The 53,012-nt window shown below is 45.3% G+C and carries 47 protein-coding genes and 4 pseudogenes; 37 read left to right on the top strand and 14 right to left on the bottom strand.

Annotation, left to right across the window (positions count from 1 at the left end; all coding sequences use genetic code 11):
• From F453_RS0112425 to F453_RS0112335, 19 genes and pseudogenes are all read left to right on the top strand, one after another.
• Positions 1-234: pseudogene (locus tag F453_RS0112425) on the top strand (hypothetical protein); the annotation flags it as partial.
• The gene (locus F453_RS0112420) at positions 235-1,449 is read left to right on the top strand and encodes a hypothetical protein (protein ID WP_018968304.1); all 1,215 of its coding nucleotides are present in this window, start codon (positions 235-237) and stop codon (positions 1,447-1,449) included.
• Positions 1,433-2,077 carry a hypothetical protein gene (locus tag F453_RS0112415; RefSeq protein ID WP_018968303.1) on the top strand — a complete coding sequence of 215 codons (645 nt, stop codon included), beginning with the start codon at positions 1,433-1,435 and terminating at the stop codon, positions 2,075-2,077. Before F453_RS0112420 ends, F453_RS0112415 begins: the two co-directional genes overlap by 17 nt.
• Before the next feature lie 1,053 nt (positions 2,078-3,130).
• Positions 3,131-3,853 (top strand): DUF8188 family protein, encoded by a 723-nt coding sequence (locus F453_RS0112405; RefSeq protein ID WP_018968301.1) that lies wholly within the window; start codon positions 3,131-3,133, stop codon positions 3,851-3,853.
• A gap of 159 nt (positions 3,854-4,012) precedes the next feature.
• Positions 4,013-4,582, top strand: a pseudogene (locus tag F453_RS16520) (contractile injection system protein, VgrG/Pvc8 family); the annotation flags it as partial.
• Entirely contained in the window at positions 4,582-5,541 is a 960-nt protein-coding gene (locus F453_RS16365) for a phage baseplate assembly protein V (protein WP_018968299.1), read from the top strand. The pseudogene F453_RS16520 and the gene F453_RS16365, both read left to right, overlap by 1 nt.
• Positions 5,542-5,553: 12 nt before the next feature.
• Positions 5,554-6,807, top strand: coding sequence for a zinc metalloprotease (locus tag F453_RS0112395; protein ID WP_018968298.1), 1,254 nt, complete (start codon positions 5,554-5,556; stop codon positions 6,805-6,807).
• Entirely contained in the window at positions 6,801-7,460 is a 660-nt protein-coding gene (locus F453_RS0112390; protein ID WP_018968297.1) for a toxin-antitoxin system YwqK family antitoxin, read from the top strand. Before F453_RS0112395 ends, F453_RS0112390 begins: the two co-directional genes overlap by 7 nt.
• A gap of 54 nt (positions 7,461-7,514) precedes the next feature.
• The gene (locus tag F453_RS0112385; protein ID WP_018968296.1) at positions 7,515-8,174 is read left to right on the top strand and encodes a toxin-antitoxin system YwqK family antitoxin; all 660 of its coding nucleotides are present in this window, start codon (positions 7,515-7,517) and stop codon (positions 8,172-8,174) included.
• A gap of 134 nt (positions 8,175-8,308) precedes the next feature.
• Positions 8,309-9,082: a hypothetical protein gene (locus F453_RS0112380; RefSeq protein WP_018968295.1), complete on the top strand. Its 774-nt coding sequence runs from the start codon at positions 8,309-8,311 to the stop codon at positions 9,080-9,082.
• A 223-nt stretch (positions 9,083-9,305) separates the two neighbouring features.
• Positions 9,306-9,464 (top strand): annotated as a pseudogene (locus F453_RS16515) (hypothetical protein); the annotation flags it as partial.
• A gap of 18 nt (positions 9,465-9,482) precedes the next feature.
• Entirely contained in the window at positions 9,483-10,586 is a 1,104-nt protein-coding gene (locus F453_RS14735) for a glycoside hydrolase family 19 protein (protein WP_018968293.1), read from the top strand.
• Positions 10,573-11,484 carry a tetratricopeptide repeat protein gene (locus tag F453_RS0112365; RefSeq protein ID WP_033404311.1) on the top strand — a complete coding sequence of 304 codons (912 nt, stop codon included), beginning with the start codon at positions 10,573-10,575 and terminating at the stop codon, positions 11,482-11,484. Before F453_RS14735 ends, F453_RS0112365 begins: the two co-directional genes overlap by 14 nt.
• Before the next feature lie 45 nt (positions 11,485-11,529).
• On the top strand, positions 11,530-11,781 hold the full coding sequence (locus F453_RS16355) for a helix-turn-helix domain-containing protein (RefSeq protein ID WP_018968291.1): 252 nt from the start codon (positions 11,530-11,532) through the stop codon (positions 11,779-11,781).
• Between the two features lie 87 nt (positions 11,782-11,868).
• Positions 11,869-12,111: a transposase gene (locus F453_RS16350; RefSeq protein WP_018968290.1), complete on the top strand. Its 243-nt coding sequence runs from the start codon at positions 11,869-11,871 to the stop codon at positions 12,109-12,111.
• A 20-nt stretch (positions 12,112-12,131) separates the two neighbouring features.
• Positions 12,132-13,025, top strand: a complete 894-nt coding sequence (locus F453_RS0112350) for a hypothetical protein (RefSeq protein WP_244869426.1) — start codon at positions 12,132-12,134, stop codon at positions 13,023-13,025.
• Positions 13,026-14,033, top strand: a complete 1,008-nt coding sequence (locus F453_RS14370) for a hypothetical protein (RefSeq protein ID WP_018968288.1) — start codon at positions 13,026-13,028, stop codon at positions 14,031-14,033. It begins immediately after the preceding gene.
• A 333-nt stretch (positions 14,034-14,366) separates the two neighbouring features.
• Positions 14,367-14,517 (top strand): annotated as a pseudogene (locus F453_RS16345) (ankyrin repeat domain-containing protein); the annotation flags it as partial.
• 487 nt (positions 14,518-15,004) lie between these two features.
• Positions 15,005-16,201, top strand: coding sequence for an SH3 domain-containing protein (locus F453_RS0112335; protein ID WP_018968287.1), 1,197 nt, complete (start codon positions 15,005-15,007; stop codon positions 16,199-16,201).
• 163 nt (positions 16,202-16,364) lie between these two features.
• On the opposite strand, the gene F453_RS0112330 is transcribed toward F453_RS0112335, so the two are convergent.
• A complete protein-coding gene (locus F453_RS0112330; protein WP_018968286.1) occupies positions 16,365-16,703 on the bottom strand; it encodes a hypothetical protein in 339 nt (112 codons plus the stop codon).
• Between the two features lie 234 nt (positions 16,704-16,937).
• Positions 16,938-18,743, bottom strand: a complete 1,806-nt coding sequence (locus F453_RS0112325; RefSeq protein WP_018968285.1) for an alpha-amylase family glycosyl hydrolase — start codon at positions 18,741-18,743, stop codon at positions 16,938-16,940.
• Between the two features lie 285 nt (positions 18,744-19,028).
• Between F453_RS0112325 and F453_RS0112320 the strand changes: the two genes are divergently transcribed.
• From F453_RS0112320 to F453_RS0112285, 8 genes are all read left to right on the top strand, one after another.
• Positions 19,029-19,619 carry a hypothetical protein gene (locus F453_RS0112320; protein ID WP_018968284.1) on the top strand — a complete coding sequence of 197 codons (591 nt, stop codon included), beginning with the start codon at positions 19,029-19,031 and terminating at the stop codon, positions 19,617-19,619.
• A 122-nt stretch (positions 19,620-19,741) separates the two neighbouring features.
• On the top strand, positions 19,742-20,572 hold the full coding sequence (locus F453_RS0112315) for an energy transducer TonB (protein ID WP_018968283.1): 831 nt from the start codon (positions 19,742-19,744) through the stop codon (positions 20,570-20,572).
• 68 nt (positions 20,573-20,640) lie between these two features.
• Positions 20,641-21,201 carry a hypothetical protein gene (locus F453_RS0112310; RefSeq protein WP_018968282.1) on the top strand — a complete coding sequence of 187 codons (561 nt, stop codon included), beginning with the start codon at positions 20,641-20,643 and terminating at the stop codon, positions 21,199-21,201.
• 55 nt (positions 21,202-21,256) lie between these two features.
• On the top strand, positions 21,257-22,153 hold the full coding sequence (locus tag F453_RS0112305) for an energy transducer TonB (protein WP_018968281.1): 897 nt from the start codon (positions 21,257-21,259) through the stop codon (positions 22,151-22,153).
• Between the two features lie 67 nt (positions 22,154-22,220).
• Positions 22,221-22,712 carry a hypothetical protein gene (locus F453_RS0112300; protein ID WP_018968280.1) on the top strand — a complete coding sequence of 164 codons (492 nt, stop codon included), beginning with the start codon at positions 22,221-22,223 and terminating at the stop codon, positions 22,710-22,712.
• 173 nt (positions 22,713-22,885) lie between these two features.
• Positions 22,886-23,569 (top strand): 5'-methylthioadenosine/adenosylhomocysteine nucleosidase, encoded by a 684-nt coding sequence (locus tag F453_RS0112295; protein WP_018968279.1) that lies wholly within the window; start codon positions 22,886-22,888, stop codon positions 23,567-23,569.
• A 119-nt stretch (positions 23,570-23,688) separates the two neighbouring features.
• Positions 23,689-24,168: an S-ribosylhomocysteine lyase gene (locus tag F453_RS0112290; RefSeq protein ID WP_009237440.1), complete on the top strand. Its 480-nt coding sequence runs from the start codon at positions 23,689-23,691 to the stop codon at positions 24,166-24,168.
• Positions 24,169-24,175: 7 nt separating this feature from the next.
• Positions 24,176-24,910, top strand: coding sequence for a rhomboid family intramembrane serine protease (locus tag F453_RS0112285; RefSeq protein ID WP_018968278.1), 735 nt, complete (start codon positions 24,176-24,178; stop codon positions 24,908-24,910).
• 801 nt (positions 24,911-25,711) lie between these two features.
• Here the strand turns inward: F453_RS0112285 and rpsO are convergent.
• A complete protein-coding gene (gene rpsO, locus F453_RS0112280) occupies positions 25,712-25,981 on the bottom strand; it encodes a 30S ribosomal protein S15 (protein WP_009162388.1) in 270 nt (89 codons plus the stop codon).
• A gap of 339 nt (positions 25,982-26,320) precedes the next feature.
• On the opposite strand from rpsO, the gene F453_RS0112270 reads away from it, so the two are divergent.
• Positions 26,321-28,351 carry a TonB-dependent receptor plug domain-containing protein gene (locus F453_RS0112270; RefSeq protein WP_018968275.1) on the top strand — a complete coding sequence of 677 codons (2,031 nt, stop codon included), beginning with the start codon at positions 26,321-26,323 and terminating at the stop codon, positions 28,349-28,351.
• A 339-nt stretch (positions 28,352-28,690) separates the two neighbouring features.
• Here the strand turns inward: F453_RS0112270 and F453_RS0112265 are convergent, their stop codons facing one another.
• Positions 28,691-29,158, bottom strand: coding sequence for a hypothetical protein (locus F453_RS0112265; RefSeq protein ID WP_009237433.1), 468 nt, complete (start codon positions 29,156-29,158; stop codon positions 28,691-28,693).
• An 869-nt stretch (positions 29,159-30,027) separates the two neighbouring features.
• Here F453_RS0112265 and F453_RS0112260 point away from each other — a divergent pair.
• The 3 genes from F453_RS0112260 (at position 30,028) to F453_RS0112240 (ending at position 33,320) form a co-directional block, all read left to right on the top strand.
• Positions 30,028-30,765, top strand: coding sequence for a nitroreductase family protein (locus F453_RS0112260; RefSeq protein ID WP_025790122.1), 738 nt, complete (start codon positions 30,028-30,030; stop codon positions 30,763-30,765).
• A 1,060-nt stretch (positions 30,766-31,825) separates the two neighbouring features.
• Positions 31,826-32,239 carry a hypothetical protein gene (locus tag F453_RS0112255; RefSeq protein ID WP_018968273.1) on the top strand — a complete coding sequence of 138 codons (414 nt, stop codon included), beginning with the start codon at positions 31,826-31,828 and terminating at the stop codon, positions 32,237-32,239.
• A gap of 664 nt (positions 32,240-32,903) precedes the next feature.
• Complete coding sequence (locus tag F453_RS0112240; protein WP_018968270.1) at positions 32,904-33,320, top strand: hypothetical protein; 417 nt, start codon at positions 32,904-32,906, stop codon at positions 33,318-33,320.
• A gap of 165 nt (positions 33,321-33,485) precedes the next feature.
• On the opposite strand, the gene F453_RS0112235 is transcribed toward F453_RS0112240, so the two are convergent.
• The 8 genes from F453_RS0112235 to F453_RS0112195 form a co-directional block, all read right to left on the bottom strand.
• A complete protein-coding gene (locus tag F453_RS0112235; protein ID WP_025790121.1) occupies positions 33,486-34,325 on the bottom strand; it encodes a GSCFA domain-containing protein in 840 nt (279 codons plus the stop codon).
• A 231-nt stretch (positions 34,326-34,556) separates the two neighbouring features.
• The gene (locus F453_RS0112230) at positions 34,557-35,699 is read right to left on the bottom strand and encodes a lactonase family protein (RefSeq protein WP_018968268.1); all 1,143 of its coding nucleotides are present in this window, start codon (positions 35,697-35,699) and stop codon (positions 34,557-34,559) included.
• A 234-nt stretch (positions 35,700-35,933) separates the two neighbouring features.
• Positions 35,934-36,326, bottom strand: coding sequence for a 2-amino-4-hydroxy-6-hydroxymethyldihydropteridine diphosphokinase (folK, locus tag F453_RS0112225; RefSeq protein WP_018968267.1), 393 nt, complete (start codon positions 36,324-36,326; stop codon positions 35,934-35,936).
• Between the two features lie 27 nt (positions 36,327-36,353).
• On the bottom strand, positions 36,354-37,520 hold the full coding sequence (queA, locus tag F453_RS0112220; RefSeq protein ID WP_009237423.1) for a tRNA preQ1(34) S-adenosylmethionine ribosyltransferase-isomerase QueA: 1,167 nt from the start codon (positions 37,518-37,520) through the stop codon (positions 36,354-36,356).
• A 221-nt stretch (positions 37,521-37,741) separates the two neighbouring features.
• Positions 37,742-38,464 carry a tRNA pseudouridine(55) synthase TruB gene (gene truB, locus F453_RS0112210; RefSeq protein ID WP_018968265.1) on the bottom strand — a complete coding sequence of 241 codons (723 nt, stop codon included), beginning with the start codon at positions 38,462-38,464 and terminating at the stop codon, positions 37,742-37,744.
• Positions 38,464-39,324: an undecaprenyl-diphosphate phosphatase gene (locus F453_RS0112205; protein WP_018968264.1), complete on the bottom strand. Its 861-nt coding sequence runs from the start codon at positions 39,322-39,324 to the stop codon at positions 38,464-38,466. The genes truB and F453_RS0112205 overlap by 1 nt, the downstream gene beginning before the upstream one ends.
• A gap of 6 nt (positions 39,325-39,330) precedes the next feature.
• The gene (locus F453_RS0112200) at positions 39,331-39,576 is read right to left on the bottom strand and encodes a DUF3098 domain-containing protein (RefSeq protein WP_018968263.1); all 246 of its coding nucleotides are present in this window, start codon (positions 39,574-39,576) and stop codon (positions 39,331-39,333) included.
• A 271-nt stretch (positions 39,577-39,847) separates the two neighbouring features.
• A complete protein-coding gene (locus F453_RS0112195) occupies positions 39,848-40,729 on the bottom strand; it encodes a cell division protein FtsX (protein ID WP_018968262.1) in 882 nt (293 codons plus the stop codon).
• Between the two features lie 410 nt (positions 40,730-41,139).
• Between F453_RS0112195 and F453_RS16340 the strand changes: the two genes are divergently transcribed.
• From F453_RS16340 to dnaA, 6 genes are all read left to right on the top strand, one after another.
• Positions 41,140-41,367, top strand: coding sequence for a hypothetical protein (locus F453_RS16340; RefSeq protein WP_081619176.1), 228 nt, complete (start codon positions 41,140-41,142; stop codon positions 41,365-41,367).
• Positions 41,368-42,494: 1,127 nt separating this feature from the next.
• Positions 42,495-45,059, top strand: coding sequence for an adenosylcobalamin-dependent ribonucleoside-diphosphate reductase (locus F453_RS0112190; protein WP_018968261.1), 2,565 nt, complete (start codon positions 42,495-42,497; stop codon positions 45,057-45,059).
• A gap of 388 nt (positions 45,060-45,447) precedes the next feature.
• Positions 45,448-45,819: a dihydroneopterin aldolase gene (gene folB, locus F453_RS0112185; protein ID WP_025790120.1), complete on the top strand. Its 372-nt coding sequence runs from the start codon at positions 45,448-45,450 to the stop codon at positions 45,817-45,819.
• A 317-nt stretch (positions 45,820-46,136) separates the two neighbouring features.
• Positions 46,137-47,516, top strand: a complete 1,380-nt coding sequence (locus tag F453_RS0112180) for an N-acetylmuramoyl-L-alanine amidase family protein (protein ID WP_018968259.1) — start codon at positions 46,137-46,139, stop codon at positions 47,514-47,516.
• A gap of 6 nt (positions 47,517-47,522) precedes the next feature.
• On the top strand, positions 47,523-48,428 hold the full coding sequence (locus tag F453_RS0112175) for an MlaD family protein (protein ID WP_018968258.1): 906 nt from the start codon (positions 47,523-47,525) through the stop codon (positions 48,426-48,428).
• Positions 48,429-48,892: 464 nt separating this feature from the next.
• Positions 48,893-50,302 carry a chromosomal replication initiator protein DnaA gene (gene dnaA / locus F453_RS0112170; RefSeq protein WP_026292573.1) on the top strand — a complete coding sequence of 470 codons (1,410 nt, stop codon included), beginning with the start codon at positions 48,893-48,895 and terminating at the stop codon, positions 50,300-50,302.
• A gap of 146 nt (positions 50,303-50,448) precedes the next feature.
• On the opposite strand, the gene F453_RS0112165 is transcribed toward dnaA, so the two are convergent.
• Together F453_RS0112165 and F453_RS0112160 are read right to left on the bottom strand one after the other, a co-directional pair.
• Positions 50,449-50,955, bottom strand: a complete 507-nt coding sequence (locus F453_RS0112165; protein ID WP_234398565.1) for a hypothetical protein — start codon at positions 50,953-50,955, stop codon at positions 50,449-50,451.
• 142 nt (positions 50,956-51,097) lie between these two features.
• Positions 51,098-52,375, bottom strand: a complete 1,278-nt coding sequence (locus tag F453_RS0112160; protein ID WP_081619175.1) for a C10 family peptidase — start codon at positions 52,373-52,375, stop codon at positions 51,098-51,100.
• Between the last annotated feature and the right edge of the window lie 637 nt (positions 52,376-53,012).

Genomic DNA, 53,012 nt, shown 5'->3' with positions numbered 1-53,012 from the left:
CAGGTTTTTATGAACAAAGACATCAAGGATAATGCCTCCAAGATGCAGGAAGAATTTTGCAAAACATTCCCATTCTTGAAAAAGCAGATAGGTGATTATCGGCTCTACTTCTTTTGTTCGGTAGAAAAAGACGACGCCTATTGTTGGCCTGTTTCCATAGAGTGGGTCATGTCTGAGTCTGTTTCACCCGTTTTAGCAGACGTGGTTTGTAAGATAGAACTAATTGAGAAATAGATGAAAGCACTGGTACCGGCAGGAACTTACGCGGTTTGCACAAATGGAATGAGAATGGGTGAGGTAATTATCACCTCCCAAACGACCATAAAAAACCATAAGGGCGATCTTTTGGCCACTATAGCAGACAAGCCCACCAACTTCAGGTGCGTGTGGGCAGGTATTATTGCGGCAGCAGTAGCAGCAGCATTCTTATTGGCTCTTGCAGCAACTTTGGGGCCGCTTGCTGTCATAATCATTGCAGCTTTGATTGGGGTGTTAGGAAGCGTTACCCTAGGTCGCCTAATGTGTAACTTTTGCTTGAGATGCTATCCTTGGTTGCCGAATAGTGGGCATCCCAACATTAGGATAGCTGGAAACCAAGCCCTGCTAAGTTCCGCTAAGATTGTTTGTACGCCCTTGGGTTTTCTCCCATCGGGCTCAATCATGCTATGTTATGATAAATCCGTTGCCCGTCGATCCGCAACAATGTACGCAATTTCAAACTCGTTGAAGATTTTCGAAGGAGCTGTCTTTGGAGCAGGAGTGGCAGGTATATGCCTTATTGTAAAAGGGACTTTTGCTGCACTTGGGGGAGGCTTAAAAGGAACAATTGCAGCGGCTGGAGTTGTCCCTGTTCTTGTAGGCACAGGAGGTTTTATTAGCTCCAAAACGAATAGGCTTCAAGAATGGGCCTCTGATAACATTGCCGATTGGTCAACAGATGGAGAGTACGGAGAGTTAGAAGAGAAGAAAAAAGGTGGAGGAGGTAGTGATGACACAGTCTCAAATCTAGAAAAAGGTGTTTCAACCCAGCCTGGAGATTTCCGTTTAATTCCAGCCTATCACGATGAGGCAGAGCTCAACAGGCAATATAATGTAGGCACGCAGGCTACGGGTGAAGTTTTTGACGAATCCTGGAAACGCATTAAGGCTGATCCTGCTTACAATAAAAAGGGGATATCAATAGAGGAAAAGAACGCTGTTCGAAACAAGCACATGAAAGAAGTTGCAAAAGAGCTTTTTGAAAGAAATAAAAAAATAGCTCGTAATGACGGATTCTGGAAAAACGTCAAAAAGGGCGTGACAGATTTCTTCATTGTAAATTTAGCGTGCATCGGTATAAACGTGGCTGGTGAAACGGCCTTCAAAATCAGTAAGGTGGCCTTGGAACGGGCAAGAGACCTTGAAGCAGAAGCACAATCAAAAGTAGGAATCTATGAGATTAAACTATAATTTTAAAGTAGGCTCTTTATTCGAGTGGCGTGGTATCCCCATCCGAATTATCGTACTAGTGATACTTATTCCGAGCCTGGTGACATATTATTGTTTAGGCTTTATGTCTGTGAAACGCGATCTTTCCTCAAAGTCTGGAATTGTCGACAAGGTGCGCATCTTTCAAAGTTCAAGTGGTTGGGAAGCAAATTTCACGTTAAGGGGTGACAGTTCGACCACTTATTCGCAAAGCTACACGACTGCCTCAAAGATTTTTCTTGTGTTTCCACAGGTGTTCAAGGTTGCTGGATACACCATTCATCCAGGAGACACTATAGCCTTTTATGTTGATAAAAGTAAAAAAGGGATCTATATCAAGACCTTTGGACAACCAACCCCATGGGATTCTTTTGAGAGTGAAGGAGTTGTCTACACAGAAGGGTTGATTGTTAATGGCGAGACAATTGCTAACCCTGTCGTTGTGTCTTTCACGCGCACATGGCTTGATACCATTGGTGGAATGGTAGGCATCTTATTCTATTTAGCAATAGCACTATTTACTTTTGATTACTGTTGGTGGTATCGCCAAAAAGAGATTGACACAAAGTTGACATCTTTCTTTACGAACAGAAATCGTTTTATCCAATAGTCACAGATGGTCACTAGTTAAATTAAGTAAGAAACAAAGGCGTTTCCTTTGTTTATAACAAATACAACATAAACAGCAGATGGTAAAACTTATTTTTCTTAGCAGCTTTATGCTTGATGTATCTATATTCTTTTGTCTTATACAGAAAAAATAGTAGGAAGGTCTTGTTGGTAATATATCTTTCTACGTTTTTCTGTCTCTCTCCTTTTTACTTGATACTGCATATACTTGGGGTATGCAGGTTGACCCACCTATTGAAGGTTTTGAACTAAGAGTCTGTGCATCGTTAGCTTTTATTACAATGACAAACGCTTCTATCGTTATTCTCGACTTCTTCTTTGATGTCTTGGCGTATGTCAATACGAATACGGGCTGTGGTTTGAAACTCTTAAGTGGCATAGTAGGCTCAAAGGAATGTGTCGTAAAAGGATTTAGAATCTTAAATTTGGTTGTAATCGTTGTGATGCTTTTAGCATTTTGGTTTGGCCAAATAAAGGTAGCAGTATAACGAGTGAATTTTGTCAGTATATTTTTAACGTAATGTGTATTTAATATCCAGCAGCCATAAATTATAACCAGATAAGAATAGTAGCTAGTATGAAAATCGTCTTTTTAATCTTAACACTTTGTGTTCTTGCAACCTTTTATTTCCTCATATATAGGAAATACGGTAACAAGAAACTGTTGTTAGGCATTTGGTACACAAAAGAGTGCATTAATAAATAGTTCGAGAGAAGGCAGGCTTAGCTCATTCAAATATGTGTAAATGCTGCCATTAAGAAGGTAGGTAGAGCAACTGTTGCTTCTGTAAAAGCAGCGGCAAATACAGAGAAAGCAATTAAGAATGTAGCTGCTACGAAAAAACAATTTAAATTAAATATTAAAAGTTTCGCTTTAGGTATTGTAGGTTGGGCAGTAAATGAATCCTAAATAGGTACCATGCTAACGAAGAGAAATGTTTATCCGATTCAATAGATGAGGATCTGAAAATAATGTTTAATCAGTATACGCATAATGGTAATATCGTTTCAAATGAATAGAATATGGAGAACAATGATTTCCGTAGGAATTTCACGCACAGTAGGCTATTATGTCGTAGGGCCTATTTTGGGACTTATTCTTGCTCCTATTGTGTTTGGAGGCTTCTGGAAAGGAAAGGATTATACAAATACTTATATTGAACATTTTGAAGTAATTAATATCGTTATCCAATACGATCAACCGTATCGTGGATTTAGGTTTGGAGAAAAGAATTTCCATATAGAGCATTATAGAGACAACAGGTCTGATTACTCGTTGCATTCCTATATATATTATATAGAAAGACATAAGAAATACTTTGAGCTTATCTGTTTTGAAGGTTTAGAAATGTACAAATCGGTAGATGGGAACACTTATGATTTAGGGACATTAAGAAATAGAGAAACAGATGGTGACATGATTCTTCCCATTCAGAATCGTAAGCCCATGACAATATCCGTATATGTAAATCGCCTACAATGGAAAGATCCGACTTATGTTACGAAAATAAACCCTATGCCTGTATTCATGAACAGAATAGTTTCGGGAGATGTTATGGAGGAAGAAAATCGTAAGGCGCAGCACTTCAATAAGCAATGGGCAAACAGAAGCATTGTACCTCAGCAAATCATCCCACCTGACGTAAGAACGGTTCTGCTTAATGATATTTCACGTGAACATCTTCAGCTTTACGTTAAACAATACCTAGGACATGTTTTACCCAAAGAAGAATTTAAACGTCTGTTTGATAGTTGACAGATGTTTAAGAAACCTCTGAACATGTTGTCTTTTAAACTCTATTTTCTTCCAGATCAACACAGAAATTAGGTGGCAAGGTATATTACATCCTGTATTCTAACTATGAGTTCAGCCTAACACCGACTTTAAGGGCAAGCTGTCATCGGTCACATCCGCGTGTCAGATTTCTTTAGCACCTACCTGCTCGAGAACGGTGAGAACTGCCACTCGTGGCTTGACTGGACGTTGGCCGACATCGTTGGCGAACTGTGCGAGAAGGCGGGCGTCAAGCTGCTGGCCAATCCGGAGAATCGTGACCCCGTGGGTTACGTCTGCCAGTACAACGAGTCGGACTTCGACTTCATCAGCCGCCTTGCCTGGAAGTACAAGGAATGGCTTTACTACGACGGCACGCGTCTTGTCTTCGGCAAGCCCGAACTTCCCGATGCGGTCGGGCTTGAGTTCGAGCGGAACCTGATCAGCTTCGAGACGGGGGTGCAGACGCTTGCGCGTCCCGCCAAGGTATTCTCTTACGTCTCGAAGGACGACCATGGCATGGCCGAGCCCACGCCGGACAAGCCCTCGGGCCTTGACGAGCTCGGGCACAAGGCTTTCCGCGCCTCGATGGAGCTGTTCAGGGAACCCGCGCTGCAGTACGCCCACTCCCGCGTCCACCACATGAAGGAGATGGAGCTTTACGTGAAGAAGAAGCAGGAGGCGGAGACGGCCGAGTCGCATTACGTGGAGTGCTCCACCAGGGGCGTCTGGCTGTCTGTGGGCAGCGTGGTCAAGCTTTCCGCTCGTTCGGCAAGCGCATCGGCAGCGTGGCCGACGCCTCGATGGGTGAGTTCCTGGTCATCGACGTCACGCACGATGTCGGCGACGACCGCTTCTACGGCAACAGCTTCCGCGCGATACCTTCGGTCGCCCGTAGCCTTCCCGTTCGCGACGTGGGTAGGTCTGTTGCCGAGACGCAGGTGGCTAGGGTCATCGGCAACGCCGACCCCGACGGCAAGGGTCGCGTCCAGGTCCAGATGAATTGGCAGACGGGCAACATGCGTACGGGTTGGATACGCGTGATGACGCCCGACGGCGGTGGTAGCGAGAACGTGCCCGCGAACCGCGGTTTCGTGTTCATCCCCGAGGTTGGCGACCACGTGCTGGTGGGTTTCCGGCATGGCGACCCCAACAGGCCGTACGTGATGGGAAGCCTGTTCAACGGTAGGACTGGCGTTGGCGGATTTGCCGAGAACCATTTGAAAAGTATCCGAACGCGTAGCGGGCATATCATAGAGTTGGACGATGACCCTTCATCTTTGGGCATTACCATCAAAGACAATAAGGGGAACTCTGTGCACATTGATTCTGCCGAAGACAGCATTGTTGTCAATGCCGAAAAGGACATAACGTTTAACGCGGCCGAGACGTTTACTGTGAATGCAAAAAACATGAAATTGAATGTAGAGGAAAATGCAATAGAAAATGTGGGGAAAGACAAAGTTTCGACCATCGGGAATAAAGTTTCTTTGGAGGCAACAGAGAAGGAAGAGGAAATTAGTAATGATTCAAGCATTAATGTCGGTGGACTTTCTTCTCAAACTGCTGGAGAAATTGTGCAGTCGGCAACTTCCGGTGATGCAGCAATAACTGCAGAAGGTAAAGCTTTGCTTCAGGGTAAAGACGATGCTCGCATCTGTAAAGGATAAAAAAGAAGTGTTATGAGTGGAAAAGCATTTAACAGTTTTGCATACGACCTCTCTGCCAGTGTTCCATTAAGTAAGACAGGGGCAAAAGTCATCGTTCAATTCCGCACATCAGGTAGTTATAAGGGTAAATACGGCTTTGATAGGATTCGTATGGGCGACTCGGGGCGTCCTGGGGATACATGGTATGCCAATATTATGGGAAACAAACATACTTCTAAGAATGAGGTAATTGTAGACAAGACTATGCGGGTGTATGACTACTATGCTTCACGTATGTTCAGTACAAAACGGTTCGTGATACCTTGGAAAACTCAAGGGAAGCGTCCTTTTATGTATATATCCCCCGTTATGACATTGCGGAAAGGTGCAAGTGCGAAGCTAACCTTAAAAGTGGAGGTGAAAGAGCCCGCGGTAAAAATGGAGTATCAATGCCAAACTTCAGGGATATTTCAGCTAAGCAAAGATACTATTCCAACACTAGGAAAGGGAAAGCACACCCTTCCTGATGAACTTGTTGTTACTTGTTTAAAGGAATTTTCTAGAGATCAGGATATTAAGGTCTACGCCTATGATGAGGACAATGTGAAGCACCTTGCGGGTAAGCTCATTGTAAAAGCCAATGACAAGAAACACCAAAGAACGATCAATGTGGCTGTTGTGCGAGTTTTGTTTAAGGAAAAAGAAACTTTTCCCGATATATCAAGCAGTGTAACGAAACTGAGAAATATTCTAGGACAGGCGTATGTCAAAATAGATGATCATACAGTTAGCCTAAATATCGAACAGGCACTAACAAATAAAGAAACAAGTAAATACTTTACCCCCAAAGGATGGATACATAGTAGTTCTCTAAGTAGTGGTGATTTGTATTCGTTTCTCAACGCTGAGTTATCCAAAAAGTTTCCAAAGTTCAATAAATATTTTAAATTGTATTATATAAACCGAAAATGTGTTGATGATACCTCAGGAAAAGAGATGCCGTTATATGGGAGGGCGCGTAATTTATTTTCCCTTGAGGTAATCATTTCCTTTAATGGCTTAAATGACAATACTGCAGTCCATGAATTGCTACATTGTATTGGTCTTCCGCACAGTTTCAGTAAAATCAGTGTGTCTTATTTCGATGTTGCCTTTAAAAATGATCTTACGGACAACATCATGGACTACTCGGATATGCATAGTGGTATCCCAACAATCGCAACGTGGGAATATCAATGGCGGGCTATTCAGAATAGTATAACTCATTTGCAAGCAGGGAAATGGTAAGGTTACTGTTAATAATCACATCTGTCTTTTTTACAGCATGTGTGTCGCGTGCACCTCAAAAGATTATAACAAAAAAGAAGAATCGTATGACTTGTTTTGAAAGGCTTGATACGGCTGACGCCAACAAAAGAATACTTGAATATAGGAAAAAGGAAGAGCAGGAGTTTCCCGAAGAGCAATTTATAGACCCGCCCACAGACTGTGAATTTACTGATTCTATGGGATATGTTATATATTTGGAAAAGAACGATGATGGATATCTTAAAAAGAGGTGGAGAGAAGACAGCTTGTTTGGAGAATATCGATACTATTTCCTAAATGGCAATATTCAAGAGTCTGGTGAATATTTTCTTAGAGAATTTAAATGTGGAGTATGGAGAGAATACGACATAGAAGGTAATCTTATCAAAGAGACGGATATGGACAAGCCTTACAGGAAGTATTCTTGGCAAAACATCTTGCTCTTTATTAAAGAACATAACATTGATCTTTATGACGAGCAGACCTTCGTAGACCGGTATGTAGACGAATTAAATGTTCCCTATTGGTATGTACGCTGGAGAAACATGGACATACATATCTTTCGCGGCGTCACTATTGATGCGCGTAATGGGCGCGTTGTCGAAGATGACATATTACAGCCAGAGAAATAAAACGTATGTTTCGGAGCCTCTTTAGAATAGTATAACTCATTTGCAAGTAGGAAAATGATAAGGTTACTTTTAATAATCACATCTGTCTTTTTTACTGCATGTGTGTCGCGTGCACCGCAAAAGACCATAACAAAAAAGAAGACTCGTATGACTCGTTTTGGAAAGCTTGATACGGCTGATGCCAATAGGAAACTTCTTGAGTACAGATGGAAACTGGAACAGGAGCTTCCTGGTATAGAGTTTGAGGGAAACGTTATGTGTTGCGAATACATCGATACCATGGGATATGAAGTGTATTTGGCAAAGTATGATGACGGATATCTAAAGCGGAGGCAAGTCAATGGTGCGTTGTTTGGTGAACTTCACTATTATTTCCTCAATGGCAATCTCCAACAATTGGGCGAATATTATAGTAGAGATTTTGAATGTGGAATATGGAGAGAGTATGATATCGAAGGTCATCTTCTTAAAGAGATTAATAAAGATGAGCCTTATAAACAATTCTCTTGGCAGAAGGTTCTATTATTTACTAAGAAGAAGGACATTGACCTTAATGATGAAAGGACGTACGTAGGACGTTATATTGATGAGTCAAATATACCGTGCTGGGATATCAGTTGGCATAAAAAAGGAGAAAGTTTCGGTCGTAATGTGGTCATAGACGCACGTAATGGGCGTATCATTGACGAGGTTATATCACGTATGGAGAAGTAAATCTGTTTTTATAATGTGTGATTATAGATCAAGTAACTGACAATCCTGTCTTGAAGATATTTGTACAATGCTTAGTTGTAAAAGGTTGTGTGCATTTTTTAAATAAGGCCTATCATATAGTTAAAGAATGTTTGATGCGTATGGATAAAAACATACAATACCTTAATGAGGTGTGCCTAAGGGTATATTCTGAAAAGGAAGTAGTATCAGAGAATACTTTCTCCATTGAGAGTTCACTTCTTATTCAAGAAGACATTCCGCAGTCTGAACTTGTATCAAAGAACTTGATGCCTTTAGAAATATCGACATCTAATGTTGTTATGGACTTGGACAAATCTCTAGTGAAATCGACTGATTTCCTCCAAAGATGCGCCTACCGATATGATGGGTTGCAGATTGGCGTAGATGATGCGAATAACATTGTAATTAAGAATGAACAGGACCTATCTAGGCAGTGGGCAGCTATACGTTCGTTGTTACAGTCTGATTACAAAGGAGGGATTGTAGATGATTACCTCATGAGAATAAACAACACAATGGTTTCTCCCGAAGTATATGGCATGCCGATAAGTAATTATTTCTATTATGGTCTGATGTTTATTGGCACTCCCTATAATACGTCGGCAGGATGGAGTAGAAAGCAACAAGTAATGCTGTCTGATTTTGATGACGTCATGTTCGAGGAAACGCTACGACATGAGAAGAATTTAGGCGATAGCCGGTGTTTTTCCATCACAGGAAAAGCTTTGGGTGAGCCAAACGACTGTAGGGTGAACAAGTTTTACGGTCGGACACAAATATCCACAGGGAGCCTTTTCCCCGATTGGGTGCAGCTGGAGGTTGACTATACGAAAGAAGACCGCTGTGTATATTGGAAGTACGAACTAACACGACAGGAGGAAGAATAGCTTATGGATTTCAACGTGAACAAATCTGCCAACCAAGAGAACCTCGCTGAAAACGAGAATCAGCGTCAGGAGGAGAAAGAACGCAAATGGCGCGATCCAAATGAAGATGTGAAATATGTCTGCGAGGGAGGAAAGGTCCAGTGTAAGCATTGCAGTTCTCCCGTGGCCACGCTTAAGGTTACGGCAGAGAACGTGATGCTTCAAGATAAGCCGTGGGCAACGGTTGGCGACAATATATGGACAGGCGAACTTTGGTTTTACAGGTATTTGCACGCATCCAAAATGGGGAAACCACAAGCCGCCCTGCAAGTCGGTTATCAGTCTGGGACAGTGGGCGAACCATTCGGAAACCATCATTGGCAACCATCATGCGCTTTTGGTCAAGTCCACCATTAGATGTATGGTCAGTGGTGAAGACCTGAAAATCGTCCATAGTGGGCAAACCGCCACATTAGAACAAATAAACCCCTTAGACAGAAGAAAAGTTCTTATTGATGCTTATTGGTTGGATGGAGAGGAAGAGCGTAGAGATTTGTATGTTAATACACCTGTCACACTATACGTTCAAGTTAAGAATGCCAAAGCAGGTGAGAAGTTACCCCTTACTTTTACAAGCGAAAAAGACTCTAAGGTTATTTCTTACATGGGAATGGTTGGAGCGAATGGTCTAATCACAATAAATGAGTTTGTTTTAAGAAATAAAATGACTAGTAAGGTGACTAGTATAAAAGCATTCTCAGAAGGAATTATCGGTGAGTCTAAATTAGAGCTTAGGAGTTGTTTGTGCGATAGAGACATTTCCATACAAGAATTAAAAGATATAGTCAAAAAGATACGAGACAACACTTTTTATGATATTAAAGAGAAGAAAAAAGAAATTGACCCTAAGACAAAGAAGACTATTGTGAAGGAAGTAAAAGTAACAAAGCCTATATCATATTTTCATAAGATGAACCTTTTTTACGATAAACATTCAAATGTTCCTGTTAAAGATCGTACATTTGAAATGTTTACGAAAGTTCTAAACGATGCTTTTAGAAAATATGGTATAACAAAATGTTCACATAAAATACATTTTATAGCAAACATGTATGTAGAAACGATGTATTTTACAGCCACGAGAGAGCTTGGAGAAAAATTAAGATACGATCCCTATAGGGGGAGAGGCTTTTTGCATCTAACACATAAAGAGAACTATCAGAAATATAAAGATGCAACTAATGTAGATGTTATAAAGAACTATAAACTAGTTGCACATGATTTAACTATTGCTGCGGACACGGCGGCTTGGTATTGGAAAATGATGAAGTTAAATGACTATGCAGAGAAAGATAGTATTTTTAATACAGCGCGATTAATTAATTTTCCCAATGCTAAGACAAAAGTTGTAATCAATGGATATAAAGAAAGAGAGATGGCTTGGAAACAACTAAAAAGAATTTTTAGTTATCCACAAGCATGTAACACTGCAATAAAGGAAAGGGGAAATAATGAAGAGAAATAGTGTTTTATTGGTATTGTTACTTTTGGCTTATGTTTGTTGCGCTCAGGCAGGCCGAATGATGTATTCTTTTATGGTAGGAAAGGATACCTTTCCCGAGCTACAAAAAACAGATTATCCCTTTATTTACAACTATACAGTTCAAGATTCAATGATGGGATACTGTTCATATTACATAGTCAATAAGTTAGAGAAAGTAGATCCGAGATTAGCGCGTGTTGAGGATATATACATTAAGGAATGGAGTAGCCTTCCGCAGGAAAAACTTTCTACTGATTTCGATATCTATTTGTACCATATCCGCAGAACTGGTGGCAATATGATTAACATGAAGGGGGAAACTATTCGTGTAGCTTGTGTATATAAACTTCTCTTCAATCCGGATCGTAAGGAAATCATTAAATGCTTTACGATACAAGACGACAAAGATAGCATTGAAAGTTTCCGTTCTATGCAACAGATGATAAATAGTATGGGACAAGACATAGAAGGCGAGGTGGAGAAATTTGCGACTGATTGGCCTCATAATGAAAGTTCCATTAAAGGCTTGTCTATAGTAAACTTGCAAAAGGGAACTCTGTTGAAAGAAGTTGAATGGTTTGATGTTTACCCCATATTGAGCAGGAATCCATTAAACAGGAAAAATGTTCGAATGTATATTAATATCAGCGATAAGCTGATAAGATATAAGAAATACAATGAGGCCAGACTCTTTTTGTTGGAAGTGACAAGAATCTTTTCTGAACAAAGTGAGGCTTGGATTCTTTTAGGAGATGCTCAATGGGCGTATGGAGAATATGAAGATGCACGTAAGTCATATCTGAATTATATCACTTTAGCCCGTAAATCAAAGAAAACAAATATCCCTAAATACATTTATGTCAGATTAGCAAAAGGTTAACGTTGATTTATTGTAGAAAGTAAACAGATTTGGATGTGTTAAAAAATGAATCTTTGCATCATTAAATTACACTTATCCATAGAAGAACTCGAAACCCTTCGCTGGTTTCAGCACAATAAGGAATTTGAACCCTACTGGGCCCAGATTACCTGCATGCTGATGTTGGCCCATGGTCACGATGCGAAAACAATCTCCTACGGCCTTGGAATAAGCCTATCCAGCGTATACAACTATGCAGAGGCCTACAAGTCGGGTGGCATTTCCAAACTGACCGACAAGCACTACAAGGGCTATTGAGTACTTCTGGACAGTTCGCAAATTGCCGCCCTATGTGCTGAACTCCGTCGTAAGGTATACACCTATGCCAAGAGTGTTGCCTAATGGGTGAAGAACACCAAAATAAGGCAAGTGTTCCTACTTCCGTATTCGCCAAGCCTCAATCTCATCGAACGCCTTTGGGAAATGCTCCGGAAGAAAGTCATCAATACGGGATTTTACGGAACGAAGGAGGAGTTCAGGCGAGCGGTAATGAATTTCTTCGAACACATCGCCGATAACAAAAAAGAGTGGGAATCGCTTCTAACTCTTAATTTCCAATTGGTTAATTCCAAAAACATTTCCTTGTGAATATAATTAACATGCTTACTATGGAGAAATCTAAATCAAATGCACCTGGCGAGTTGAAAGGTGTGAGAGGAAACCTTGATGTTGTAATGGACAAGAAGGTAAGGGAATATTATGTGACAACAAGGACAAAATACAGCGTTTATGACAGACCACTGATAGAATGTTCGTCGGACATGAACGTCACCGTCGATTTTCTGAGTATTTCTGGAATTCATGACATCATGGATGTGAAGATAACTAGGCAAGAAAACAATTATGGCTTGGAGTGTATGGAGGAAAAATACTTGCGGCTGATGGACCAGGTGAGCAACATCCAAGCACATTTGAAGCTCGCCATAGACTATTGCGGGCAAATCAAGGATGTATTGAACTTTGACGAGCTGCACAGCAAATGGCAAGAAATTAAGAGCCGTATTGACCCAAATTCGCCCGAGATGGCTAAGATTATCCACGATGGTGATGAGGAATACAGCATGGGTTCGGTACATTTTGCAGAACAATTGAACAAGACGACGTTGTACAAGGCCTTGGGGATGGGGTTGTTCTCCTTTGAGAAGGCAACAGGCTTTGACGACAAGTTCATGTGGAAGACACCATCCATTCTGTTCCCCACAATCATCAACAACTTGAAAGTTATACGTGATGACGTACTGCACTATACTGACGCTCCCATGACCTTGCAGGTTTTTATGAACAAAGACATCAAGGATAATGCCTCCAAGATGCAGGAAGAATTTTGCAAAACATTCCCATTCTTGAAAAAGCAGATAGGTGATTATCGGCTATACTTCTTCTGTTCGGTAGAAAAAGACGACGCCTATTGTTGGCCTGTTTCCATAGAATGGGTCATGTCTGAGTCTGTTTCACCCGTTTTAGCAGACGTGGTTTGTAAGATAGAACTAATTGAGAAATAGATGAAAGCACTGGTACCGGCAGGAACTTACGCGGTTTGCACAAATGGAATGAGAATGGGTGAGGTAATTGTCACCTCCCAAACGACCATAAAAAACCATAAGGGCGATCTTTTGGCCACTATAGCAGACAAGCCCACCAACTTCAAGTGCGTGTGGGCAGGTATTATTGCGGCAGCAGTAGCGGCATTCTTATTGGCTCTTGCAGCAACTTTGGGGCCGCTTGCTGTCATAATCATTGCAGCTTTGATTGGGGTGTTAGGAAGCGTTACCCTAGGTCGCCTAATGTGTTACTTTTGCTTGAGATGCTATCCTTGGTTGCCGAATAGTGGGCATCCCAACATTAGGATAGCCGGAAACCAAGCTCTGCTAAGTTCCGCTAAGATTGTTTGTACGCCCTTGGGTTTTCTCCCATCGGGCTCAATCATGCTATGTTATGATAAATCCGTTGCCCGTAGAACCGCAACAATGTACGCAATTTCAAACTCGTTGAAGATTTTCGAAGGAGCTGTCTTTGGAGCAGGAGTGGCAGGTATATGCAGCATCATGAAAGGGGTGTTTGGCATGTATAAGAGTGCATTAGAAGGAACGGTAGCAGCGATAGGTACAGGTTCTATACTCGTTGGAGCAGGATATACCATTGGCAGCGGCACGAGTAAAACCCAAGAATGGGCATCAAACAAAATTGCCGATTGGTCAACAGATGGAGAGTACGGAGAGTTAGAAGAGAAAGAAAAAGGTGGAGGAGGTAGTGATGACACTGTTTCAAATCTAGAAAAAGGTGTTTCAACCCAGCCTGGAGATTTCCGTTTAATTCCAGCCTATCACGATGAGGCAAAGCTGATGTCTATAAAGATGAGCAGGGAAACTATGTTCTTGCTTATCGTGGGGCATATAGCGATCCAAACCATCCTGAAAATGATTTGGTGCACGACTGGAGTAAAGAATGGACAGACGAAAATATACAACAAGGGGTATGCATGGGGAGTGGATAATATGAGAAGTCTATAGATTTAGCTAGGAAAGTAAATGAAGGAGCAGCAAAGAAAGGTAAGCAACTGACCATTACTGAACACTCCCTTGGGCGGTTTGGCAACAGCTGGTGGCTTGGCAACAGGGTGTAAGACTTACGCCTTCTGCCCAGCAGGAGAACGGATTATGCTGCATACGAAGGATAGCTTTAGCCTTGAAAGGGGGCCCGACCTGCCTTTGCTCCTCAAAGCGATACAAGCTGAAGAGGCAGAGTTAGGACGTCCTATTCGTGCCAATAAACTTTAAAACAACGAGACCCCTACAATGAGAGTATTAGCAGCATTATTATCTTTCATCTTAACTTCATGTAGTATGTTTAACAACGAAGCCCCTTATAAATATTTTCAGAGAGAAAGAGTATTCGATTATCGAAGCCATTCATAATCAAGACAAAGACAAATTACTTGAAATGATACGACATGGCTGGAACGTAAACTCCATGGGTGAACATGGCATGTCCTATCATTTTGCGAGGCATTGTCGCGTTTTGCCATTGGTAAATGGGGGTGAATCTGAGATTTTGTTGTATCTTTGTCTAGTACTTCGTACATGAGTGGGGTGTTTGTCCTAGTTTTGCATCACAAAGATAACAAACCCCTCTCAATTTATAGAAATCTTAAAAGTCAAGACGACCTCATTGTATAAACCGTAAACGATTTGATGATGGATTAAGAGAAGAAGTTATATGTGAGAGCTAGTGGCATATTTGAGGTAGTTATTCTTTTCAGAGGTTTGAACGATAATACAGCGGCCCATGAATTACTATATTGTATTGGTATTCCACATAGTTTCAGTGAAGAAAATATAGAAAAGCTCAATGTTCCCTTTAAAACGTCTTACATTACAGGAAACATAATGGATTACTCGGATATGGATAGCAAGATTTCGACAATTGCCATATGAGAATATCAATGGAACGAGAATCTGAACAATATATCTAATTTACACGTATGAAAATGGTAAGGTTACTTTTAATAATCGCATCTGTCTTTTTAACTGCATGTATGTCACGTGCATCTCAAAAGACCATAACAAAAAGGAAGACTCGTTTGGCTTGTTTTGAAAGGCTTGATGCGGCTGAGGCAAACAAAAGAATACTTGAGGCTTATATAAAAAAAAGAGGTTATAAAGTACCTTCATATCAAGAGTTTCGGGATAAATGTTTATTTTTATTAGGTGTCTCTTTAAATAAAACTCCGGAAGATTACGCATATAATATATCATCTCAGATGGAATATACTATCAACGAACCCGCACGATTGATATATACAGAAGCAGAAAACTTATTTTATCAACCGCAAATAAATGGTGAACCAACAGAAGAAGAGGCGATAAAAACGCTTGAGAATAAAGAAAATGGTATTGGTGACAAACTCATAGCATACAATAAACTGCTGTTCAATGATGACGATGCAACCTTGGCATATTTCATGAACCACCAAGAGGATGCAATAGAAGTTGTATACAACCTTGACTATGAGAAGAAAACTATTTTGACGAAAAAAGCTATAACTTTTGCATGCCAGACAGATGTCTATACGGAAGATATGGAAGACATCTTGTTTTATAAGAATAAAGAAAGAGGTTTTAGAAAAAACTTTATTGCTGAAATATATCAGCAATGCTGTCCTGACAATACAAAAATGGAGCCTTTTGAGGATTTAGTAGACGCTTATCATAAGAATTTCATAAAGTTGAATTATGCGCAACCAGTCAAAGATGAGTGTCTTGTATGGTTGATAGACTGCCTAATCGACTTTGACGAAAAGCATCCTGAATATTTTGCCAAACTGACAGATACAAAATCTTATCAACATCTTTCCAATTTTATTGGCGTTGACAAGCAGCTCGTACAAAGGCTAACAACTCGCGATTTCTACAAAAATAGCAAATTAAGAAAACTTGTTAGCGATATAAAATTGATAACCCAGAGTACTGAAGGATTTACAGATTACTACATCTCTGACTCTGATGGTTATTGTAATATAAGAAAAAGCAAAGGGTTATCTGCTCAAATTATCAAGCGAATCACTTCTGGTTGCTTTGTGAATGTTCTGGAAAAGCAAGGTAATTGGTGGAAAGTGCAAACTAAAGATGGGGTAATTGGGTATATGCATAAAAGTAGAATAAGACGTGCCTTGAAATAAACTAGTTGCTAGAAGTGCATTACCGTTTCGCTACAAGCCTTTTGTAGTGTGGCTACAGATGGTCGGTAGTGGCACTACAAAAAAGTTGTAGGGCCACTACAGTTTGTTGGTAGCAGCCCTACAAAGGCCTTTGTACGGCAAAATAAACAAGAGCAGCCCTTGTTTATTTCACGCGAACAAATTTAGTTTCATTTCTTCCAGTATTTATAAACAATGTGTCTTTGTTGATGCGTACTTTGTCTTCGACCGTAGCTACATCGAAAAACCAGGTGATGGTGTCGTTCTTAAAGCTGTATTTAACGCCTGGTTGCTCAGGTTCGTCCACATAATAGATACTATCGGCAGTGATTTTTAACCACGTAACGCCGTCAAGGCTCCAATAGCCGTATAGATCGCTCTTTTCGAGTTCTTTATTTTCGGAACAACCGAAAAGAGAACTTACGAAAGCCAAACACATCGTCAATGTGATGGCTGACAAACAGATGGTACTAACTTTTTTCATTTAGTTTTTTAATTTATAAAGTGAAAGCCTCGCAACAGACCTGCAACTAGTCTACAATAGGCCTTCAATCATCCCACAATAGGCCTTCAATCATCCCACAACCAGCCTCACCCCCAGCCCCTCTCCAAGGGGGGAGGGGAGTAGTATGCAGTGTCGCAATAAGGCTAATCACTCTCCATCTCCCTTTGGAGAGGAACAGGGAGTGGGGCCTATTGTAGGATTGCTTGTGCCAGTTTACTTTACTACATATTTCTTTTTGCCGATGATATACGTGCCTTTGGGCAGCGTTTTCAGGGCAGAATCTATGTCGATGGTGTAGCCCAATGCCTTTCCGTCTATCGTATATACGGGTAGGCTCCTGTTTGAAGCGGTGTTTTGCAGGGGCGAAGTTATGCCAGTGGTTACGGGTTTAACCACACCTTGCAAACCGTCGATGGTATAATATCCGCCATTTTCGAAAGGTAAGTCAGCTGTTTGTGGGTTGCCGCTATTGCTGAAGATAATCCCCTCATTGCCCGAAGTGTTTCCATGCTTGGCGTTATCCCAAGTCCACTTCCACACGTGCGTGCCATTTGCGGTGGTTCCCACCTTTTCGCAAGCCACGCCAGGCCATTGGTTGCCCGTGTAATTATAGTTATTGTCCCATTGCCAGCAAGTAATGGTGTTGTTCCAGTTGGCTGGCGCTTCGAAGAAAGCACATCTTTCGCCCACCTTAACTTGGCAGAAATCGGGTGCTTTAAAGCCCTCGTCTTCGCCCTTTATGGCCTTAACGGCGGTGAGGTCTACGCCGTCGCTCACGTAAAGCTTATATTTGGGACCTTCTACGGCCAACTTATAGCCTGCTGTTTGGGCGTTGTTCACCTCGCCCAACAACAGCAAGGCCTTGCCCTTAGTGCCTTGTGTGCAAAGTGTGAAACCCTTTGCAGAGGCTTCGGCCTTAACAATTTTGCTTTGGTTGGTTAGTCCCACGGCCTTGCGCGTTGCGATAAGGCGCTTCAGCGATTGCTTGTACATCTTCCAATGACGTAGAAAAACGCAGGGCGTTCCAGGCATAGTGAGGATATAGGCGTTAGCTGCTAGCACGTTGGCATAGAGCTGATCGCCACCATTAGCCTTGGGCCGACCCGTGTCGTGATTGTCTACGAAGGTCACCGCGTAACGACTATAAGCCTCATCGGCAGCAAGCATGGCATCTGCAAGCCTGTTCCAGCGTCCTTGACCGAAAGCGTCGTTAATGGCATACTTCATGGGGAAGTCGAAGGCAGCACTCTGTATGGCACCGTTCGCACGTGTTCCCGCAATCCATTCTTTCACCTTTTGAACGTTACCGTCCCAATATTCGCCCACCGAGAACGTGGGATTGGCAGATGTGTTGTATTCGCCTATGTAGTGGGCAGCATAACCTTTCACCATATCATACCTGAAACCATCGTACCCTAGGTCGGTAAGTAAGAACGAAAGGTAAGCCTTGATGTTGTCGCGAACGTTCTGTCGCGTATGGTCTAGGTCGCGTCCGCCCCCGAAATCGTCGCCCGTGTCTTCGGCACCACTTACGTCGTAGCCATTTTTCTTTGTGTTCCCACCGTCGTCGTTGGCGCAGATGTCGGCCAATGTCCATGTCATGGTCTTGCCGTTCCATGTCTCTGTGGGGAAATCGCACCAGTTGGTGTTCCCTGCGCGGTGGTTAATTACCACGTCTTCGATTATTCCAGTTCCCTTACTTTTAAAGGTTTTAATCATTTGGCGCAGTTCGGCTTCGGTGCCAAAGGCACTTAGATGATTGAACCACCAGATGGGCAAGTACCCCATTTGCATGTGGGTGGTGTTGCAATAGCCCGATTGTGGCACCCAAATTTGGTTAAACGAGGCGGCCAACTCTGTGGCTTGGCCCTCCAATGTGGTCCATCGGGTGTCGTCGTAGCTGTCCCAATAAAATCCTTGGAGCATCACTCCGTCGTAGTTTTGTGGCCATCCTTGGGCCAAAGCTTTGGTGCAAACGGCGAGCAACAAGGCTGTTAATAGTGTAAATAGCTTCTTCATAAGTTTTTAGCAATTGATTGTCTATGGCGAAGTTCGTAATAATTTGCGTGTGGCAGCGTCCCAAACGCACGATAAGTTGCGCTCTTCTTGCGCAACCGATTGCGCAAGTTGCAGTTCGTTCGCTTTTCTTTTCAGCTGCAATCGTTCGCCTTTGGATGTAAATTCTCCATTTTATAATATCTTGAAAACAAATTTGGCACGTTTTTTAAGAATGTAAAATAAAAAACGTAACTTTGCATATAGTGGGATTGAAACATCCTCCTTACTTATCAAACCCATGGGCAAATGAAACAGAACATACGCTCAATACACTGCACAAAGAGGGCAAACCGCCACGAGTCGACGACAAATAGTGTGGGGCGAAGCCTGCTAACACGGGTGCTGCTCCTTGCATTGCTTTTCGTTTTAGGCTCTTCTGTGCTCTTGGCACAGCAATCTAACCGTTCCGACGAAGAGCGGTTCGCTGCAGAAATGGCTAAGGCCAAGTGGCGCGAAACACCCATGAAGTTTTCTTATCCCGACTGTTTAGGCCCTAGTCAGTTATACGACGACGATGTGCCTGCACTCTATTACCTGTACAGTTGGCATAAAGTGGTGTTGGGATACACCGAACTTGGTTCGTGGGCAGTGAGCGAAGGCGATTATCCTGGGCCGAAATATCCCATCTTGGGTGCTGTTCTCGTGAAGAATATCACCTATGTGCACAAGGGCAAAGGCATTTATTCGGGCTTTACTACCGATGGCCGCGTGTTCTACATGAAGTGCAAACCCACCGAGGGAGGCATGGTTACACATTTGCAGGTGCTAGCCCTCGTCTACCCTAAGAGCTTCCAAAAGAGCCTAGACATACTCATTAATCAGATTGCCAACTGGTAATAGGGTGAAGGCGGGGCAGTGTAAAACCCCATAAAAGAGGCGTCAACGCCCCACACTTAAAGTCCATAGGCGGTCTTGGAACATAGTTTTTCTTTCTGTTACAACCACATCAAACAATTTCGATGAAGCCAAACGGAAAAGACATCTGCCATGCGTTGAAGACGATACGCAAGCAAGTGGCCGAGGCCAACGGCATCGACTACACCCCAGCAACTTGCCATCATGATGGCGAGTGCAGCGGAACGTGCCCCTGTTGCGAGGCCGAAGTGCGGTATATAGAAACCCAATTGGGTGCACTTCGTTTGGCAGGTAAGGCCGTTAAGGTGGCGGGTTTGGCCTTAGGACTTACCATGGCCACGGGTTATAGTCAGTCTTCGGTTGCATCTACAAGGGTGTTGTCCACGGCTTATGCACAAAAGAATAACACGAAAACGCGTAATGCGAACAGCCATCGCAGGCAAAACACCGTGCCTGAGAAGACTGAGACGGCCCAAGTTGTCGATACCGCGGTTGTCAATATCGAAGATAGTTGCGGCCACGACTTACCCGAAATAGCCGTTACGGCATGCGTCCCTGTGTCTGTACTCAGTTATACGGGCAGTGTGTCTACCGTTAAACGCCTGGTTAAAAATCCTCAGCACATTTACGATAAGCCCGGCATTGCGGCCTGCTTTAAAGGTGGCGACGAGGCGATGAAACTTTTCTTTGTCCGCAACATGCGCATTACACCCATCATGAACGAGGTTTGTGCACAGGGCTATGTGCGTATACAGTGCATCGTTGAACGTAATGGGCGCCTCACAGAGATACGTGTCATCAGGTCGATCGAACCGCATTTCGATGCCGAAGCTTTGCGTCTAGTGCGGATGATGCCTCGTTGGAAACCCGCACGAGTTGAAGGCCAGCGGGTCCGTACGCGCGTGGTGATAAGCGTCCCATTTAAGTTCCAGTAAGGCTAGACTCACTACACGAGCGTTAGCATCATGCGTAAGGTAAATACATAAACTAAGAAAGCAAGCCAATGAAACCAAACGGAAAGAACATTTGCGCAGCCTTAAAGCAAGTAAGGAAGCGTGTTGCCGACACCAACGGCATTTCGTATAGCCCCAAAGAATGTCATTTTGAGGGCGATTGCAACGGCACTTGCCCCGCATGCGAGGCCGAAGTGCGATACTTGGAGCATCAGCTTAACCTGTTGCGAAAGGCAGGAAAGGCTGCAACGGTTATGGGTGTGGCCATGGGAATGACGATGGTTGCGGGATGTAAAACGGGCAATGCGAATGCTCCTTCTACCCCTCCGCAAGGCACAGGTCAAACAAACCGTGTGGAAACAGACAGTAATGCGACTCCCGCACCCAAGGCGTCGCGCACGGACACTTCGTTGATAAAGAACATAAGACATGCTGATGATGACCTATTAATACTGGGAGAAATTAGCATGCCCGACTCTATAGACTCGACGGAAGTTGATTCTAACGACCCTTTCCCGCTTGGTAAGATTGCGCCAACCAAGCCAGAGAAGAAAAAGGAAGCCCAGAAAACGCCAAAAAAGAATAAGAAGAAGGGGCGCAAAAGGCGTTAAGGCAGCCTAAACTGTTCGACGGATAAGTTGCCATATACAACAATAACAGACGCGTATGAAGTCAAACGGAAAGAATATTTGCCATGCGTTGAAGACGATACGCAAGCAAGTGGCCGAGGCCAATGGCATCGACTACACCCCTGCACCTTGCCATTATGATGGCGAGTGCAATGGTACGTGCCCTTGTTGTGAGGCCGAAGTGCAGTATATAGAAAGCCAATTGGGTAGGCTACGTTTGGCAGGTAAGGCCGTTAAGGTGGCAGGTTTGGCATTAGGTATTACCATGGCCACAGGTTGCAACTCCCCTTCGGGTACGCCTCCTTCTGCAACGAGCAAGTCGGCAGCGGCTAACGAGAACTCCCCAACAAACCAATCGACCCCGCAACCACGAACAGATACCCTCGTTTCTTCGCCCGATGATGGTGCAAAACCCCGTGCAAGGCGCTATTATGTGCGTGGAAACATCAGGCGTGCAGTGAAGAAAAACGTGGCACAAGTCGACACAACGGCCGTGTATATGGCTGACTCTACTGGATATGCACTGCCCGAAGTGTCGGTAACGGGAAAGCCCGCGCAGAAGATAAGCTGCATTGCTGGCGGTATACCCTGTGTCCAACGCATTGTGCGCAACCGCAACCATGTTTATCAAAACCCAGATATCGTGCCACGATATAAGAAAGGCGACGAGGCGATGCGGCAGTTTATTGAAGACCATATACGCGTTACGCCCCGCATGTCTGCAGCTAGTGGGCAGGCATTGGTTAAGGTGGCGTGTGTGGTTGAACGTAACGGCAGGCTCTCGGCCATGCGTGTTATCCAGTCGGCAGACTCTCTTTACGATACCGAAGCCATACGTGTGTTGAAGCAGATGCCTCGTTGGAAGCCTGCGCGAGTGGAACGCAAGCGTGTTCGTTCGCTTGTGGTGATAGACGTTCCTTTTGTATTAAAGTAGGTACGTACCTGTCTGGCAGATGTAGGTGTAACACATAACATGAACAAAGAACTTAAACGTATAATCCATGAAAACAAACGGAAAGAACATTTGTGCGGCCTTAAAGCAAGTGAGAAAGCGAGTGGCCGACACCAACGGCATTGTGTACGCCCCGAAAGAATGCCACTTTGAGGGCGACTGCAATGGCACTTGCCCCGCATGCGAGGCCGAAGTGCGCTACTTGGAACATCAACTTAACCTGCTGCGAAAGGCTGGAAAGGCAGTAACGGTTATGGGTGTGGCCTTGGGAATGACCTTGACAACGGGGTGTAAACAAGGCAACAGCCCGAATGCTTTGCAAGAAAAGCAGGACAGCGTACAGGCAAGCGAAAACCAAATAACAACAGGATTGGTTATCCCAAAAGAGAGAGCAACCTGCTCAGAACCCGATGCTGATGACGAAGATGTGACTGGAATGATTTCTCCCGACACCACTTCGGATAAGCAGGGACAGAAAAACACGAAAAGAAAACGCAAAGTGCGGATGGTCACGAAATTTGTACCGCCGACTAATAAGTAGCAGCCTGTTTCGCCATTTGCCTCCACGCCCCGTGCATTTTCTTCGTTTTTTATCGTAACTTTGCAGATGTTGAAGCATGCATAAACGGCTTGCCCGATGGCGATACATCGCTGAGACAGATGCTCAGCCATGCCCATACACATCTTTAATATAAGGAAACAACACAAGGAAAAATGAAAATAGCACTTATCGTGGCAATGGATAAGGAGTTTGCACAACTCCGTTCGCTGCTCGAAAACGAAAAGATAGAAACGCATCGCAACCTTACCTTCGTTACAGGAAGCATCGGAACAAACGAACTTGTTTTGCTGCAATGTGGCATCGGAAAGGTGAACAGCACCATTGGAGCGGTTGAAACGATAACCCGTTACGCACCCCAATTGGTGGTTTCAACGGGTGTTGCTGGCGGTGCCGACGTCGAAATGAACCCCTTGGAAGTTGTAGTGGGCACGCATTATGCCTACCACGACCTGTATTGTGGCACCGATGTGGCCTACGGACAGCTGCCTGGCCTGCCTCCGCACTTTGATGCCGCTGCCGAGATGGTTAACCGCGCACTTTCGCTCAAAGGCGAAACGCCCATTCATGGCGGACTTATCGTTAGTGGAGATTGGTTTGTTGACAGTAAGGAAAAGATGCGCAGCATACTCGAACACTTCCCCGAAGCCAAGGCGGTAGACATGGAGAGCTGCTCCATCGCCCACACTTGCCACCGTTATCAAACGCCGTTCGTTAGTTTTCGCATCATCAGCGATGTGCCACTAAAAGACGAAAAGGCCGCTCAGTATTTCGATTTCTGGGAGCGAATGGCCAACGGCTCGTTCGCTGTGGTTAGCCAATTCGTGAAGAGCCTTTAAGCCCTTACCTCGCCTTTACAGGCTCAGCGCGAACCGCTTGACAACAAAACAGATTGACACCATATTATATAGGGAATCCCAGCGGTTGCCCTACATCACCCTTTAAACAACAAAACAACATGGACAAGATACCTAGTTTTACCATCGACCACAACAAACTGAAACGTGGCATATATGTAAGTCGTAAAGATAACGTTGGAAACGATGTTGTTACCACATTCGACGTGCGCATGAAAGAACCCAATCGCGAACCCATTTTAGAGCAAGGCGCTATCCATACGATGGAGCATTTGGCCGCCACTTTTCTGCGTAACGACCCCGAATGGAAAGATCGCGTGGTGTATTGGGGGCCTATGGGCTGCCTTACGGGTAACTATCTGCTGATGAAAGGCGACTTGCAGTCGGCCGACATCGTTGACCTGATGCGCCGCACGTTTGAATTTGTGGCCGATTTCGAGGGCGAAGTGCCTGGCACCACAGCTAAAGATTGTGGCAACTACTTGCTACACGATCTGCCTGCGGCTCGCCGCGAGGCTCGTAAATATGTAGACGAGGTGCTGAGCAACATGCAGGAAGAAAACTTGGTTTACCCTGAATAGAAACGATATGACCGATGAAGAACACCTCGCAACAAGCGAACTAGAAGGCAGACAGCCATTGGATGTGCCTGGACAAGTGTCTAAGCGCACACCATACGTTAAGCCCATGCTGTATATTAAGCGCAGTGGGGGCAGCGTTGGCGCATGGTTTAAGGAAAATAAGGACTCTTATCCCATGGCCCTCCCTATGGTGGTGTGCTTTGTTTATTATGTTGTCATGACCTTTGGCGGTGTAAACCCGTTTTCCGATACTGCTGAAGCCTATCTGGAATGGGGCGGGGGAGAGCGCGAAAGCATATATGCTGATGGCGAATGGTGGCGTTTGTTCACCAACATTTTTGCCCATGCGGGCATCGAACATATAATGGGCAATCTTGCCGCATACGCTTTTGGCGCGGTGTTTTTAAAGGAAATATTGTCGCCTTGGAAAGTGGTGGCGGTCTTTCTAGCCTGTGGCTTGGCGGGGGCACTCGTCTGTTCGGTTACGACAGATTATGTTTTCCTTGGTGCTTCGGGTGGCGTTCTAGGTCTTTTCGGTGCTTTTATCGGTTATACGCTCCTCGAAGCGAGTCTGTTTACACGCTATAAGAACACCCTCAACGTGTCTTTGGTGGTGATAGGCATAAGCATTTTAGGCAGTTTTCAGGCAGGCGTAAGTCTCACTGCCCATCTCGTTGGCATCCTTTCGGGTTTCTTAATCGGCTGTGCCATCCCATTATGGAAACAGCGCCATGATGATTGAGGGAGGCTTCTTCCTCTTTTGGGGCAGATAGTCACAGCTGATGCCTTCGCAACTAATCCTCTCTTTATAGATGATAGGCCATTTTTAGAGAGAGGTGATCATTTCAAAAGAAGCATTCATTACGTGATATCGGGATAAGATACGATGCTTTTTCAATAAGATTGGATAAAAAACGAATGGCTATCTCATCACCTGCTGCGTAGCAGTAGTTGGCGGAACGCGTGTTTATTATCCCGAATTCGCTTATATATAATGTACGCGCGCACGCGCGCGAAGGCATTGGATGAACACCCGCTTTTTAGCCTGTACACCGCGAAATGCCAAACGTGGGGATGCGTTTTCTTGTCTTCATTTTCTGCCTCCCTTATCTTCGACGGGGCGTTTAAACAGCCTTTGTATAGATGTCTTTCAACGCATGCCGTGGTATATTTATTTTGGAATGTTATTCCATGTGATGTGGAATGTTGTTCCATATCATCTGGAACGAGGTTCCACATCACATGGAACAGGGTTACATCTTAGCGATAGCGTGGCGGTTAATCAAAAAGCACAGCACTAAGGCTTGTCTATGGCTTTTCGGAAACAAATGTCTAAGGGGCTGAATAATGGGTTTGTGTGTTGTGTGTGTTGAGTAATTGGTGCACGAACGCCACTCCATTGTGGGCAAAGCTGCGACACAAGACCCGCGCCCTTGCACAAGTGCCCATAGGCATAAACAAGAAAACTCCCCGCAACAAGTGGTAAACCATAGTTGCGGGGAGTAAATTTTCGCAAGCGAAGGCAACGTTGTTGCCTGGCGTCTTAACGACGCAGACCAAGAGCCTTGATGATGGCGCGATAGCGTTCGATGTCGCGGTCGTACAGATAGTCGAGCAAACGACGACGCTTACCTACCAACATGGTCAATGATCTTTCCGTGTTATAATCTTTACGGTTCTTTTTCAAGTGTTCCGTCAAATGGGAAATACGGTAGGAGAACAATGCTATCTGGCTCTCAGCAGAACCAGTATCAGAGTTAGACTTCCCGTATTGTCCAAAGATCTCTTGTTTTTTTGCTTGATCTAAATACATAGAACTTTTGTTTATAAAAATGGTTTTGTGCATAAATGCGGGTGCAAAGGTAACACTTTTTATTGGTTCAACCACGCTCTTTTCCAACCTTTTATCGTGCAAGGTGATGATTTTTAACAAATGGGGTATTGTCTTTCTGGTCTTTACCGCTCGTTCGTTTGGTCTTCACGCCTCGCTTCCTTCGGTTCGCTTCTTTGTTTTCTTCCCTTTTCCCCCTTTGTTTCCTCTGCTTCGCGTTGCATGCTTTTGGGCCCACCCTTTTTGTTCTTGCAAGCAAAAAGTTTTTCTTTCTCTCACCTTTTTATTACCTTTGCACCGTTTTTATTAACAAAATCATTTATGTATAAATCATTATTCAACAAGCGTGCGAGCCTACGTTTCACGCATTTCTCCCGTAAGGGGTATGCGCTTTTCTCGTGTTTGGGAAAAGAGGTGATCGTTGGCACGCTGAGCGTTGCTACCTTGGTGCATGCCAAGGCAGAAGGCGTGAGCACCCGCACCCCGTTGGTAGCCGACTCCCTTACGCATAAGGAGCTGAAGCTAGACGAGGTTGTGGTCACTGGTTCGCGTGCGCCGCTCACCGCCTTACAGGCGGCTAAGGTTGTTGCCGTTATCACCAGCGACGATATTCAACGGGCTGCGGCAACCAGTGTAAACGACGTTTTAAAGTTAGTCTCAGGCGTGGATGTCCGTCAGCGCGGAGGCTTTGGAGTACAGACGGACATCTCTATCAACGGCGGAACGTTCGATCAGATTACCATTCTATTGAATGGCGTGAACATTAGCAACCCTCAAACAGGGCATAACGCTGCTGATTTTCCTGTTTCTCTTTCTGATATCGACCGCATCGAGGTGCTTGAAGGCGCGTCGGCACGTGTCTTTGGCGCATCGGCATTTAGCGGTGCCATCAACATCGTTACCAAAACCGAAGCTCAAAGCGGTGTTCGGTTGTCGGCCGAAGGTGGTTCGTTTGGCACGTTTGGTGGCAGTGCGGCCCTTAGTTGGGTTTCAAAGGCCGTGAGCCAGCAGCTTAGCGGTGGCTATTCGCAGTCGGATGGCGGAACAGTCAACACTTATTTTCGTAAGCGGCAGGGTTATTACCAAGGCAATTACGGTGCAAACGCCCTCGACTTGTTTTGGCAAGCGGGCCTGATTTCTAAGGACTACGGTGCCGGAACGTTTTACGGCATCGCCAGCGACAACCAATATGAGGCCACGCGAAGGTTCATCGCCTCGGTGGGCAGCAACATTCGCCCCATCGCAAACAATGTGTTGACCCTTTCGCCCACCATCTATTGGCAGCGAAATTGGGACCACTACCAATGGAAACGCGGCATGACGGGTGCCGCAAAAGGTGAAAACTATCACCGAACAGACGTGTTTGGCGGGTCGTTAAACACTGTAGTGAACTGGTTTTTGGGAAAAACCGCCCTTGGTGCCGACCTTCGTAAGGAGGTGATTTATAGCACGGCATACGGCGAAACCTTGCCTGCCGACCAATGGAAAAGCATACATGGCAGCGACCGAATGTACGAAAGGCGGGGCGAACGAACCAATACAAGCCTGTTTTTAGAGCATAACGTGGTGCTGGAACATTTCACCCTCTCGGCTGGTTTGCTAGCTAACCACAACACGTGGCTATCTGGCGGTCTGCGCTTTTACCCTGGCATCGACATCTCTTGGCGGCCAAACGTGCAATGGAAGGTATATGCCTCGTGGAATAAAGCCCTGCGCCTGCCCACCTATACCGACCTATATATCAGCAACCGCGCACAAGTGGGCGACATGAACCTTAACCCCGAGCGGGTGAACACCTACAAAGTGGGGGCGCGTTATCGCACAACGGCCTTCGAAACGCAGCTCAATGCCTTTTATAGCAATGGGCGCGACATGATTGACTGGGTGTTCGAAACGGACGCTTCTACCCGCTATCATGCGCTGAACATCGGTAAACTAGACAACATGGGAGCATCGGCCGACTTCGCTTTCATGCCTAGGGAACTGTGGGCGAACAGTCCCTTTACGGCCATCAAACTGGGTTACGCCTACATTCATCAGCAGCACGAAACCACACAACCCATATATAAGTCGCTCTATGCCTTGGAATACCTGCGCCATAAGTTTACGGCCACGGTAGACCATCACATCGTTTCGCGCCTCTCGGCCCACTGGGCGATGCGCTGGCAGCAGCGTATGAACGGATACCATCCTTATACCAAGGTAGACTTGAAGTTGCAATGGACGGCCCCCAACTATTCGCTCTATGTGCAGGCCGATAACCTTACCGCCCATCCTTATTACGATTTGGGCGGCGTTAAGCAGCCTGGGCTGTGGCTGATGGCTGGCGGAAGCATTAAGCTGAATCTGTAAAGGCAAGGCCAATCTAGAGAGAAAGCGGGTTAATGGCATTGTGGGAGACGAGAAGAAGAACCCCATGCACAGCCCATCAGGCCTTTTCCTACATTTTGAGGAAAGGTATAATAACATTCGGCGGCAAACTTCTTACAAGGAGAAGTTTGCCGCCTTTTTAGTTTGCTTTTGTGTTAGGGGATGGCATTGGTTGGTAATGCGCCCCTTTGAAGATGATTAGTGGCTTGTAATTTGGCTGTTGAGTATAGCATAAAAGCAGGGTGGAAGGCTTCGTTGCAGCTGTTTGCGCATGTACAAGAAATGGCGTGGCGCCTATCAACGCCACGCCATTTAGTGTACTTATTCTTTGTTCAGCTGCACCTGCGCATACCTATAAGCCTTGTCTACAACCAGCAACTTGATGGGGCGGGTAAAGAAATCGCGCTTGGCGCCTACTTTAATTTTGTAGTCGAGATTGATAACCGAGGCGTTGCCACTTAGCGCCACGTCTATAATTTCGGTTTCGCAGTCGGTCTCGGGCAGGACGATGGGCACCACAAACTCGTTGTCGAAGTCTACGCGAGTTGGTTCGCCGTCTTTTCCCATATATGCAGCCATGCCGAAATACCTGTTGAAATCATGCTCGTTGGTGATTTTCTGACCCACGGCCACCTCTTGTCCTAGGTTCAGGAAGTAGTTTCGCGCTTCGTGATAGCTAACTTGTTCTACGTCGTTTTTCGCCTCTTTGCTACCTGAGCAGGCTGCAAGGGCAAGGAAATACACTGCCACGAAGGTGGCAAAAATCGTTTTCTCCATTTGTTGTTTCATATCTTATCGTCTGTATGTGTATTGTCGGTTGATGCTGGCTACATAGGTCTGCTAGATAGCTTTTGGACGTCTTGGCGTGGCAGAGTTGGTAAAAATGGGCATAAAAAAAGTCTAAAGTGACATGATTAGATGTGCGCCTTAGACCCTTTTTCCTATTACTTCATGAACGATTACCCTTGTTTGTTATGCCATACGCCAAGGGTATGTTCCCATAGTTATGAAAAATCCCCACGTATTTTATTACGTGTACCAAATAGAAGAATCTACAGTTTGTCCGTAAAGATCTTCCTCGTTGTAAACATTATCAAGTTCATAGTCTTCTTGACCATAACTCTTTCTTTTAAGTTTCATGGTTAAACCTCCCTTGGGGTCTTTGGTCTCTGATTGACCCCCTTTAGTTGATGGTAGATGAAGAGACCGTCATCCGGTTGTTATAGATAGAGAGTAACAATTAGTGATAGCTATACTGAAATGCCGTTTTAGCTTTAATTGTTCTGCAAAGATACACATTAATCTGTTAACTTGTTACTTTTATAGTTCGGTTTTTCTGTTATTTAGCACTTTTTTATCTATTAAGGCGTGAGATTTTCACTTTGTTGGTTTATTTTTTAGTATATTTTACGCGGCTTCATTTGTCATAAAATCGGCGTTTTATAGCTTTTGTTAAGTTTTTGTATCGATAGTTTATGCATCCTGTTTACAATTTGGAAGAACTATAACGGTGTAGGCTTGCAATGTGTGTTTGTACGAATATTGGTTCAAACAAATAGCAAACAAGTTGATAAAAGTGCGCATTTGTGGTGGGCCGAGAATGGTATTTCGGGGTTTATCGTTATCTTTGTGCTAGTAAAAAATCGATTAGCATCATGATGAAAGCATTGCAAAACCGCACAACCATACGCCGATATAAGGGCGACGACGTAAGTGAAGAACTTTTGAACGGCTTGCTGGAACAGGCCGCACGCACCCAAACCATGGGCAACTTGCAACTTTACAGCGTGGTGGTTACGCGCGACGAACGCCAAAAACGCCGTCTTGCGCCAGCTCATTTCAACCAACCCATGGCCACACAGGCCCCCGTTGTGCTGACGATATGTGCCGATTTCAGGCGCACCACCTTATGGGCCGAACAACGAAAGGCTAATCCTGGATACGACAATTTCCTGTCGTTTATGAACGCGACCACAGATGCGCTGCTCTATACGCAGACCTTTTGTTGTCTGGCAGAAGAGGCAGGGCTGGGCTATTGCTTTCTTGGCACCACCATCTACAATGCTCAGCAGGTGATAGACGTACTTGAACTGCCGACATTGGTTCTGCCTGTGGCTACGATAACTTTGGGATGGCCCGACGAAAATCCTGCCTTGAGCGATCGACTACCACTTGAAGCCTTTGTGCACGATGAGGTTTATCGCGACTATACGCCTGTAAAGATAGACGACTTTTATGCAGCGAAAGAAGATTTGGCCGTTAACAAGGCGTTCGTGGCTGAGAATAAGAAGGAGACATTGGCACAAGTCTACACCGATGTTCGCTATACCAAAGCGGCCAACGAAGCCATGTCGGAGGCTCTTTTGAAGGCGTTGAGGCAACAGGGGTTTGTGTAGGGAGATGCGCTTTTAGTTTTTGTTGCCTTGGACTTTTGCCTTTTAAAGGCGCTTAACTCGTGCCTAGTGCGGGCTTTTCTTATTTACAAACAGGTGTGTTGGTGTGTTTTGGGGCCTTCATAGATATGCCCTAAAACTGCATTTTGCCATCAACCCGTGAGTACAAAGCCTCTTGTACTGCCACTACAAGCCTTTTGTAGCCTGACTACAAGTAAGCGGTAGTGCGACTACAAACGAGTTGTAGTGGCACTACAAAAGGCTTGTAGCCACCCTACAAGTGGTTAGGTACACGTCACTAGCTGTTTTAATTAGTTTATATTACTTTTTTTGTTGTCATAGAAGAATAATGTATCTTTGCAAAAAATACCATATTACCAAACTGAAAAGTGGTGGAATGGGGTAGAGTTTATGCTAAGTGGTGCATAAGTGGTATGCAAACATCTTGTGTTTAGTAATTAGTAGCTGGACGCATTTGTTGCAGAACACAATAGAGATAAGGCTTTAGCCCTAATGAAATCAAACTGAAAACTTTATGAAAGGTAAGAATTCCTTCATGTTGTTAGTGGGTTTTGTGCCCATGTCGGTAAGCCAGGTGGCTGTTGTCGTCGTGCTGTAAAGTCGGCGATAATAAAGCAAAGGTGTTTCGTTGATGGGTTGAGGCCGCAGGTAGTGGGGCAAAGAAGACTCTCAGGCTATAGCCAGAATGCTGGTGAAGAGCAAAGCGAGCACAAAGTTTATTGTCATCATGACTTCAAAATGGCATGATACAATCATGCGCATAAGGAAGAAATAGGGTTCTTTGAGCGGCGATTGATAAGTGTGAAACTCCTGGCGAGGGGGCGAATGCCTACGGCCAGGGTAAGGTCTTGTTAGGATGATGAACAGCATTAATTCTGAAAGCCTTGACTTAAGCTTTCGAGGCGAGAAGAACAACTAATATAAAAGGGCGAAGAAACTTTTGCCCGACAATGCAGTGCAGAGATGCGTGCGTTGAAATGTAGGTCTGCCACAAGGCGGATGAGATTTATTTTATCACTTTTACTAATTAAAATGTAACGTTATGAAAAAGAGATTTTTTTATTGGATGTTTGTGGCTATTGCAGCCATGTCGGTAAGTTTGATGTCGCTAACATCGTGCAGTAGCGATGACAACAAAGATGTAGACCCCGTAGCTGCGTTGAAGGGGCAGATTGTGGGTAGCTGGGAACTCGAAGGCAAATATCATGAATCTGGCGACCCCGTAGGTGGATTAATGGCAGCCATGAACTATGACTTCCAGGCTAATGGTTCACTGAAGATAACAGTTAATGTGTCTACGGTTTCTTGGAAAATTTGGAATGTGCTTGTTGGAGACACAAACTATATCGTGATTAATGGTAATCAGAATATGATAAAAAAGATTAGTGACGATACTCTTGAGTTTGTCTACGATGAAAGTAGTGGCGATTTCTACCGATTTAAAAAAGCGAAATAGCCTTTAATTCTATGAGCGAGTTAGGCATGCAGGCATCTGATTGTCTGCATGCCTTCTGTGTGTTCATCGTAACAACAGCTTTGTTGCCAAACATGCAATGGCGTGTTTGGCAGCAAAGCTGTTTGTATATAGTACGAGTGATGAAGTTAGATAAAAAACGAATGACTATCTCGCCAACTACCGCTTGGTGGTAGTTGACATGACAAACCTCTCTTTTCCCAAACTCGTATAAAGGTGGAAGGGAAAGCGATAGGGGATGCCTGCTACGGCAGATACTGCTCTTTTTGTAGGTTCTTCAATGCACTTCTGGCTTGTTATCCTCCTTTATATAGAGAGAAAAGAAAGGTGCAGCAGGTTTGTCGCATAATGAAGAAATTTGCAGAGCTTTCCTGTGACACACAATTCTCCATGACTATTTTGATCAATAACTTTGTAAAGATTTTCTTTCGTTTTTATTTGCGTGATTTGAAAAATAAACTTAACTTTGCCAACGATACCATAATAAACACGCAGATGCAAGGTTGGCATGTGGCGTGTGCCGAGTTAATAGGCGCATAGCGCAGTGTTGCCATGCTACGCAAAACCGTGGAAAGAGTGAATATCTGTATTAAAAAACCAAGAGGAACATATTATTAACACTATCGATAATCTAAGTTGTAACTTTATGAAAAAGAAGTTATTTTATTTCGTGTTCGTAGCCTTAACGGCTATGACAGCGGGTTTGTTGTCGTTAACATCATGTAGTAAGGATGATGAAAAGAAAGAAGAAATTGACCCCGTAGCCGAACTTAAAGCGAAGTTTGTGGGCGAATGGAACTTTGTTGGTAGTTATGATACTTCTGGAAAACGGATCGATGACATTACAGTAGAAATACATAGGGTGTTCGAAGCGGATGGAACGCATAAGGGTATTGTGGCTGGCAAGTATAGTAACACAACAGGATGGGATGTAGAAGTTAAAGGCTCTGAGCGGATATTACGCATGGGCACACTTGTAATGAGGATACTAAACATCAGTGCTAACACATTTGAGATAACCAGTTCAGAAGGTAGCTATGACCTATATGTAAGGACTAAATAGCTTTTTGCCCTTCAATGGCTGGCTAAGCATACTGCAAACCCCTTGTTAACAGAGCTTTCAAAAGTCTTTCTGAGTAAAAAATCTGCTTATGCTTGCAAATGTGCGATGGCGTTTTTGCAGAAGTTTTGTGCTTGAGGTGTGGCTTTTTATATCACGACTTACGCTTTACTCACCGTGTTTGACAATGCTTTCATAGGCCGAGAGGTCTAGTTTATGTCCGTACTTGGTTTCCAAAGCCCGTATGTCTTGTAGGGTTTTGGCAAGGAAAGTCTTGTATTCCGCACTGTCGGGATTGAAGGGTTTGTGGTTAAGGGCTGCTTGAAGGGGCTGCCATTCTTTTAAAAAGGTGTGGGCAGAGGATGAGAGATAAACATCGGTAAACCGTTGCCAAATGTATTCAACAGCCTGTTCGGAGGGGTGGAGCATGTCGGGCGCATAGAAACGATAGTCGCGCAGCTCGTCGTTCATTATCTCGTAGGCAGGAAAATAGGTTGTGCAATCGGGAAGAAGGCCAAGCAAACGGTGCGTGGCCAAGATGAGTGTGGCCTTTGACAGCTGACTGCCCACAAAGCTATATTTGGCGTAACGGATGGGGCTGACGGTGAGAACAACCTGCACTTGCGGATTGCGCGACTTCAATATATCGATGGCCTGATGCAAAAAAGCTACGCATTCGTCTACCGATAGTTCTTTTTCTTCGAAAAGCTTTTGGGGGAGTTTCAGGCAATTGTCTGCAATTTCGCCCGTCTCTTTCCAACAATAAACATGGTTGGTGCCCAACGTAAAGATGGCCACTGCAGGGCTATCGGTACAGCGTTCCACAGTATGCAGAATGCTTCCGGGGTTGTACATCACGCCATAAGGGTTTACCGTGGCTTGGAATTGAGCCTCGACAAATCGCTTACCCATATTTTGGGCGAAGCACGAACCTACTAGAAGTACGCGTTCGAAAGGTTCGATGGTGAACGTGGGGTGGGGTATGGCTACGGGAGTTTGCAGTTGCATCATGTTGAAAGGTTTGCTTCTGTTGTGTTACCAGTCTCAATATAAGGGCGCGTATGCAGTAAATTGCACGTCTGTTGGTGCGTGATTATGCACCCTGATGGGTGAGATTAAATGGTGGAAAGCCTGTATGGGGCATGCCCCGAGTGGATATTGGGGGCTTTAGTCCTTATTATATATAAGGTGTAAGGGGGTGAATGGCGTGCGAGGAAGAGCTACGGGCAAAGTTGCCGACTAGTATTTGCGAAGCACAAGACAAACGGGTTTACCCAGATTGATGCGTTTGCCAGTGTTGGTAAGCAAGCCTGTGCGAGCATCTCGCCTAAAAATCTGAATGGCATTGTCGTCTCGGCAAGCTACGAGCAAATACTTACCATTGGGTGTGATGGTGAAGTTTCGGGGATGAATGCCCGTTTGCTGGTAGCCCACCTTGGTGAGAAGGCCGGTTTGCGGATTAATGGCGAAGATGGCAATGCCGTCTTTTTTCAGTCGATGAGAGGTATAAAGGAATTTCCCATCAGGACTAATGTGAATGTCGGCACTACCTCGTCCACCGCCTTCGTCGGCCATCAAGGTTTGCATTTCAGTGAGTTGGTCGTTGTTATAACGCATAACCACGCATGTTCCGCCCAACTCGTTGATGAGATAAAGATAGCGTCCGCCCTTGTCGAAAGTGATATGGCGTGGTCCTTCACCACGTTTCACCTCGAAGGCCACGGTTGGTTGGGCCAACACTTCAGTTCCGCTGGGGGTGAAATCAAATCTATGTATGCGATCGTTGCCCAAGTCGGTGGCCAAGAAATACTTGCCGTCGGGAGTGGGGAGCCCACAATGGATGTGCGAAACGGCTGCCGAATCGCGTCCACGAAATCGTGTTTGTTGGGCCGTTCCTTGTAATCGCCCTTGCTTGTCTAGCTTAAACGCACTGATGTCGCCACCCGAATAGTTGGCCGTTATCAGACATTTGCCATCTGTGTAAAGGTTGCAGGGGTCGCTTCCTGGTTGGTTTTCGGGGTCGTCAAATCTGTCGCCTGCCTTTGTAGAGACAAAAATGGGGTTTGAAAGTTGGCCCGTTTTCGGGTCGAAATCAAAGCTATACGCTCCTTGTCGACCATCGTTGAACTCGCTAACGGCATACAATCGGTTGCCATTGGGCGATAAGGCCACGAACGAGGGATTGCCTGCCTTGGCCGAAGAGCGTAGCGAGAAGTTGCCCGTATCTTGGTTGAAGCGATACACGTAGATGCCTTTCGATGGACTGTCTTGGGTGTAAGTGCCCACGAAGAGTGTGAGTTGGTTTTGTGGTTTACCCTTGGCAATACCACAAAGCGACAGCGCCGAAAGGGCCAAAGATAGGACGGAGCGGAGGTGGGTCATAACGTTGACGAATGAAATGTGAATGAATGATGGCGTGATATGCCTAATTTTGTAGGTGGAACGGATTGTCATGCGAGGGCGAAAGGCCTGTCGGCTGACTGTCAACAAGGATGAACTGCGAGAGTAGGCCATTGCGCTGCTTAGGAAAAGTGATTGTGCCACCGCTGCGTTTTGATGGCTAATCTCGTACGAATGCTCTGCGAGTGGCTATCGCCGAACGCTTGCGTGCACTGCCTAATCGATGATCTCGCTAAGCGGTTGCATCACGAATTGGCGTTCGTTCATGTGTGGGTGCGGAATAACAAGGTCGGGTTCGTTCACGTGTAGGTCGTCGTAGAGCAAGATGTCGATGTCTATCAGGCGGTCGTGATACTGTCCGTCGATGCTTTTTGTTGTGCGTCCCAAGGCTCGTTCAATGTCTTGCGTAGCCTGTAACACCTCTCTTGGCGACAGTGAAGTTTCGCTACACACGGCCGCATTTATAAAGGTGTTCGCCGAATTGAAGCCCCATGGGGCAGTTTCGATCAGAGCCGACTGGCGCACAACGGGGCCAATCAGCTCTGATATTTGTTTAATGGCCAGCTTGATGTTACCCTTGCGGTCGCCCAAGTTGGCTCCAAGACTCATATATACCTTATGTTGGCGCACGGCTTGTTAGTCGTTGAGGATGAGTAACGCGTCGCCGAAGCAGCCAAACTTGTACTCGTTTTCCACCGCTAGGCGATAAGCTTCCATCACAAGGTCGTAACCTCCGAAGGCCGCAGTTGACATCAAGAGGGTGGAAAGCGGATGGTAGAAGTTGGCCACCATCGTGTCGGCCAGTCCGAAATCGTATGGAGGGAAGATGAAACGGTTGGTCCATCCTGAGTATTCTTTAAGCATCCCATCGGTGCCAACGGCTGTTTCGGTGGCTTTTACTACGCTCGTTCCAACGGCGCAGATGTGTTTCCCCTCAGATTTAGCCTTGTTTACGATGGCACATGCTTCAGAACCGATGTGCATCGACTCTGAATCTACCTTGTGTTTGGTAAGGTCTTCCACCTCAATGTCGTGGAAATTGCCCAGTCCGCAGTGTAAGGTGATGGCTGCCGAGTTAATTCCGCGTATCTCCATGCGCTTAAGTAGCTCGCGACTGAAATGTAAACCCGTGGCGGGAGCTGTCACTGCGCCTTCGTTTGCTGCGTAAATGGTTTGGAAATCCTCCATGTCTTCTTCCGTTCCGTGGTGATTTTCGCGCGCGTCGATGATGTAACGGGGTAGCGGAGATTCGCCTAGGGCGAAGAGCGAACGCTTAAACTCATCGTGATCACAGTCGTATAGGAAGCGTAAGGTGCGTCCACGGCTCGTAGTGTTATCTATAACCTCGGCCACCATTGTGCCGCTGTCGTCGAAAAACAGTTTGTTGCCGATACGAATTTTACGTGCAGGCTCCACCAAAACGTCCCAAAGGCGCATTTCTTGGTTGAGTTCGCGCAGCAGGAACACCTCAATCTTGGCGTCGGTCTTCTCTTTCATGCCATAAAGGCGTGCTGGGAACACCTTCGTATCATTGAAAATGAACGTGTCGCCTTCGTCGAAGTAGTCTATAATATCGCGAAATTGTATGAATTCGCCCTTAATTGGCTTTCCTTTCTTGTCTTTTTTAAAAAGGTCAATGGTGTTTGATTTCTTGTGCAGAACCATCAGTCGGCACTCGTCACGACGTGTAAGGCGCGACATTTCTTTCTCTCCCTTTTCGTTCTCAATCTCGTGATATACGCTATGAGGATACAAGGCAATGAGCTCTTGTGGCAGCTTGAAGTTGAATTGTGAAAGCTTCATGTTGATGTTTTGTATTGTGGAGGGGTTTTTACTTGTGATAATTGGGGTGGAAGAGAGGTTTGGAGAGGCCTCACCCTCTATCTTTCTCGAAGTGAAGAGAGGAATGATGTGCCTTGATTGGATGTTTACTAGTTAACGAGTTAGCGGGTGGTCGAGTTTGCAAGAATGCTTACCTTGAAACGCATAAACCACAGACTAAAGTCCTTAAACTCCTTAACGCTTTACTCCTTAGCCTCTAAATGGGGCATCTCGATGTCTTGTTGATCGAGCCATTCTTTAAAAGTGTCTAGTTGTAGGCAGTTCTCTACACGTACGTCGCCCACCCTTGTGCGACGCAGGGCGGTGAGATATGCACCGCTATTAAGCGCTCTTCCGATGTCGCGAGCCAATGCCCTGATGTATGTTCCCTTGCCGCATACCACGCGGATGGTGAGTTGCATCAGGCTTGGATCGAAGTTGAGCACCTCTATTTCGTCAATTTGAAGCGTCTTGGGTGCCAGTTCTACGTCTTTTCCCTTTCGTCTTAGGTCGTATGCGCGGTCACCGTTCACCTTTACGGCGCTATATGTTGGCGGCACCTGTTGTATCTCGCCCACAAACTGTTGCAGAACGTTGTCGATGGCTTCGCGTGTGATATGGGCTGTTTCGAAGGTCTCGTTAACAGGGTGTTCCATGTCGTAGCTAGGGGTAGTAGCACCCAATTGCAGCGTGGCCACATACTCTTTGGTGTGGGCTTGCAGTTCGGCAATGCGCTTAGTGGCCTTCCCTGTGCATAGCACCAGCACGCCTGTGGCTAGCGGGTCGAGTGTTCCTGCGTGGCCGATCTTTACGCGTTTAACGCCAAGTCGTCGCGACAGCAGGTATCTTACACGTGCCAACGCCCCAAACGAGGTTATCTCGTAGGGCTTATCTATGCAAATTATCTCGCCTTGGTGTATGTTCATCAGTCTACCATGGCTAGTGAATTACCTGCGAGCATCCATGCTAAGATGGCGCCACCCACGATAATGCGGTACACGCCAAATGCCCGAAAGCCGTATTTGGTGAGATAGGCGATGAAGGCCTTGATGGCTATTAGCGCCACAACGAAAGCCACTGCGCTGCCAAGGAGCAATGTTCCTGCATGACTGGCAAGCATAGAATAGTCGCCAATCTTATGCATATGCAAGAATAGTTTTAGTAAATCGAGGCACGTTGCTGCGAACATGGTGGGCACGGCAAGAAAAAACGAGAACTCGGCAGCATCTTTTCGCGTGAGTTTTTGTGCCATACCGCCCACGATAGTTGCCATAGAGCGAGATACTCCTGGTATCATCGCCATGCATTGGAATAGTCCGATGGCGAAAGCACGCCGTGGCGTGAGCTTGGTTTCTGGTGAACCATTGCCGAAAAGCTTATCGCAGAACAGCATGAACACACCACCCACCACGAGCATAACGGCCACCACCATCACGTTTCCCAACAATGCGTCGATGAACTTGTTGCAAAGTCCACCGATAACCATGGCAGGAATGAAGGCGATGAGCAGCTTATAGTAGAAATCCCACTTGCGCAGCGTGCGCTGAAAGGGTGTTAGTCCTTCGGGTGGAGTTGAATGGTTGAGCCTGAAGAAACGTTTCCAATAAAGCACAACCACCGCAAGGATGGCGCCAAACTGAATGATAACGTCGAAGGCTTTCACAAACTCGTCGCTCTCGATACCCAGCAAGGCTTGCGTAATAATCATGTGGCCCGTAGACGATACGGGGAGAAACTCGGTGAGTCCCTCCACGATGGCCACGATAATGGTTTGTATAATGTCCATGTCGTGTTACGCTTCTTCTTGCTCTTTGGGATCTCTGGGCTTACGTATAACGGCGTAGATGATGGAGATGAAACCGAGGAAGCACACCACGGGGGCAACTTTAATGCGCGTGGCACTGAAAATGTCGGGGTTGAAAGCTGTCTCGGTAGAGCCGGGTCCGCTCATAAGTATCAGGCCCAGTACCACAACTGCCATGCCCACAGCCAACAAGATGAAGTTCATCTTGTCGAAAGCGAAGTTCTTTTTATCCATTTCTTTTATGTTCGTATTTGTTTGTAGGCCTTGTCGCGGGTGTGTGCGTTTTGTGCGACTGTAGCCTGAACATTGTTGTAGCGATGTTTGTTTATACCTTATTATATGTGGGTGATGCGCATAAAGGGCAGACCCTTGCCCGCTCCTTTTGGCCCTTTCACTCCTTATTATATATAGGCGGTTGTCGTTTTCGGCAAATTCTCGTCCGTGTCTTTCGGCCGATTTACACCTTATTATATATGGGTGGCCTATGCCTTAGTCCTGCGATCTACTAGATCTTGTATAGTTCTCCAGCCTTCATTCGCAAGAATCGGTTTACCGATATGTATGCGCAGATGGCGGTGATGGAGATACCGAAGAGCATGACGGCACAACCCGTGATGGCTATCACGTCCCATGTGATGATGCTCAACATGTTGTCTTGGTAACGATAAAGTCCGTAAATGCACCCCGCCAGTACCACTATGGCCAGCAGTGCAGCCACGATACCCACACCAATGGCTTGCTTAATGAAGGGTCGGCGAATAAATCCCCACGACGCTCCAACCAGCTTCATGGTGTGGATGGAGAATCGGCGGGCGTAGATGCCTAAGCGAACGGTGTTGTTGATGAGTGAGAACGAAACGAAGGTAAGCAGTCCGGCCAGCACCAATAGCACCAAACTGATTTTGCTTAGCGTGCTGTTCACGTTTTCAACCAGTTCGTGTTGGTAGGTGATGTCTGCCACTTTGGGATAAGCTTTAAGCTCTTTCGAAATCCAGTTTATCGAGTCGTTATTGGCGTAATCTCCTTTAAGCGTCAGCTCAATGGATGCTAAGAAAGGGTTATCGCCCCCTACAAACTCGCTGGGATCGCTGCCCATGGCCACGGTTTGTTCTTTCAGGGCCTGATCTTTACTGATGAAAGTGAGGCTCTTAATATACGGGCGCGCCTGCAAACGAGTGCAAAGGCGTTGCGCTTCGGGGTTGGTAAGATCTTGATCGAGCATCATGGTAACTACTAGGTTTTCCTTTACGTAGTTGGTAAGGTTGCGTGCGGTGAATACCGAGAGCACTATCATGCCCAGCAATATAAGCACCAGCGCGGTGCTTATGCATAGCGTTATTACCTGCAGTCCATAACGGCTGCGGGCCTTGTTGTGTTTCTTTCTCATTTTAATATGGCACTATTACACCGAATTTCCTGCAAAGGAACGAAAAAAACTCTAACTACGCAACGTTTTTAACGCTTATTAGTGAATTTGTATTGTAGCAAGCGCGATTCGCTAGACAATATGCCGTAAGCCTGCCGCTCTTCTTAACGCTAGATAAGGTCCATCAAAGGGGTTGCAGAAACAAGTTTATGGATTGCGCATCCTTCCGTAAAAGGGAGGTAATGGTTACGCGAGTTCGGGATAAAACACAATCGTTATGCCTTCTGTCGCGTAGCACGAGTTGGCAAGATAGCCTTATTTTTACCTGTTCAATCTTGTTCTGAGCGCATGGTTTCTTAGTCCAAACTCACCAATTAACCATTCCGCCGTTCGCATTTTCATCGTTCCAGAAATGCGTTTCCTATGCCCTTATGATGCATTATTACATTAATCGCCACGTTAAATGTATTTTGGACAGCTGTTCCATGTTATCTGGAATGCTGTTCCAGTTGAATTGGAACCCTGTTCCAACTTATCTGGAACAGGGTTCCATCTTAGCTGTAACAAGGCTGGAGCTTAAAAAACTCACTACAAAGCCTTATCGGATGAGGAGTGAAAGATGGCGTTTGGAGGTTAGGAGGGTGAGTTGTTGGTGGTAATAGATTGTGGAATGAACCGCCTAGATAGTGCCAAGCTAGTATCAAAACTTGGTTTTCGTTTGTTCATGCAGTCATATATATCACAGCAGATGGGAACACATACCTCACTTTCTCGCGATTTTCGATGGTGTTTGATGGCAGTCTCGTGTGCGTGTATGTGTATATAAATAATAATGAGTAAATGACGTTGGAATAGACTGTATCTTGCAATTAATGAAAGGCCTGCTATGCTTTTAGGGCTCTTTCCTAATGCCTTTCAATTTGCCTAGATAGCTAATGTAGGGCCATAAATAAGGGCTAAGGGATAGTTTTCATGTTACTTGTGGTGTTCCATGTCATGTGTAACATGGTTCCATGTTATGTGTAACGTTGTTCCATGTAAGATGTAACGTTGTTCCATGTTATATGTAATATACTTGCATATTATGTGTAACAAGACTACTTGTATTGTGCTGTAAGCTAAGGCATTAATTGCAGTGTTGCGAAAGACATGAAAATGATAAGCCATCTCTTATTTGGGGGTTGCCAAGAACGGATTGTTTGTGGATGATTTTTTGTGGAGTAGTCTACTCAAACAAGTGTTGAAGTGGGTATTATACAAAAACCAGTTGTTGAATGAAGTTGATTTTTATGCGAACAACACCATATTACATAATACCTTTTTACGCGTAGCCAGACTTTGAACACAGTGAGAAAGTTATGCAAAATGGAAAACTTTAGCGATGAAAGTTTTATGAAAGTTTTCCATTTTAGTAAACTCTCACTTTATGGATACCAGTTCTTATATTGTCGTTTGAGGTGCAACAGTTTCATTGATTTTATGTTGCTTTTCCCTGTTAAGTCATTGCCTTGAGATGGTTTAGGGATAAAGAATAGTTTGTCAATAGGTTGATAATCATTTGTTTGTGGGTGTATTGTTTTTTAAACCTAATGCTTTTGGCGTGCGTTGCTAACTTATCGGTATAAAAGTTAATCATTGTTTATTGGGTGATTGTATCTAGTTCGTAATCTCCACAAATTGAGAATGTTTGAGAATACTAAGTTTACTTTTCCGAAAATTACGATAAACGCGTTTGATAATATCAAAAATAGTTTGTAGCTTTGCAAAAGAAAATAGAGGTTTAGTAATGGAACAAACAAAAACTTATTCATACGAAGAGGCCTTTGCGGCCGCTTTAGATTATTTCGCCGGTGACGAACTGGCGGCGAGAGTTTGGGTAAACAAGTATGCGATGAAGGATAGCTTCGGCAACATTTACGAGAAATCGCCCGAAGATATGCACTGGCGTATTGCCAACGAGATTGCTCGCATCGAGGGGAAATACCCCAATCCGCTCTCTGCAAAAGAAGTCTACGAACTGCTCGACCATTTCCGTTACATCGTCCCAGCAGGTAGTCCGATGACGGGTATTGGCAACAGCTACCAAGTTGCATCGTTAAGCAATTGCTTCGTTGTGGGACTTGATGGCGACGCCGACTCGTATGGGGCCATCATGCGCATTGATGAAGAGCAGGTGCAGCTGATGAAACGCCGTGGCGGAGTGGGCCACGACCTCTCACACATACGTCCCAAGGGTTCGCCCGTGAACAACTCGGCGCTTACGTCTACGGGTCTTGTTCCCTTTATGGAGCGTTACAGCAACTCCACACGCGAAGTGGCGCAAGACGGAAGGCGTGGTGCGCTGATGCTATCGGTTAGCATTAAGCATCCCGACAGCGAAGCTTTCATCGACGCGAAGATGACCGAAGGCAAAGTGACGGGTGCTAACGTGTCGGTGAAAATCGATGATAACTTTATGCAAGCAGCCGTAGACGACAAGCCATACGTGCAGCAATTCCCTATCAATAGCGACAATCCTGAGGTGGAAAAAGAAATTTCTGCCAAGGCGCTGTGGGATAAAATCGTGCACAACGCATGGCAAAGCGCAGAACCTGGCGTGCTTTTCTGGGACACCATACTGCGCGAAAGCATCCCCGACTGTTACGCCGACCTGGGCTTTACCACAGTTAGCACCAACCCATGTGGCGAAATTCCGCTCTGTCCGTACGACAGTTGCCGTCTGCTTTGCGTCAATTTGTTTAGCTATGTAGTAAATCCGTTCACCAAAGAGGCCTATTTCGACTTCGATAAGTTTGCCAAACACGTGGCTATTGCTCAGCGAGTGATGGACGATATCGTGGATTTGGAGCTTGAGAAGATAGATCTCATCATGGAGAAGATTAAAGACGACCCGCAAAGCAGTGAGGTTAAGGGTGCCGAATATCATCTTTGGGAGAAGATCAAGCGTAAAAGCAGCATGGGAAGACGCACTGGCGTAGGCATAACAGCCGAAGGTGACATGATTGCAGCATTGGGTTTGCGATACGGAACACAAGAAGCTACCGACCTGAGCGTAAGTGTGCACAAGTGTTTAGCAATAGCTGCCTATCGCTCTTCTGTGGTTATGGCCAAGGAACGCGGTGCTTTCGAAGTGTTCGATGCCAAGCGCGAGGCTGCAAATCCCTTTATTTTGCGCCTGAAAGAAGCCGACCCGTCGCTCTACGACGATATGGTGGCTTACGGTCGACGTAATATTGCCTGCCTAACTATCGCTCCCACGGGAACAACTAGCTTGATGACGCAGACAACGAGCGGCATCGAACCCGTGTTTATGCCTGTGTACAAACGCCGTAGAAAGGTAAATCCCAACGATACAGACGTGCATGTGGACTTCGTTGACGAGGTGGGCGACAGCTTCGAAGAGTACATCGTGTACCATAAGAAGTTTATGGACTGGATGAAAGCCAACGGGTTTGACACCGAAAAGCGATATACGCAAGAAGAAATAGACGCCATTGTGGAACAGTCTCCTTATTATAAGGCCACTGCAAACGATGTAGACTGGCTGATGAAGGTGAAGATGCAGGGCGCGATACAAAAGTGGGTAGATCACTCTATCAGCGTAACGGTGAACTTGCCCAACGATGTAGACGAGGCGTTGGTTAACCGCCTGTATGTAGAAGCATGGCGTTCGGGCTGCAAGGGCTGTACGATTTATCGCGACGGAAGCCGTTCGGGCGTGATGATTTCTGTGTCGAAGAAAGACAAGAAGAAAGAGGAGAAGGAAGAAGAACAGCCCGTTGTACCCTGCAAACAGCCCGAAGTGACCGAGGTTAGACCCAAAGAGCTGGCCTGCGACGTTGTTCGCTTCCAGAACAATAAGGAAAAATGGGTGGCTTTCGTGGGCTTGCTCAACGGCTATCCTTACGAAATTTTCACCGGTTTGCAAGACGATGACGAGGGCATTGCTCTGCCCAAGTCGGTTACGAAGGGTAAAATCATTAAGAATGTAGGCCCCGATGGTCGCAGCCGTTACGACTTCCAGTTTGAGAATAAGCGTGGATATAAAACCACAGTTGAGGGCTTGAGCGAGAAGTTTAACCCCGAATATTGGAACTATGCCAAACTTATCTCGGGTGTTTTGCGTTATCGCATGCCTATCGATCACGTGATAAAGCTAGTTGGTTCGTTGCAATTGAAGAGCGAAAGCATCAACACTTGGAAGATTGGTGTTGAGCGCGCATTGAAGAAGTACATAACCGACGGCACCGAGGCAACGGGCATGAAGTGTCCCTCTTGCGGACAAGAGACGCTCGTTTACCAAGAAGGTTGCCTTATCTGCAAAAGCTGTGGCGCATCGCGCTGCGGATAAACAATGCATTTCCTTGCTCCACTTCGTAGCCAGAGGGCTGCGGGGTGGAGCGCATTTTCTTTATAGTGGTAAAGGAGTTAAGGGATTATGAGGTAAAGGAGTTAAGGAGTTATGGAGTTAAGGAGTTAAGCCAAATGCGTTGTTAACTCGTCAACTTGTTGTCTTGTCAGCTAGCATTTAAGCTATGGTGTTAAACCAAATGAATTGTGTATGAGTGTATTTTCCCCCATTTTGCTTTTGAACGGCGTTAGCCATTTTTTCACTTTTTCACCCTTTCACCTTTTCATTTTTCCCCTTTCACCTTTGAACGGCGTTAGCCATCTTTTCACTTTTTCACTCTTTCACCCTTTTTATTTTTCCCCCTTTTCACCCATCATGACTTTTCATTATGCCCCATTACATCCATCTTCGTAACCTACATTTCCACGCCTTTCACGGTGTAATGCCCCAAGAACGCACGGTGGGCAACGATTACGTGGTGAACCTTCGTGCCGAATATCCTATCGAACAGGCCATGCAGAGTGATGATGTGGCCCACACGTTGAACTATGCCGAGGTGTACGCCGTTGTCGAAAAGGAGATGCAAACGCCATCTTGCCTGCTCGAAAACGTGGCCCATCGCATTGCCCAACGCCTTTTCCACGACTTCCCCCGCATACGTTCGCTACGCCTCGAAGTGGTTAAACAAAACCCGCCAATGGGTACTTGCGGAGGCGAAGCTGCCGTAGAAATTCAATTAAATAATGATAAAAGCCAGTGACAAGGACCTGAATACGGGCTTTTTTCTGTATTTTTGCATAAACAAAACCGTTGACCGACGGTTCAGGATACACCAAGGGCAGGCTCTAAGAATAGCCTCTGCTGGTTTTTATGGGTTTGTTTGAGCAAATTTCGCTTACTTCTTGAAGGTTCATAGCAAACTATGCAACTGAAAGGATGGCTGAAAAATGCTGAATAAGAACGAAAAGAGCAGTGGAAAGCGAGATGAAAATGTAGACTTAAATGCAGTTAGGAATTTTTAGAACAAGCTCAAAATGTAGCGTGACGTCGATATTGCGGCTCTTCAATTCAGCGTGTATGAACAAAAAGATTACCGCCCTTTTCGTGTTGTTGCTTCTGCTGCCGTTTGCCGCAAATGCTGCAAACAAAAAGTTCGTGTTGGTTATCGACCCAGGACACGGAGGGAAAGATGCAGGCGCTTTGGGTGCGTTCTCGAAAGAAAAGAACATCAACCTGAACGTGGCTATGGCCTTCGGGCGAAACGTGCAACGAAATTGCCCTGACGTAAAGGTGATTTACACGCGCACCACCGACGTGTTTATCGGACTGAAAGAACGAGCCGAAATAGCCAATCGCAATAAGGCCGACCTCTTTATATCTGTGCATACCAATGCCTTGCCAGGAGGTAGGCAAGCCTACGGAATGGAAACTTACACGCTGGGAATGCACCGCGCGGGCGCCAATCTTGATGTGGCTAAACGCGAAAACGCGGTTATCTTGATTGAGAAAGACTATAAACAGAGCTATCAGGGCTTTAATCCCAATTCGTCGGAAAGCTATATCATGTTCGAGTTTATGCAAGATCGCAACATGGCCAACAGCGTAGACTTGGCCAAGATGGTGCAACGCGAAACGTGTGCAGCAGCCAATCGCCCCGATAAGGGCGTGCATCAGGCAGGCTTCCTCGTGTTGAGAGAAACGTCGATGCCCAGTTGCCTTATCGAGTTGGGTTTTATCACCACCCCCGACGAAGAACGCTTGCTCAACGATAAGGCACGCATAGAGAATATCGCAACGGGTATTTATCGCGCATTCGTTAACTACAAGAACAAGTATTATAATGGTATTGTGGTGCCCTACAAGCCTACGCCGGTGCCAACACCCGCTGTGCCCGATGTGGTACCCGACGTTTACAAGGCCGACGATGGTTCGTCGTCTAGCCAAACGTCGTCTCGTACGTCGCGCCGACGCGATCGTGCGGAGGCTGACGCGATTAAACACGACTCAGCTACAAGCCGTTCGACCACACATAGGGCACAAGCCTCCAACCAAGACACATACGAACGCCCAGCTGTTTCCACTCCAGAACAAGGACGGAGCGAAGATCATTCTCTGCCTAGCGTTACGTCTGGAGAGTCAGAAGAGAAAATTATCTCGTTTGGCGAATCGGCTGTTGTGCCCATCTTTAAAGTGCAAATCATGGCCAGCACCAAGGTGATACGTCGTAACAGTCCACGTTTTAAGGGACTGAAAGACGTTGGACACTTCAACGAGAACGACATGGTGAAGTACACCTACGGTGCATCGGCCGACTACAATGAAATAAACAGACTGCGAAAAGAAATTGCCGACAAGTTCCCCGATGCTTTCGTCATCGCCTTTAAGGATGGTGTGCGGATGGATGTGAATAAAGCCATACGGGAATTTTCGGTTAACAGACACAAAGACAACAAATAATTAAGTATGAAATTTTTTACGAGAGAGGTAAAGATAGCCCTTGTGGCCATTGCCGGAGTTGTAATTCTGTTCTTCGGAATGAACTTTTTAAAGGGGCTCACCTTCTTTTCTAACGACACGGGTTATAAGGTAGCATTTAAAGACATCACAGGTTTGTCGAAATCTACCCCCATCTATGCCAATGGATTTGCCGTGGGTGTGGTAACGGGTATCCAATATAACTACGACCAAAAGGGCGACATCGTTGTAACGATAGACCTCGATAAGAGCATGCGTGTGCCACAAGGAAGCACGGCCGAGATAGAGAGCGACTTCATGGGAAACGTGAAGCTAAACCTTATTCTTGCACCAAACAGTGGCCAGTTTCTTAGTCCAGGCGACGTGATTCAGGGTCATGTCAGCAAAGGCGCATTGAGTCAGGTGGGCGACTTGGTACCCTCCGTCGAGCGATTGCTACCCAAACTCGACTCCATTTTGGCCAGCGTCAATGCCATTTTATCTAATCCAGCCATCAACCAGTCGTTAGACAACGTGCAGGGGCTTACGGCAAACCTACGCACATCTTCGCAACAGCTCAACAGTTTGGTGGCTGGACTTAACCGAAGCGTGCCTGCCATGGTGGGCAAGGCCAACAAGGTGTTAGACAATACCAGTACGTTGACGGCCAATTTGGCTGCCCTAGACCTCGACGGAACCATGCAACAGGTGAATCGCACCTTGGCTAATGTGGAAGAAATGACACAAAAGCTGAACAGCAATGAGGGCTCGTTGGGCTTGTTGATGCGCGATCCTGGGCTTTACAACAATCTCAATGCCACGCTGATGAGTGCCGACTCGCTGCTTGTCAACGTTCGCCAGCACCCCAAACGCTACGTGCACTTCTCGCTCTTCGGGCGTAAAGAAAAGAAGTAGTTTTGTTGGTTAGCGCTTGAGTTTGTGAACCTTTAAGCTCTGAAACTTCAAAGTCACCGGCATCCGAACTGAAAACATAGGGTAATAACCACCCTCAACATATCTCCGCCACCTTTCTGCGCTTTGCAGAAAGGTGGCGGTTGTGTGTTTGGGTGGGCTGTTTGTCGAGGACGTAAACATTCTGTTTGTGTTGTTGTAGCCAAGCTTATTGTTCGTGTTTCTGCATGACGAGGAGTGGGAGATGAGGCAGATTGCACGCTTAATATTCATCTATACTTCTGCATTATTATTCTCGATGTCTGTCCGTGCTATGTTTCACAATATTTGTTAAACCTTTCACGTTCTTAATCTTCTTCAAAAATGCTCCGTAATTTGCCAAAACCAATTTTTTTTGCGATATTTGCAGAAGATTTCAGAGACCTTGGCACGCCATGTGCCGACAAACCAACAACAGTATAGATATAATGGACGTAACTCCCGATAAACATTGGGAATCGGCTCTTGCGCTCATTGCGCAGAACGTTTCGCCGCAGCAATTTGACACTTGGTTCAAACCCATTGTCTTCGAGTCGTTTAACGACGAAACGAAGCTTTTGGTGCTCCGAGTGCCAAGCTCGTTTGTATACGAGTATATCGAGGAACATTATATCGACCTGTTAAGCCGTGTGTTGTTCTCCGCCTTTGGTCAACGCATACGCCTTACTTACCGCGTGGTGGTTGATAGTGAACACAAAAAGACCCAAGACATTGAGGCCGACCCTGCCGAAGCACATGCCACGCAGGCTGCCAAGACATGGGGCGTTAAGCAAAAAACCGAAGAAGAGCCTGCCAAGGAACAGGAGTTGGACCCACAACTCAATCCTCACCAAACGTTTTCTAACTATATTGAGGGCGATAGCAACAAGTTGTCGCGTTCTGTTGGTTTGTCTATCGCCGAGCATCCCAATACCAATCAGTTCAACCCCATGTTCATCTATGGGCCGTCGGGCTGTGGAAAAACCCACCTTGTGAATGCCATTGGCGTGCAAACCAAGCAGCTATATCCCCAGAAGAGGGTGCTATATATCAGCGCGCATCTCTTTCAGGTGCAGTTCGTTAACGCTGTTTTGAAAAACGCCACCAACGATTTCATCAAGTTCTACCAAACCATCGACATGCTTATTGTTGATGATGTGCAGACGTGGGCAAGTTCTGAGAAAACACAAGAAACGTTTTTCCACATCTTCAACCACCTTTTCCGTAACGGCAAACGCATCATCTTGGCTAGCGACCGCCCACCAGTGGAATTGCTGGGCATGAGCGAACGGCTTATCACGCGTTTCTCATGTGGCATCATTGCCGAACTTGAAAAGCCCAATGTACAGCTTTGTATCGACATCTTGAACGCCAAGATACGTCGCGACGGTTTGAAGATACCGGCTGAAGTGACGCAGTTTATCGCTGAAACGGCTAACGGTAGCGTACGCGATTTGGAAGGGGTAATCAACAGTTTGATGGCTTATTCGGTGGTGTATAACAGCGACATCGACATGCGTTTGGCAGAGCGGGTGATTAAAAGGGCCGTGAAAATAGACGATACGCCACTTACCATCGACGACATTTTGGAAAAGGTGAGCCACCATTTTAATGTTAGCGTGTCGGCGGTAAGCAGTAAAAGTCGTAAGCGCGACTTGGTTGTGCCACGTCAGGTGTCGATGTATTTGGCCCAGAGATATACCAAGATGCCCGCTAGTCGTATTGGAAAACTGGTGGGAGGACGCGACCATAGCACCGTGCTACACAGTTGCGCGCAGGTTGAGGCACGTATTAAAACCGACAGCCTTTTTGCTGCCGAGGTGGAGAGTATCGCCACATCGTTTAAGCTGAAAGGGTAATGCGTGGCGTTGTTGCCATTTGGTAACGATGTACGCATTGGCTAGCTGTTTTTTCAAAACTTATTTTTATCTGCGGTTGTGGCTGCCGTTCGTATGTCGTTGCCCCTATGTTTCCTGCGCGTTTGGTGACAATAGGGCGTATCGCCTTATGGTTGTGGCGTGCCCTTTAACTTGATTGTCACTTCGGCATAAATTTGATTGCACTTTGCCTCTGTCAGCAATTTGCTCTTCGACAGTGGCATATCTTCACCGTCTATCTCACATTTGTAGACCTTGTAGACCACTCGCCCCATGCCATGAATAAACCATTTCACGGTGTGCACATCGTCGTTGCCGAACAACTTTCTGCTTTTAAACTCGAAGGTATAGGTTTCTTCTCCCCAAAGTCCTCCTTCAAAGATCTGCATGTCGGTGGCTAAGACGGTCAAATATGTGCCTGCCGGAAAACTCGTAGTGGTGGGATCTTTGGTATAACCCCATCTTTTTTCAAAGGCCTCCAATGATTTGTGGTCGCTCCCCCTATATACGCGCACTTGTATGTCTTCTTTCTTTGCATTCCATGTGTCTGGCTTAGTTTTGTCGATAACGCTTAGCGAGTCGGCGATGTTTGTGCCTATGGCACTCTCGAACCTGACAGTTACATCAAAAGGCACTATAACGTGAGGCCCAATAGGCGCTTCATAGGAGCAAGAAGAGGCTATGAAAAGATGAAGGCCGAACATTCCTAGTAGACATATTGTTTTGTTGAAAGTGATCATCTCTTTGAACTTTAAGTTTCTAATACTTATGAGAGTGTTAATGCTTCGTAAATGTAGCATATTTCAGCTTGAACCTAAAATGTGAACGTGTTTGTTCGCCATTATCGTCATAGACAGGATTTTCGTCCGTGTTAAATACATTGTCTAGGAAATATCCATTGTGTAGTCCTCCCCATCCCCAGTTACAATGAAGGTAGAAGTATTCCCAGATATTCCATCCCGGTACATAATCGATGTATCCATCTACAACCCATGCGTGCCCTCCGTCATAGTTGGGGAAAACAAACCATGTGTGATATAAACGAGAATAACCGCTCATCATAACAATCTTATTATGAGTTCTTAAGTCACCAATCATGTTGTTGCAGTTGTAGCCCAAAAGGCCTGTTGCGTCACATCCATATTTACTTCGCATTGTTTCCACAGCATCTTCTGTATTCGCACTAGTTCCATCTTTTCCGTATTTTGCCCTAAATGCAATTCCAAGATGTCGCATCATACATGCTACTTGATCTGTCATTTCTTGACTCCAATAGATAGGGTGTGTTTTCGCTTCTTCATTGATCTGTTTCCAATTAAAGGTGGTTACTTTGAAACCCTCGTTATCGCGCGTTGACATATACTTGGGAATCTCTAAAAATGATAAGATTTGGGCGGCGGCAGTTATTACACAGCCTGTAGGACAGCCAAAACAGTCTCTGTTATAAGGTTCCCTTTGTCCCCACTTGCAATGTAAAAGAGGTTTCATTACTTCGAATTTGGGTGTACGCACGGGAGGTTTTGGGGCTTCAGGGTCAATTTCATGTTCAATAGGTGCATTCTTTCTTGTCTGTGCAAGTTCTTTTTGTCGTGCACAATAGTTTAGGGCTGCCTGCATAAATAGGTGAAATCCGCTTGTGACAGTGTCATTCCTATTGAACGTGTAGTTGCCTTCGTCGACCAATGCCAATATGGGCGGCAGACGATCGTCTGCCGTTGCGACAGCAAATCCTGCACTATCGGCCATGTTGACGATGTATAGCAGGGTGTCTTCTTGCCCATTTGTTGTGCTTCTAGTGTAGGGGTTTACAACGGGCTGTATGTCTGAAATTGCCCATTTCCGTGCAGAGGCACGCGTTCCTTTATTAGCCAAACTCACGAAGTTTAGCACATTTTCCTTAGCTTTCTTCATGCTTACGTGGTGTAGTGTTTCCACTTTTGGCGAAGGTTTTGGTTCTAGTGCACTCACTTTTTCTTCGCCTGTTCCCGAACAGCTCACCATGAATATCCCTCCTATGCAGTAAAGGATTATTCGATTAATTGCTAGATTATTCATACTTTTTGGTTTTATTAATTGATACAGCAAATTTAGGTAAAATATTTCTATGTTCAAAGCGTTTATCTGATTATTTTCTATTTATTGTCTTAATATCTTTGTTTCTGTCTTTTTGTACTGTAATTGCTGTGTTTTTGTGACGGTTGTTGTGTTTTATTTTGATATCCGTGTTATTGTGTCATGTCTTTATGTTCTATTTTTTATAATATTGAGAGAATGTAAGGTAATTGTGAATTGCGTATGGAGATTGTTCCTAAATTACAATTTTTTGTAAATGGAGTAGTACAAGGGCTTCTGTAGGGCGGCTACAAGCCTTTTGTAGTGCCACTACAAAAGGCTTGTAGTTACACTACAACTCACTTGTAGTCGCACTACAGCTTACTTGTAGTGGCACTACAAAAGGCTTGTACTGAGGTGTTGTGTAGTGTACTGAGATTAGTTGACACTTTTCGTTGTTAAATACTCCTTTGGTTGACAAGAAAAATCCTTATGTTGTATTTAGGTTGTCATGTCCTTTTCCAAAGTCCAAATTTGGTTTACAACAGCCATCCGTTTGCAAAGTTAAGCATTGTTTGTTGTCTGTCCAAGTTTGGGCTGGCCTTTTTTGCGTGAATGAAAACAAGGCCATGAAAAACAC

This window comes from Hoylesella loescheii DSM 19665 = JCM 12249 = ATCC 15930 (genome assembly GCF_000378085.1).
GTDB lineage: Bacteria > Bacteroidota > Bacteroidia > Bacteroidales > Bacteroidaceae > Prevotella > Prevotella loescheii.
This window is presented reverse-complemented; position numbering and strand designations above follow the sequence as displayed.

What these genes read in the sequence shown, in the direction of transcription:
- F453_RS0112335 (WP_018968287.1), top strand. Translation starts at nt 15,005, where the DNA reads ATGAAAATGGTAAGGTTACTTTTAATAATCGCATCTGTCTTTTTAACT.
- F453_RS0112380 (WP_018968295.1), top strand. Translation starts at nt 8,309, where the DNA reads ATGCGTATGGATAAAAACATACAATACCTTAATGAGGTGTGCCTAAGG.
- F453_RS0112175 (WP_018968258.1), top strand. Translation starts at nt 47,523, where the DNA reads ATGAAATTTTTTACGAGAGAGGTAAAGATAGCCCTTGTGGCCATTGCC.
- F453_RS0112240 (WP_018968270.1), top strand. Translation starts at nt 32,904, where the DNA reads ATGAAAAAGAAGTTATTTTATTTCGTGTTCGTAGCCTTAACGGCTATG.
- F453_RS0112330 (WP_018968286.1), bottom strand. Translation starts at nt 16,703, where the DNA reads ATGAAAAAAGTTAGTACCATCTGTTTGTCAGCCATCACATTGACGATG.
- F453_RS0112255 (WP_018968273.1), top strand. Translation starts at nt 31,826, where the DNA reads ATGAAAAAGAGATTTTTTTATTGGATGTTTGTGGCTATTGCAGCCATG.
- folB (WP_025790120.1), top strand. Translation starts at nt 45,448, where the DNA reads ATGCCCCATTACATCCATCTTCGTAACCTACATTTCCACGCCTTTCAC.
- F453_RS0112270 (WP_018968275.1), top strand. Translation starts at nt 26,321, where the DNA reads ATGTATAAATCATTATTCAACAAGCGTGCGAGCCTACGTTTCACGCAT.
- folK (WP_018968267.1), bottom strand. Translation starts at nt 36,326, where the DNA reads ATGAGTCTTGGAGCCAACTTGGGCGACCGCAAGGGTAACATCAAGCTG.
- F453_RS14735 (WP_018968293.1), top strand. Translation starts at nt 9,483, where the DNA reads ATGGTCAGTGGTGAAGACCTGAAAATCGTCCATAGTGGGCAAACCGCC.
- F453_RS0112265 (WP_009237433.1), bottom strand. Translation starts at nt 29,158, where the DNA reads ATGAAACAACAAATGGAGAAAACGATTTTTGCCACCTTCGTGGCAGTG.
- F453_RS0112415 (WP_018968303.1), top strand. Translation starts at nt 1,433, where the DNA reads ATGAGATTAAACTATAATTTTAAAGTAGGCTCTTTATTCGAGTGGCGT.
- F453_RS14370 (WP_018968288.1), top strand. Translation starts at nt 13,026, where the DNA reads ATGAAAGCACTGGTACCGGCAGGAACTTACGCGGTTTGCACAAATGGA.
- F453_RS16340 (WP_081619176.1), top strand. Translation starts at nt 41,140, where the DNA reads ATGATGCATTATTACATTAATCGCCACGTTAAATGTATTTTGGACAGC.
- F453_RS0112260 (WP_025790122.1), top strand. Translation starts at nt 30,028, where the DNA reads ATGAAAGCATTGCAAAACCGCACAACCATACGCCGATATAAGGGCGAC.
- F453_RS0112310 (WP_018968282.1), top strand. Translation starts at nt 20,641, where the DNA reads ATGAAACCAAACGGAAAGAACATTTGCGCAGCCTTAAAGCAAGTAAGG.
- F453_RS0112290 (WP_009237440.1), top strand. Translation starts at nt 23,689, where the DNA reads ATGGACAAGATACCTAGTTTTACCATCGACCACAACAAACTGAAACGT.
- F453_RS0112385 (WP_018968296.1), top strand. Translation starts at nt 7,515, where the DNA reads ATGATAAGGTTACTTTTAATAATCACATCTGTCTTTTTTACTGCATGT.
- F453_RS0112405 (WP_018968301.1), top strand. Translation starts at nt 3,131, where the DNA reads ATGATTTCCGTAGGAATTTCACGCACAGTAGGCTATTATGTCGTAGGG.
- F453_RS0112180 (WP_018968259.1), top strand. Translation starts at nt 46,137, where the DNA reads ATGAACAAAAAGATTACCGCCCTTTTCGTGTTGTTGCTTCTGCTGCCG.
- rpsO (WP_009162388.1), bottom strand. Translation starts at nt 25,981, where the DNA reads ATGTATTTAGATCAAGCAAAAAAACAAGAGATCTTTGGACAATACGGG.
- F453_RS0112285 (WP_018968278.1), top strand. Translation starts at nt 24,176, where the DNA reads ATGACCGATGAAGAACACCTCGCAACAAGCGAACTAGAAGGCAGACAG.
- F453_RS0112230 (WP_018968268.1), bottom strand. Translation starts at nt 35,699, where the DNA reads ATGACCCACCTCCGCTCCGTCCTATCTTTGGCCCTTTCGGCGCTGTCG.
- F453_RS0112190 (WP_018968261.1), top strand. Translation starts at nt 42,495, where the DNA reads ATGGAACAAACAAAAACTTATTCATACGAAGAGGCCTTTGCGGCCGCT.
- F453_RS0112205 (WP_018968264.1), bottom strand. Translation starts at nt 39,324, where the DNA reads ATGGACATTATACAAACCATTATCGTGGCCATCGTGGAGGGACTCACC.
- F453_RS0112305 (WP_018968281.1), top strand. Translation starts at nt 21,257, where the DNA reads ATGAAGTCAAACGGAAAGAATATTTGCCATGCGTTGAAGACGATACGC.
- F453_RS0112365 (WP_033404311.1), top strand. Translation starts at nt 10,573, where the DNA reads ATGAAGAGAAATAGTGTTTTATTGGTATTGTTACTTTTGGCTTATGTT.
- F453_RS0112235 (WP_025790121.1), bottom strand. Translation starts at nt 34,325, where the DNA reads ATGCAACTGCAAACTCCCGTAGCCATACCCCACCCCACGTTCACCATC.
- F453_RS0112295 (WP_018968279.1), top strand. Translation starts at nt 22,886, where the DNA reads ATGAAAATAGCACTTATCGTGGCAATGGATAAGGAGTTTGCACAACTC.
- truB (WP_018968265.1), bottom strand. Translation starts at nt 38,464, where the DNA reads ATGAACATACACCAAGGCGAGATAATTTGCATAGATAAGCCCTACGAG.
- F453_RS16355 (WP_018968291.1), top strand. Translation starts at nt 11,530, where the DNA reads ATGAATCTTTGCATCATTAAATTACACTTATCCATAGAAGAACTCGAA.
- F453_RS0112350 (WP_244869426.1), top strand. Translation starts at nt 12,132, where the DNA reads ATGGAGAAATCTAAATCAAATGCACCTGGCGAGTTGAAAGGTGTGAGA.
- F453_RS0112325 (WP_018968285.1), bottom strand. Translation starts at nt 18,743, where the DNA reads ATGAAGAAGCTATTTACACTATTAACAGCCTTGTTGCTCGCCGTTTGC.
- F453_RS0112160 (WP_081619175.1), bottom strand. Translation starts at nt 52,375, where the DNA reads ATGAATAATCTAGCAATTAATCGAATAATCCTTTACTGCATAGGAGGG.
- F453_RS0112420 (WP_018968304.1), top strand. Translation starts at nt 235, where the DNA reads ATGAAAGCACTGGTACCGGCAGGAACTTACGCGGTTTGCACAAATGGA.
- F453_RS0112200 (WP_018968263.1), bottom strand. Translation starts at nt 39,576, where the DNA reads ATGGATAAAAAGAACTTCGCTTTCGACAAGATGAACTTCATCTTGTTG.
- F453_RS0112300 (WP_018968280.1), top strand. Translation starts at nt 22,221, where the DNA reads ATGAAAACAAACGGAAAGAACATTTGTGCGGCCTTAAAGCAAGTGAGA.
- F453_RS0112320 (WP_018968284.1), top strand. Translation starts at nt 19,029, where the DNA reads ATGAAACAGAACATACGCTCAATACACTGCACAAAGAGGGCAAACCGC.
- queA (WP_009237423.1), bottom strand. Translation starts at nt 37,520, where the DNA reads ATGAAGCTTTCACAATTCAACTTCAAGCTGCCACAAGAGCTCATTGCC.
- F453_RS0112395 (WP_018968298.1), top strand. Translation starts at nt 5,554, where the DNA reads ATGAGTGGAAAAGCATTTAACAGTTTTGCATACGACCTCTCTGCCAGT.
- dnaA (WP_026292573.1), top strand. Translation starts at nt 48,893, where the DNA reads ATGGACGTAACTCCCGATAAACATTGGGAATCGGCTCTTGCGCTCATT.
- F453_RS0112195 (WP_018968262.1), bottom strand. Translation starts at nt 40,729, where the DNA reads ATGAGAAAGAAACACAACAAGGCCCGCAGCCGTTATGGACTGCAGGTA.
- F453_RS0112390 (WP_018968297.1), top strand. Translation starts at nt 6,801, where the DNA reads ATGGTAAGGTTACTGTTAATAATCACATCTGTCTTTTTTACAGCATGT.
- F453_RS0112315 (WP_018968283.1), top strand. Translation starts at nt 19,742, where the DNA reads ATGAAGCCAAACGGAAAAGACATCTGCCATGCGTTGAAGACGATACGC.